This is a genomic window from Caenispirillum bisanense (assembly GCF_039523075.1).
Taxonomy (GTDB): domain Bacteria; phylum Pseudomonadota; class Alphaproteobacteria; order Rhodospirillales; family Rhodospirillaceae; genus Caenispirillum; species Caenispirillum bisanense.
This window is the reverse complement of sequence record NZ_BAAAEP010000043.1, coordinates 1-44,937: the sequence shown is the minus strand read 5'-3', so window position 1 is coordinate 44,937 and position 44,937 is coordinate 1. Positions and strand designations below refer to the sequence as shown.

Genomic DNA, 44,937 nt, shown 5'->3' with positions numbered 1-44,937 from the left:
GCCGGGGGCGGCGGTGCTGGGGGCCGATGCGGCGCTGTTGTCGCCGGTGTTCCCGACCCGCAGCCACCCCGGCGCCGCCACCCTCGGCCCATGGCGGTTCTCGCTGTGGGCCGGGGCGGCGCGGCTGCCGGTGGTGGCGCTGGGCGGGGTGACGGCCGCCACCGCCCGCCGCCTCGGCCACGCCGCCGGAACGGCCGGCATCCCTTAGGACAAGGCGGCAGCCGGGCCGGTGCCGCCGACGTTGGAGAGACAGGAGCACCATCCACCATGCCAGCTCGCAGCCTTACCCTCACCCTGTCGCGCCTGCGCCGCACCGGCGGCCCGCAGGGGCCGACCCTGGGGGAAATGAACAGTCACCTGGCCGACCGCTCGCTGCCGCTGACCATCCTGGTGTTCGGCCTGTTCGGCGCGGTGCCGTCGCCGGGCCTGCCGACCGGGCTGCTGTTCGGCTCGCTGGTGGTGATCCTGACCATGCAGATGATGTTCGGCGCCACCGCCCCGGCGCTGCCGCGCTTCCTGCGCCGCCGCCACGTGCCGCGGCGGGCGCTGGATGCGGTGCTGCGGCGGGCGGTGCCCACCCTGCGGCGGATGGAGCGGCTGCTCCGCCCCCGCCTGCCGGCCCTCAGCCGCGGTCCCTTCGCGGTGCTGAGCGGCCTGCTGCTGGTGACCATGGGGGTGCTGCTGGCGCTGCCCATCCCCTTCGGCAACTCCGCCCCCGGCCTGTCCATCGTCGCCCTCAGCCTGGGGCTGGTGATGCGCGACGGCATCGGCATCCTGGCCGGCTGGGCGGTCAGCCTCGCCACCACCGGCGCCTTTATCGCCATCCTGTGGGGCGCCGGCGGGCTGGCGGCGGCGGTGGCCTGAGGCTGCCGCCCCCCGGGCCGCGTCAGACGAAGTGCGGCCCGTGCGTCCACACCACCAGCGAATGGCGCACCCCGGCGGTGACCGGCGCCACCCGGTGCAGGGTGTAGCTGGGGAAGGAGATGCCGGTGCCCCGCTCGCGCGGCGCTTCCACCGGCGTGCCGTTGAAGTTCAGCTCCAGCGCCCCGCCCTCGTAGTCGGCGGGGTCGGTCAGTTGCACGGTCAGGGTCAGCTTGCGGCTGCGCGGGATGCCACGGCCGCCGACATCGGAATGCCAGTCGTAGAAGCCCAGGTTGCCGGCGGTGTATTCGGTCAGTTGGATCTGTTCGTCGAACCCGCTGAGGGTGAAGCCGAAGGCATCGCGGTTGATGTCGGCGACGGCGCGGGTCAGGCGGGCGGAGATCCACGCCACCTCCGGGTCGTCGTCGGCCAGCCAGATGATGCTGGAGCGCCGCACCGCATCGGTGGCGACGCCGTTCACCAGCCCGCCGTCGGCGGCGGCGCGGCGCTGCCGCAGGGCGACGATGGCGTCGCATTCCTCGGCGGTGAAGACGGTCCTGTGGGTCCAGGACCGGGGCTCGAACCCGCCGGGCAGGATCGAGGGGGCGGGGTCGGCCCCTGAGGCCGTGCCCCACGCAAAGACACGCTCCATCGCGGCTCCGTGGACAGGATACGGAAAGGAACGGCTGGTGTAGCAGGTTCGCCGCAAAAGGCGAGTGACTTCACGCCGCCGCGGCGGCCGCCCGCCTCAGTCCATCAGCGCATGGACCCGCCGGCGCAGCTCCGGCAGCACCTCGGCCTCGAACCACGGGTGGCGCCGCAGCCAGGCGGTGTTGCGCCAGCTGGGGTGCGGCAGGGGCAGGAAGCCGGCCGGCATGGAGCGCCAGTCGGCCACCGTTTCGGTCATGGAACGGCCCTGGCGGAGTGCGCCCAGCCACCACGTCTGGGCGTGGCTGCCGATCAGCAGGGTCAGTTCCACCTGCGGCATGGCGGCGCGGAAGCGGGCCTGCCACAGCGGCGCGCATTCCCGCCGCGGCGGGTTGTCGCCGCCGTGGCGGTCGCGGCCGGGGTAGCAGAAGCCCATGGGCACGATGGCGATGCGGCCGGGGTCGTAGAAGGTGTCGCGGTCCAGCTGCAGCCAGTCGCGCAGGCGGTCGCCGGAGCGGTCGTTCCACGGGATGCCGGTTTCATGCACCCGCGTCCCCGGCGCCTGCCCGACGATCAGCAGCCGGGCGGTGGTGGAGGCGCGGAAGGTCGGGCGCGGCCCCAGCGGCAGCACGTCGGCGCAGCGGGTGCAGGCGCGCGCCTCGGCCATCAGGGCCTCAAGGCTTGCGGCGGAGGCAGTGGAAGCGGTCATGGGCCGCCACATAGGGCGGCAACGGCAGCGGCGGAAGAGGCGTCAGCCGATGCCGTCCTTCAGCAGCCGCTCCACATAGGCCGGCACCACGGCGGTGGCGGGGCCGTAGACCTGTTCCTCGAACAGGCTGGCGCCCTGGCTCGGCTCCAGGTTCAGCTCCACCGTGCGGCCGTCGCCCTGGTCGAGCACCGCATGGACGAAGCCGGCCGCCGGATAGACGTTGCCCGAGGTGCCGATGGACATGAACAGGGCGCAGTCCGCCAGCGCCTGATAGATGCGCTCCATCTCCAGCGGCATCTCGCCGAACCACACCACATGCGGCCGCATGGCGCCGACGTGGCCGCAGTGCGGGCAGGGGGTGACGGTGGCCAGGTCCTCGCGCCAGGCATGGACGGCATGGCAGGCGTCGCAGCGCACCTTCAGCAGTTCGCCGTGCATGTGGATGAGGTTCTGGCTGCCGGCCCGTTCGTGCAGGTCGTCGATGTTCTGGGTGACGATCAGCACCTCGCCCGGCCAGTCCCGTTCCAGGCGGGCCAGGGCGTGGTGGGCGGCGTTGGGCTGGACGTCGCTTTCCACCAGCTGGCGGCGGCGGTCGTTGTAGAAGCGGTGGACCAGCACCGGGTCGCGGTGGAAGCCTTCCGGCGTTGCCACGTCCTCCAGATTCACCTGGCTCCAGATGCCGCCTTCGCAGCGGAAGGTGTCGAGGCCCGATTCCTTGGAGATCCCGGCCCCGGTCAGGACCACGATGGAGGGATGCACGGCGGACATGGCGGGTGGCTCCGGTCTTTCCGTTGCTGGGGCCGGCATGGTAATCCAGGCAGAGGGGTGCGGCAAAGGTACAGGGGGAGAGCGGCTCGTGATCAAGGTCCTGTTCGTCTGCACCGGCAACATCTGCCGGTCACCCACGGCGGAAGGCGTGTTCCGCGATCTGGTGGCGCGGGCCGGTCTGGCCGACCGCATCGGCACCGACTCGGCGGGCACCACCGGCTATCACGTCGGCGAGCCGCCCGATCCGCGCTCGGTCCAGGCGGCGCGGGCGCGCGGGGTGGACATTTCCGACCTGCGGGCGCGGCGGGTGACGGCCGACGACTTCCACACCTTCGACATCATCCTTGCCATGGACCACGGCCACCTGCGGTCGCTGACCCGCATGGCACCGCCCGACGGCCGGGCCGAGGTGGCGCTGTTCCTGTCCTACGCCGACGGCCTCTATCACAGCGAGGTGCCCGACCCCTACTACGGCGACGGGCGCGGCTTCGACGACGTGCTCGACATGGTGGAAGCAGCCTCGGAAGGGCTGCTGCATCACATTCGGACGACCCGGCTGTAACCAGCCCTGGGCCGCTCCCACATCAGGAAAGGAGGTGGCGGCCATGTCCAGACATCCGGTGGAGGATCGTATCGCTGCCGTAACGGGGCAGCCGGTGAAGGCGCTGCGGGCGCTGGCCGGCGGCTGCGTCGGCGACGTGCTGCGCGCCGACCTGTCCGACGGCTCGGCGGTGGTGGTGAAGCTGGCCGACGACGATGGCGGCGGGCTCGACATCGAAGGCTGGATGCTGCGCTATCTGGCGGAACAGTCCAGCCTGCCGGTGCCGCGGGTGCTGCTGGCCGAGCCCGGCTTCCTGCTGATGACCTGGGTGGCGTGCAGCGGCAGCGGCGCGGTCACCTCGGTCTGCCAGCAGCAGGCGGCGGAGCTGATCGCCGCCCTGCACGGCATCACCGCCCCCACCTTCGGGCTGGAGCGCGACACCCTGATCGGCGGCCTGCCGCAGCCCAACCCGCCGAGCGACCGCTGGCTGCCGTTCTTCCGCGACCACCGCCTGCTCGCCATGGCCGCCGAGGCCCATCGCGCCGGCCGCCTGCCCGCCGCCTGCCGCAGCCGGGTGGAAACCCTGGCCGGGCGGCTCGACCGCTGGCTGCTGGAGCCGGAGCGGCCCAGCCTGATCCACGGCGACCTGTGGACCGGCAACGTGCTGTGCGGCGAGCACGGCATCGCCGCCTTCGTCGACCCCGCCATCTACTACGCCGACCCGGAGATCGAGCTGGCCTTCACCACCCTGTTCGGCACCTTCGGCGATGCCTTCTTCCGCCGCTATGCCGAGCTGCGGCCGCTGGCGCCGGGGTTCATGGAGGAACGGCGCGACCTCTACAACCTCTATCCGCTGCTGGTGCATGTGCGGCTGTTCGGCGGTTCCTACGTCGGGTCGGTGGAGCGCATCCTCGACCGTTACCTGGGCTGACGGCGGCGGAGCCGGGCATGGGCGGGGCGGAGAGCGACGACGACACCGAAACCGAGGCCGAGCGCCTCGCCCGCATCCAGTGGCTCTATACCCTGGCGGTGAAGCGCCACGGGCCGCAGGCCAAGGGCGTCGGCTGGCGCGACCGGCGCGGCCAGCTGCTGCGCTTCGCCCAGCTGGTGCGGGTGATGGAGGGGGAGCCGGCCGGCGCGGCGGTGACGGTGAACGACCTCGGCTGCGGCTACGGCGCCCTGTTCCCCTTCCTGCTGCGGCTGCCGCACCTGCGCATCGCCGCCTACACCGGCTATGACATGACCGCCGCCATGGTCGCCGCCGCCCGCGCCGCCGTGCCCGACCACCGGGCGGAGTTCATCGAGTCGGACCACGCCACCCGCGAGGCCGACTACGGGTTCGCCTCCGGCACCTTCAACGTGCTGGCCGGCGGCGATGCCCTGGAGTGGACGGCCGCCGTCATCGCCCACCTGCGCGCCTTCGCCGCCATGAACCGCCGCGGCATGGCCTTCAACATGCTGTCGCCCGACCACCCGCGCCCCGACCGCCTGATGTTCTACACCCGGCCGGAGCCCTTCCGGGCGGCGCTGGAGGCCGACGGCCGCGACACCACCCTGCTCACCGGCTACCTGCCCGGCGACTGGACCCTGCTGGTGCGCTGGTAGGCGGCCGGCCGCAGGGCTCCCATGCGCCGGATCGGCTCGCCCGGTGCCGGCGGCGGGGGCTAGACTGAAGGCAGGTCCACGCACGCAGGAGGCCCCCATGTTCACCTCCCTCAGCGGACGTTCCGTGATCGTGACCGGCGGCGGACGCGGCATCGGCCGCGGCATCGCCCGCCGCTTCGGCGCCGTCGGCTGCAAGGTGCTGGTGGTGGCGCTGGAAGAAGCGGAAGCCGCCGCCGTCGCCGAGTCTATCACCGCCGCCGGCGGCACCGCCCTGCCCTTCGCCGCCGACGTCAGCGACCCCGCCGCCTGCGACGCCATGGCGACGGCCTGCTGCAATACCTTCGGCGGCATCGACATCCTGTGCGCCAATGCCGGCATCTTCCCGGCCGCCCGGCTCGGCACCATGACGGCGGCCGACTTCGACCGCGTCATCGCCACTAACCTGAAGGGCACCTTCCTGTCGGTCTCCGCCTGCCTGCCGATCATGAAGGCGCAGCGGCGCGGCCGCATCGTCGTCACCTCGTCCATCACCGGGCCGATCACCGGCTACCCCGGCTGGGCCCACTACGGCGCCAGCAAGGCCGGGCAGATGGGCTTCGTGCGCACCGCCGCCATCGAGCTGGCGCCCTTCGGCATCACCATCAACGCGGTGCAGCCCGGCAACATCATGACCGAGGGGCTGGAGGGGCTGGGCGCCGACTATCTGGCGAAGATGACCGCCTCCATCCCCCAGCGCCGGCTGGGCACGCCCGACGACATCGCCAACGCCGCCCTGTTCTTCGCCAGCGACGAAGCCGCCTACATCACCGGCCAGGGGCTGGTGGTGGACGGCGGCCAGGTGCTGCCCGAATCGATGATGGCGCTGGAGGAGATGGAGAACGGCTGAGGCTGACGCGGAGGCGGGCGCCGACCCGATGGCCGGCACCCGCTCCGTCACGCCTTACTCCGCCGCCTGGGTGAGCGGCGGGTAGTCGGTGTAGCCCTGGGCACCGCCGCCGTAGAAGGTGGCGCGGTCCGGCTCCGTCAGCGGCAGGCCAGCGGCCAGACGGGCGTCGAGGTCGGGGTTGCTGATGTAGGGGCGGCCGAAGGCGACCATGTCGGCAAGGCCCGACTCCAGGATGGCGCGGGCACGGGCCCCGTCATACCCGCCGGCCACCATGATGGTGCCGCGATAGGCCTCGCGCAGCGCCGTGCGGAAACCGGCCGGCACCGGGTCGTGACCCGGCGGCAGTTCCATCGGGCTCGATTCGCTGGTGTGGATGTAGGCAACACCCAGGCCGTCCAGCAGCCGCGCCACCGCCAGGAACAGGCCGTGCGGGTCGTCGTCGTGGATGCCATTCAGCTCCAGGAACGGGGAGATGCGCACGCCCACCTTGTCGGCGCCGAACACGCCGGCCACCGCCTCGGTCACCTCGGCCAGGAAGCGCAGGCGGTTGTCGACGCTGCCGCCGTAGGCGTCGTCGCGCCGGTTGCTCTCCGACCGCAGGAACTGCTCGATCAGGTAGCCGTTGGCCGCGTGCAGCTCGACGCCGTCGAAGCCGGCGTCGCGGGCGTTGCGGGCGGCCTGGGCGAACTCCTCCACCACGCCGCGCACCTCGTCGGTGGTCAGGGCGCGGGGGGTGGGCGTATCCACCATGCCGATGCCGCCGCCATCGACGACGAAGGCCTTGGCGCCCGCCGCCGCCACCGCCGACGGCGCCACCGGCTGCTGGCCGTGCAGCAGCGGATGGCTCACCCGCCCGACGTGCCACAGCTGGGCGAAGATGCGGCCGCCGCTGGCGTGCACCGCCTCGGTCACCCGCCGCCAGCCGGCGGTCTGCTCCGCCGAGTGGATGCCGGGGGTGAAGGCATAGCCCTGGCCGACCGGCGACACCTGCGTGCCCTCGCTGATCAGCAGCCCGGCGCCGCTGCGCTGGGCGTAGTAGGTGGCGGTCAGCTCGGTCGCCACGTTGCCCGGCTGGGCGGCGCGGGAGCGGGTCATCGGCGCCATGGCGATGCGGTTCTTGAGGTCCAGGGCACCCAGGCGATGGGGCCGGAACAGGATGTCGTCGGTGCGGCTCATGGCAGTCTGCCTTTGCGGAAAGGGTCTAGGTGGGCAGAAGGATGGTGTGTATCGTGCGGATAGAGAATGCCGGGTAAACCGAAAACACTGTTCGGAGCCGCTGAACAATGAGCCTCGCCCTGGAGGATATCCGCCTGCTCCGCCGCATTGCCGAGGTCGGCCGCATGGCGGCGGTGGCGCGCGAGACCAAGCTGTCGCCGGCCACCATCAGCGCCCGCCTGAAGGCGGCGGAGGAGCATCTGGGCGTGCGCCTGTTCCTGCGCACCACCCGATCCCTGTCACTGACCGAGGAAGGCCGCCGCTTCATGGCCGCCAGCGAACGGCTGGTGGGGGAGTGGGAGAGCCTGGCCGATGCGGTGCGCGGCGGCGGCGCGCCGCTGGCCGGGCTGATCCGCGTCACCGCCCCCTTCGACCTCGGCATGCAGCACGTGGCGCCGCTGCTGGAGGACTTCCAGCGCGATCATCCGCAGGTGGTGGTGGACCTGGACCTGACCGACGCCATGGTCGATCTGGTGGCGGCGGGGGTGGACCTGGCCATCCGCGGCGGCTCCCTCGCCGACAGCGGGTTGCGGGCCCGGCGGCTGGCCGCCACCCGTCCGGTGGTGGTGGCGGCGCCGGCCTATCTGGAGCGGGCCGGCCGGCCGGAAAGCCCGCCCGACCTCGCCCGCCACCGCTGCATCGTCCGCCGCTCCGGCGACCGGCTGGTGGACGAATGGAGCTTCCAGCGCGACGGCGAGCCGCTGGTGGTGCGGGTGCGCCCGGCGCTGGTCTGCAACAACGGCGCCCAGACCCGCCAGTGGGCGGTGGCGGGTGCCGGGCTCACCACCAAGATCTGCGTCGACGTGGTCGACGACGTGCGCGCCGGCCGGCTGGTGAAGGTGCTGGAAGACTGGTCGCCGCCGCCCCTGCCGCTGATGCTGGTCTCCCCGCCGCAGCGCCTGGAACCCATGCGCGTCGCCGCCCTGCGCGACCGCCTGGTAACCCGCTTCGCGGCGCTGGCGGATGGGGAGGGTAACTCACGGGTTGGCGGCGGACGGCTTCATGTGGCCGGGGCGCCCGCCAGTTTCTGAGCATTCGCGGCGATCAGGCCGACGATGCGATCAATGGTCTTGCTCTCCGCCTTGATCAGCTCCTCGGCGACACTTCGCAGCCGCTTCAGGTTCTTCGGACTGGCATTGTCCATGGCATCGCTGGCTTTACCCTTGAGTTCGGGATCCAGCCGGATGTATCGGTCCTCCTTGCCCGAGTCGTTCAGCAGTTCCTTCAGGTGATTGCCGGTCACGTCGGCCTGCCCCTGCATCATGATGGAGATGATCGGCTTGTCGAGCAGCGGCGACACCCACGACAGCGGCCCCCAGCTCCGCACCTTGTCGTACTCGTAGGACGTGTTGGCGACCCCGGTGCCCAGCGAGACGATGACGATCTCTTCCTCCGGGTACCCCAGCTTCAGGGCCTCCACGTAAGCCGACATGGCCGGGTCGTTGTTGAACACGCCGCCATCGATCAGGATCCGCACCTCGTTTTTCGTCAGGTCGGTCACCGGTTCCGGCTCGAAGAAGGTCGGCGCGGCCGAAGTGCCGCGGGCAGCATCGCGGAAATAGTAGTCGGAGTAGGGGCGGGGCTTCGGGTGTTGCCGCGGGCCGGCGCCTTTCATGAACACCGTGCGGCGCGCCTCGATGTCGTAGGCGGTGATCAGGACGGCGCCGTGGGCCTGCGACAACTTGCCGTCCCCCAGGTACCGCTTCAGCTTGGTCTCCAGCGGCTTCTCGCTGTAGGACTCGTCCACCATGCCGATGATGCGGCGGAAGATGTGAGGCGGGAAGATCTCCGGGCCTTCGGTCTCGTACAGGCGGACGAGGTCGGCGGCCGTCATGGCCGGCACCGAGTCCTTGCCCGGCTTCGGGCACGTCAGGCCGGCGGCGATGATGCCGCCGGTGGAGGTGCCGGCGATCAGATCAAACGCGCGCGCCAACGGCACGGGGGGCAGCCCGGCGCCCGCTTTCTGGACGAGCGCCGAATACTCAAAGTCGGTGGTGAGTCCCTTCACCTTGGCATTCAGCCGCTTCTCGATCTCTTCAAGCACCAGCGCCGGAATCAGGCCGCGAATGCCGCCGCCGTCGATGGACAGGATGATCGCCATGGCACCCCCCAATCGTGATGGATGTGATTGAAGGATGATGCGCTCATATATAGTAGTTCGCAAGATGCTGCTAATATGGCAGCGCCGACTTTCACGAAACTCTCACGCGGTGATCCGCCCCGGCAGAATGCGGCGGTAGGTGAGGGCTTCGGCGATGTGGAGGCGGCGGACGGAGTCGCTGCCGGCGAGGTCGGCCAGCGTGCGGGCGACGCGCAGGATGCGGTGATAGCCGCGCGCCGACAGGTGCAGCCGCTGCGCCGCCTCGGTCAGCAGGGTGCGGCCGGCGTCGTCGGGGGCCGCCACATGCTCCAGCAGCTGGCCGTCGGCGTCGGCGTTGCAGCGCACCGGGCGATCGGGGCTGAGGCGGGCGTAGCGGCGGCGCTGTTCCTCCCGCGCCGCCGTCACCCGCGCCGCCACCACCGCCGTCGGCTCCCCGGCGGGCGCGGCGGCAAGGGCGAAGGGCGGCACCGCCGGCACCTCCACATGGATGTCGATACGGTCCAGCAACGGTCCCGACAGCCGCGCCTGATAGTCGCCGGCGCAGCGCGGCGCCTTGTTGCAGGCCAGCGCCGGATCATCCAGGTACCCGCAGCGGCACGGGTTCATGGCCGCTACCAGCTGGAAGCGGGCCGGATAGGCGACATGGCCGTTGGCGCGCGCGATCACCGCCCGCCCCGTCTCCAGCGGCTGGCGCAGGGCTTCCAGGGCGCCGCGGGCGAATTCCGGCAGCTCGTCGAGGAACAGCACACCGTTGTGGGCGAGGCTGATCTCCCCCGGCCGGGCGCGATGGCCGCCGCCCACCAGGGCCGGAACGGAGGCGGAATGATGCGGGTCGCGGAAGGGTCGGCGGTGCAGCAGGCGGCCGCCGTCCAGCTGCCCGGCGATGGAGTGGATCATCGACACCTCCAGCGCCTCTTCCGCCGTCAGGGGCGGCAGCAGGCCGGGCATGCGGGCGGCCAGCATGGACTTGCCGGAGCCCGGCGGGCCGATCATCAGCAGGTTGTGGCCGCCGGCCGCCGCCACCTCCAGCGCCCGCCGCGCCGTCTCCTGCCCCTTGATGTCGGCCAGATCGGGTAGCGGCGGGCCGTCCATGGCCATGCGCGCCTCCGGCCGCGGCAGCAGCTGCGAGCCCTTGAAGTGATTGATGAGGTCGAGCAGCCCGCGCGGCGCCAGCACCCCCTGGCCGCCGGCCCAGGCCGCCTCGCCGCCCTGCGCCGCCGGGCAGATCAGGCCGCGATCGGCGGCATTGGCGGCGATGGCCGCCGGCAGCACCCCGGCCACCGGCGCGAGGCCGCCGTCGAGCCCCAGTTCGCCGAGCACGGTGTACTGCGCCATGTCCTCCGCCGGCAGCACGCCCATGGCGACCAGCAGGGCGCAGGCGATGGGCAGGTCGAAATGGCTGCCTTCCTTCTGCAGGTCGGCGGGCGCGAGGTTGATGGTAATGCGCTTGGGCGGCAGGGCGAGGCCGACGGCGGTGAGGGCGGCGCGCACCCGTTCGCGGCTTTCGGCCACCGCCTTGTCCGGCAGCCCCACCAGGGCAAAGGACGGCAGCCCGCCCGCCACCGACACCTGCACCTCGATATCGAGCGTCTCGATGCCCTGGAAGGCCACCGTGTTGATGCGCGCGACCATGTTCCCCCTCGCGTCAGACGCGGGGGAGTTTACACGCTGCACGCGAAGGGGCCAGCGGCAATGATCAGCCCCGGATGGCGGGCGGCGGCGCTAGGGGTGTTGCCGCGCCTCCGGCGGCACGTCCTTGTCGTACTGCGGCAGGCCGTCGTCCAGGCGCACCCACGCCGGGCGCTCGCTCACCCACTCGTGGCAGCCGGGGGCGACGGCGGTGGGGTCGTCGAGCGCCGTCAGCGGCACGCCGACGTTGGACGGGTCCGTCGGGTCGGTCATGTGCAGGGTGGCGCCGCAGTGGGGGCAGAAGAAACGGTGGCCGCGCCACGACGACGGGAAGCACTGCGGCCGGCCCTCGGTCAGGCGAAACGACTCGGCGGGCCAGCAGCCCCAGGGAATGCCGGCCGAGCCGCTGGAGCGCTGGCATTCGCGGCAGTGGCACCAGTCGGAGTAAAGCGGTCGGCCGGTCACTTCAAAGCGCACGGCGCCGCACAGGCAGCCGCCGGCCAGGGTGTCGGGGGCAGGGGGTGTCTCGCTGGTCGTCGCAGGCACGCGGGCCTCCTTCGCTGGGGGATGGGGCGGGCGAACGGCGGAACAGGCCCAGCATGGCGATATCGAGCGCGCTGCTCCAGGCCCATTTCGTCTGGTCGAGCATGTTCCGTCTCCGGCCGGGGGTGTCCGATGCCATCTTGACGCCGGACCACCGTTGCGGAGAAATCACCTTATCTCGCCCGTCATGTGAGCCAGGATCACGCCGCCATGCCCCACCCGCCGCTGCCGTCGCTGGTCGCCCTGCGTGCCCTGGAGGCGGCGGTGCGCCATGGCGGCGTCGTGCGGGCGGCGGCGGAGCTGGGCGTCACCCACGGCGCCGTCAGCCGCCACCTGCGCGACCTCGAACAGGCGCTGGGGGTGGAACTGGTGGTGCGCGGGGCGCGGCGGCTGGAGCCGACCTACGAGGGGCGCCGGCTGGGGGCGGCGCTGACACCGCTGTTCGACGGCATGGCGGCGGCGGTGGAGTCGGTGCGGCGGCGGCCGGAGCGCGAGTCGCTGCGGGTGAGCGTCGACCCTGCCTTCGCCGGCCTGTGGCTGCTGCCGCGCCTCGGCGCCTTCCGCCGGCCGCGGCCGGGGGTGGAGGTGGTGGTGGACGCCGCCACCCATCTGGCCGACGTCGCCGCCGGGCCGGTGGACGTGGCGGTGCGCCATCTGGTCCACCGCCGGCCGGAAGCCGACGGCTGCCGGTTCGAGAAGCTGGCCGATGCCCTGTGCTTCCCGGCCGCCACCCCGGCCCTGGCGGCGACCCTGGGGCCGGCGGCGACGGCGGCGGACATCGCCCGCCTGCCGCTCATCCACGACGACGGCCGCGAACCCTGGCACCTGTGGCTGAAGGCGGCCGGGGTGGCGCCGCCGCCCGATCGCGGCGCCCTGCTGCTCAACGACCTGACGCTGGCGGTGCTGGCGGCGGAACGGGGCGAAGGGGCGGTGCTGCTCGACACCGTGCTGGGGGCGGAGGCGCTGGCGGCCGGCCGGCTGGTGGCGCTGTCGCCGCTGACCGTGCGCATCGGCACCTACTGGCTGGTCACCCCCGCCGCCCGCCCGCTCGGCCGGCCGGCGCGGGAGTTCGCCGACTGGCTGCGGGCCGGCCTGGGCGGTGGCGAGGCCGGCGCCTGAGCCGGCCGCCCTACCAGATGGTGCGGGCCAGATGCTCGCCGCCGCCGGTGATCTCGGCGAAGACGGCGCGGGCCTGGGCCTCGTCGCGCCAGCCGTCGGGTTCCACCAGCCGGGCCATGCCGGCCGGCGAATCGGGCTCGCCGCCACGGTCGGCGGCGCTGAGGGAGTAGACCTTGCCGTCGCGCGCCTCCACCACCGCATGGCGGCCGCTGGCGCGGTCGCGGATGAGGCGGAAGCTGGCGTGCTCGGCGACGATGTCGACCTGGGTGTCGGGATCGGGATCGGGGCTCATGGCGGGTCTCCTGCGGCCTGTCCGCCTGCAAAACGATCCACCGCCGCCGCCGGCTGCCGCATCCTGCCGGCGGCAACCGCGCACCGGTGTCGACCGTCCCCTGTCAGACACCGCGCCGCCGACGCAGACGGAGACCCCGCCGCCATGACCGTGACCCCCACCCAGGCCGTGCCGCCGCTCGACCTGCCGCTGTCCGTCGGCGGCCGTTTCACCATCGCCGCCCAGCGACCGCAGAGCTTCACGGTGGTGGTGTTCTACCGCGGCCTGCACTGCCCCATCTGCAAGACCTACCTGCAGCAGCTGGCGGCCCGCTGGCAGGACTTCACCGCCCTCGGCTGCAAGCTGGTGGCGGTCAGCTGCGATGATGCCGACCGCGCCGAACGCAGCCGCGCCGACTGGCAGCTGGGCGACCTGCCGGTGGCCTATGGCCTGACGGAGGAGGACGCCCGCGCCTGGGGCCTCTACCTGTCGCGCGCCATCAAGGACGACGAGCCGCCGCTGTTCTGCGAGCCCGCCCTGTTCCTGGTGCGCCCGGACGGCACCCTCTACATGGCCAGCGTCGCCTCCATGCCCTTCGCCCGGCCGCCGGTCGACGAGGTGCTGTCGGCCATCCGTTTCGTCACCGAAAAGGACTACCCGCCGCGCGGCGATGCCTGAGGCCGGCGCGGGGCCTGGCTCACACCGCGTCCATATCCACCTCGCCGGTGCGGATGCGCACCGTGCGCAGCACGTCGGTGACGAAGATCTTGCCGTCGCCGATCTTGCCGGTGTGGGCGGCCTCGCGAATGGCGTCGATGACCTTGTCGACGATGTCGTCCTCCACCGCCACCTCGATCTTCACCTTGGGCAGGAAGCTGACTTCGTACTCGGAGCCGCGGTAGATTTCCGTCTGCCCCTTCTGGCGGCCGAAGCCGCGCACCTCCGTCGCCGTCAGGCCGAGCAGGCCGAGGTCGAGCAGCGCCTCGCGCACGTCGTCGAGCCGGAACGGCTTGATGATGGCCGTGACCATCTTCATGGCGGAACCCCTTGTCTGTGTCGGAGCCGGCGCCGCACCCGCGTCGCCCATGGGGCAGCGCTGTTCAAGCCGCGTGCCAGCCGCCGCCCGGCAGCGACGGGCGCCGGGCGGGCCGGCCCCGCCGCCTTGCCCGCTTATTTTTTAGGCACGGCTGCATTTCCGCATATTTTTTATTCACTCGCCTGCCGACGCACCGCAAGGCTGGACAAAGCCGGTGGTCGGGGCTCAAATCCCCGCCGTACACGCGGGCAACCACAGGCACGCACAGGCAGGAGCGGACCATGGAGCTTCGGACGGACGTCCTCATCATCGGCGGCGGACTGGTGGGCGGCAGCATGGCCTGCGCGCTGGCCTCCCACGGCGTGCCCTGCATCGTGGTCGACCGCGACGAGCAGAGGGCCCTGGTGGACGAAGGCTACGACGGCCGCTGTTCCGCCATCGCCCTTGCCTGCCAGAAGGTGCTGGCGGCCACCGGCGTGTGGCAGTACATGGCCGACGACGTGCAGCCGATTGAACAGATTCGCGTCGCCGACGGCGAAAGCCTGCTGTTCCTGCACTACCATTACCAGCTTCTCGAAGAGGGCGAGCCGCTGGGTTACATGAGCGAGAACCGGGTCATGCGCCGCGCCCTGTTCCGCCGGCTGGACGAGCTGCCGGCCGCCACCTACCTCGCCCCCCACTCGGTCACCAGCCTGGACCGCGGCCCCGACGGGGTGACGGCGGAGCTGGAGGACGGCCGCATCATCCGCGCCAAGCTGGTGGTCGCCGCCGACGGCCGCCGCTCCCCCACCCGCGAGGCGGCGGGCATTCCGGTCCACGGCTGGGATTACAAGCAGAACGGCATCGTCTTCACGGTGTGGCACGAGCGTCACCACCAGGGCATCGCCCACGAGCACTTCCTACCCGCCGGCCCCTTCGCCATCCTGCCCCTGCGCGGCGGCCACCATTCGTCGCTGGTGTGGACGGAACGGCGGTCGCTGGTGGACGAGCTGATGTCGCTGGACGACGCCACCTTCCAGGCCGAGCTGATGAAGCGGTTCGGCGATTTCCTCGGCGAGGTGAAGGTGGTCAGCCGCAAGTTCAGCTATCCGCTGACCCTGCAATTCGCCCGCCGCTACACCGACCGCCGGCTGGCGCTGATCGGCGATGCCGCCCACGGCATGCACCCGGTGGCCGGCCAGGGCATGAACTTCGGCCTGCGCGACGTGGCGGTGCTGGCGGAAAAGATCGTCGAGGCGCACCGGCTCGGCCTCGATGTCGGCACCACCACGGTGCTGGACGACTACCAGCGCCTGCGGCGGTTCGACAACCTGCTGATGCTGGGGCTCACCGACGCCATCGTGCGGCTGTTCTCCAACGACATCGCGCCGATCCGCATTGCCCGCGACATCGGCCTGGCGGTGGTCAACCGCATCGACCCGGCCAAGAAGTTCTTCATGCGCCACGCCATGGGCCAGGTCGGCACCCTGCCGCGGCTGATGCGGGGCGAGGCGCTGTAAGGCGCCCCGCCCTCACCGGCCAGAACGCCGCCTCAGCGCAGCTGCGACAGCATGGGGGCGGCGTTCTCGAAGGTCTTCACGCGGTCGAAGCCCTGGCGCATCTGCGTCATGATGAACTCCGCCCGCCGCACCGGCGCCGAATCGACCTCGCCGGGGAACTGGCGCACCCAGGCGTTCATCTTCACCGTCAGGGCGCACAGCACGCCGCCGATTTCGGTGTGGTAGCTCTGGATCAGCTCCTTCACCCGCTGGAAGCGGATGGCGGAGATGTTGGACCACATCTCGGCGGTGGAACGGTCGAAGTTCTCGAACCGGCCGGTGACGGCGGCGGCCAGTTCGTTCAGCCGCGTTTCCATCATGGTGCAGGTCTGCATCAGCGACTGGTCGTTCTTCAGCTGCCAGTTGCGGCGCAGCGATTCCAGGCTGTCCAGGAAGTTGTCGAGCAGCGGCTGGATGCGGTCCAGGCACTGGCGGTAGTACGACAGCGACAGGAAGATGTCGCCGTAGTCTTCCAGGAACTGCGGAATCTCCATCATGTCGATGGACAGCTTCTGCGCCATCACCCGCAGCTTTTCCTTCGCCTTCTTGACGTCGGGGTCGCGGAACAGCCGCACGATGTCGTCGAAATCGTGGATGGAGACGTCGCTGTCACCATAGACCTGCAGGATCAGCGGCCGGGTGAACTGGGTCATGTACTCGGCCAGTTCCAGGTTCTTTTCCGGCGTCAGCTTCAGGGCCACGTTGTCGCGCACCGAAATGCCCAGCCGCCGCAGCAGGATGCGCAGCGAAAAGACGTCGTAGGTGGGCAGCAGCGCCAGCTGGCGCAGGGTGGCGAGATCGGGGTGCGGCTTGCGCCCCTCGGGATCGTCGTCCTCCTCGTCGTCGGGACGCACCCAGCCGAACAGCTTGGGCAGGTCCTCCACCTCCAGCTGGCCGGAGCCGGTCTCCTTCTCGGCGAAGACCTCCACGACGCTGCGCAGCTGGTGGTTCTTGATCATGCGCGCCCGCTGCAGCGCCTTGGTTTCGATCGGAATGATCGACAGCGGCAGGACATAGATCGAGTCCATGTCCGAATCGATAATCGGCGTCACGGGTTTGCTACCCATGGCGACAGTCCCCTCCCAGTGTCCCGCCGCCCCGCACGCGGCGCGACCATGGTAGCACATTTGCGTCACGAACAAGACGCCTCAGCAGCCTCTGGCAGCAACGGGGCGGAGCGGCTACATATGGCGCCATGCCTCGCTACAAGCTCATCATCGAATACGACGGCGGACCGTTCTGCGGCTGGCAGCGCCAGGCCAACGGGCTGTCCGTGCAGGAGGCGGTGGAAACCGCCGTCACCCGCTACTGCCAGGTGGAGGCGGTGGTGCATGCCGCCGGCCGCACCGACTCGGGCGTCCATGCCCTTGGCCAGGTGGCGCATGTGGACCTGCCGCGCAGCGATCCGCCCGACAAGGTGCGCGACGCCCTCAACGCCCACCTGCGGCCGCATCCGGTGACGGTGGTGCGGGCGGAGGCGGTGGACGAGGACTTCCACGCCCGCTTCTCGGCCCGTGAACGGTCCTACCTCTACCGCATCCTCAACCGCCGGTCGCCGCCGGCGCTGGATGCCGGGCGGGTGTGGTGGGTCGGCGCGGCGCTGGATGCCGAGGCCATGCACGATGCCGCCCAGGCGCTGGTCGGCCACCACGACTTCACCACCTTCCGCGCCAAGGAATGCCAGTCGCAGTCGCCGGTGAAGACCCTGGACGAAATCCGCGTCACCCGCGTCGGCGAGGAGATCCACCTGTTCTGCCGGGCGCGGTCGTTCCTCCACCACCAGGTCCGCAACATGACCGGCACCCTGCGGCTGGTGGGCGAGGGCCGCTGGAGCCGCGCCGACGTCGCCTGCGCCCTGGCCGCCCGCGACCGCGCCGCCGGCGGCCCGACGGCCCCGCCGCAGGGGCTCTACTTCCTGCGCGTCGACTACCCCACCGCCGCCACCACCGAGGAGCACGACCCATGCACTGGCTGACCCTCGCCACCGCCATCGCCTTCGAGGTGGCGGGCACCACCAGCATGAAGCTGTCGGAGGGGTTCACCAGGCTGTGGCCGTCGGTGGCGATCTTCGTCTGCTACGCGGTCGCCTTCACCATGCTGACCCTCACCCTGCGCACCATGGGCGTCGGCATGGCCTATGCCATCTGGTCCGGGGTCGGAACGGTTGCCACCGCCATCATCGGCTACACCCTGTTCAACGAGCCGATGAGTGCCATGAAGATCGCCTGCATCGGCCTCGTCACCCTGGGCGTCGTCGGCCTCATGCTGGCCGACTGACGGCCGCCGCCGGCACCAGCGGGGCGGTCGCGGCGGGGGGTCTGGCCGCCGGCGCCTGCCAGCGCGGCCCGCCGCCGGTGACGCGGGACAGGAACCGCAGGATGTCCGGCCCCGCCACCTCGATGCGCTCGACGCTGTCGTGGTCGCAGCGGGTGTAGACGATCAGCTCGCAGTCCTCGTCGCTGCGGCGGTTGCCGTGGATGATGTAGGCATCGCCCACCGGCACCATGCGGTCGTCCTCGCCGTGCAGCACCAGCACCGGGCAGAGGGCGCGGCGGATGGTGTTCTTCGGCGCCACGTCGCGGAAGCGCCAGCCGATGCGCCATTCCACATAGCGGTTGACCAGCCAGCCGAGCGGCCGGTACGGCACCCGCACCCGCTCCATGAACCGGCGCATGATCTTTTCCGGGTCGGCGAAGGCGGAGACGGAAACCGCCCCCACCAGATCGGACCGGCGCGACGCCGTCAGCAGCGCCGCCCCGGCGCCGACCGAATGGCCGAACACGGCGATGCGGTCGCGGTCCACCTCCGCCCGCCGGCGCAGCCAGTCGACGCCGGTGGACAGGTCTTCGGCGAAGCGCGGCATGCTGGCGAAGGTATCCTGGGCGCTGTCGCCGTGGCAGCGGCTGTCGATCAGCAGCAGGGCATAGCCGGCGGTGTGCAGCGGCGCCACCACCGGCAGCAGTTGCGAGCGGTTGGAGCCCCAGCCGTGCATCACCGCCACCGCCGGCGCCGGCCGCCCCACCGCCACCGGCGGCGGGATGTACCACGCCGTCAGGGCCTTGCCGTTGACCGCCGCCAGCGCCACGTCCTCGCAGGGCAGGCCGATGTCGGCCGGGTGCACCGTGTTGGGCTCCCGCTTGGGGCGGAAGCCGACGTCGATGACCAGGAAGACGGCCAGCAGCAGCACGGCCGGCACCACCACCGCAAGGGTCCAGGTCAACCAGGGGTCCATGGGGAGGGCTCCGTTGGGCGCCGTCAGGCGGGGCAGCCGCCGGCCTGCAGCACCTGCTCGCGCAGGGCCTGCAGATGGCGGTCGGGGATGCCGAGCTGGTCCAGATGCTCGACTGTCGACAGCAGGTATTGCGCGCAGCTGCCGAGCCGGCCGGTGGCGCGGGCGATCACCGCCGCCGCCTCCGCCAGGCTCAGCCGGCCGGCGTAGCGCGCCGCCTGCCGGTTGATGGTGAAGGCGATGGCGCGCACCTCGCCGGCCTCGGTGCGCACCCGCGTCCAGCGCGGCAGGTAGCCGTCGGAGACCATCTCCCGCCGCCAGACGATGTCCAGTTCCTCCCACGCCTCCGCCGCCCGCACCCGGAAGACGACGCCGCGGCAGGCGCCGCCGCGGTCGAGGCCGAGCACCAGCCCCGGCTCCTCCGGCGTGCCGCGGCCGAGGGGCGTCCACAGGCAGAACCGGCGGTGCCAGCCGTGCAGGGTGCCAAGGCGGCGTTCGGCGTAATGGAAGGCCGGGTTCCAGATCAGCGAGCCGTAGCCGAACACCCACACGTCACCCGCCGGCACCCGCTGCCCGCCCAGCATGGCGAGGAGGGAGGCATGGCGTTCATCTTCGGTGGTCAGGCGGATGGGGCAGCCGCTGTCCTCGATCATCCGTTGCAGGACACCGGCGCGGATGCTGTCGCGGGTCAGGCTCAAGGCGGGTCACCTCGGAAACGGGCTCGACACCCTACTACATAATCATCGCCGCGGGGGGACGGAACCACGCGGCGGCCGGGCGCGAAGTGGCCCTGGCCGGTGCCGGTCCCCCCGTGGTTTAGTGTGGCGCAACCAACAAGTCCGTCCAAGGCTGCCGGCGAAAGGCTTTTCCTCCCATGACCGTCCTGCCCGAGAGCGCCTCCGCGCCGCTCCGCACGGTGATCGTGCGTGTGTTCCTGCCCTTCGCGCTCGGCTATTTCCTGTCCTACCTGTACCGCAGCGTCAACGCCGTCATCTCGCCCTACCTGCGCACCGACGTGGGGCTGGAGGCGGCCGACCTGGGCCTGCTCACCAGCGCCTATTTCCTTGCCTTCGCCCTGGCCCAGCTGCCCATCGGCGTGGCGCTGGACCGCATGGGGCCGCGGCTGGTGGAAGCCTTCCTGCTGCTGTTCGCCACCGCCGGGGCGGTGCTGTTCGCCATCGGCGAGGACACCACCACCCTGGTCATCGGCCGTGCCCTCATCGGCCTCGGCGTCGCCGCCTGCCTCATGTCGGCGCTCAAATCGATGACGCAATGGTTTCCGGTGGAGAAGCTGCCGCTGGTCAACGGCATCGTCGTCGCCTCCGGCGGCCTCGGCGCCCTGGCGGCGACGGCGCCGACCGAACTGATCGTCGATGCCGTCGGCTGGCGGCCGGTGTTCTGGGGTCTGGCGGCGGCGACGCTGCTGTGCGCAGTCATCCTGCTGCTGGTGGTGCCGGAAAAGAAGCGGGTCGGCAGCGCCGAAAGCCTGGGCTCCAGCCTGCGCACACTGGGCGCCATCTTCCGCAGCCGCGCCTTCTGGCGCATCGCCCCGGCGGTTGCCATGAACCAGGGCGGCTTCATGGCCATCCAGGGCCTGTGGGCCGGCCCCTGGCTGCGCGACGTCGCCGGGATGAGCAAGCCGCAGGCGGCCACCGTGCTGCTGCTGACCGCCGCCGCCATGGTGGCCGGTCAGCTCGGCCTCGGCTTCATCGCCGAGCGCCTGGGCCGGGTGGGCGTGAAGGGGCTGACGGTGTTCGCCTGGGGCATGGGCGCCTTCATCCTGGCCGAGGTGCTGCTGGCCGCCGGCTGGGTGGAGGCGGCGGTGCCGCTGTGGATCGCCTTCGGCTTCTTCGGCACCGTCGGCATCCTGTGCTACGCCATCCTGTCGCAGCAGTTCTCGGCGGCGCTGGCCGGGCGCAGCAACACCAGCCTCAACCTGACCATGTTCGCCGCCGCCTTCGCCTTCCAGTGGGGCATGGGCGCCATCATCGGCCTGTGGCCGCAGACGGCGGACGGCGCCTACCCCGCCGAGGCCTACAGCGCCGCCTTCCTGACGGTGGTGGTGCTGCAGACGGTGGCGTGGCTGTGGCTGCTGATCGACGGCCGGCGGGCGCGCGACTGACGGGCGGCGGCCTCACACCACCTCGAAATCCAGCCCGATGTCGAGGGCGGGGACCGAGTGGGTGAGGAAGCCGAGCGACACCAGATCGACGCCGGTGGCGGCCACCGCCTCCAGGTTGGCGAAGGTGATGCCGCCGCTGGCCTCGGTGGTCAGGCGGCGGTCCACCCGCCGCACCGCCTCGCGCAGGGTGTCCGGCCCCATGTTGTCGAGCAGCACCGCATCGGCCAGGCCGAGGGCCAGCACTTCGTCCAGCTGGTCGAGGGTGTCCACCTCCACCTCGATCTTCACCATGTGGCCGAGGGTGTCGCGGGCCCGGGTCAGCGCCGGCCCGACGCCGCCCGCCACCACGATGTGATTGTCCTTGATGAGCACCCCGTCATCGAGGCCGAAGCGGTGGTTGGTGCCGCCGCCCACCCGCACCGCGTGCTTCTCCAGCCCGCGCAGGCCGGGGGTGGTCTTGCGGGTGCAGGCGATGCGGCAGCCGTGCGGTGCCGCCAGCGCCACCGCCTTCGCCGTGGTGGTGGCGATGGCCGACAGGCGGGCGAGCAGGTTGAGCGCCACCCGTTCCCCCGTCAGCACCGCCCGCGCCGGCCCTTCCACCGTGGCGACGCAGGTGCCGGCGGCGACATCGGTGCCGTCGTCGTGATGCACCGTCACCGTCACCGCGTCATCCAGCAGGGCGAAGGTCCGCCGCACCACCGCCATCCCCGCCACCCGGCCGGGGTGGCGGAAGTGGAAGCGGCCGCGGGCGCGGTCGCCGGCGCCGACGACGGCATCGGTGGTCAGGTCGCCGGCCTGCCCCAGGTCTTCGGTCAGGGCGGTGAGCAGCAGCGGGTCGAGCTGGAACGGGTACAGGGCGCGGGTCATGACGGCTCCATCAGGCGGCGGCTTCGGCCGCCGCGGGGCTGAGCAGGGCGGACAGGGTGACGACGTGGCGGCGGCCCCAGCCGTCCCCCGTCGCCGGGGCATCGGTGCGGCAGTGGGCGCCGCGGCTCTCCCCCCGGCGCAGGGCGGCGGCGGCCAGCAGGCGGGCGACGAGCAGCAGGTTGGCCGCCTCCGCCTCGGCACGGATGGCGGCGGCATCAGCGTGGCGACGCGGCACGGCAGCGAAACGATCCGCCGCCGCCGCCAGTCCGGCCAGGGCCTCGCCGAGCCCGGCGGCGCTGCGCACCAGCCCCAGGTGGGCGCTCATCAGCCGCCGCACGGTCGCGGCGGCGGCGGCGCTATCGGCCGGATCGGCGGCCCTTGGCGGAGCCTCCGCCCCCGTCGGCACCGGCTGCGACGGCGCCGCCAGCACGGAGGCGGCCACCCGGCGGGCGAACACCAGCGCCTCCAGCAGCGAGTTGCTGGCCAGCCGGTTGGCGCCGTGGACGCCGGTGCAGGCGACCTCGCCGCAAGCCCACAGGCCGGGCAGCGAGGTGCGGCCGTCGAGGTCGGTGAGCACCCCGCCCATGTGGTAGTGGGCGGCCGGCGTCACCGGCACCGGCGCCGCCAGCGGGTCGAAGCCGTGCTCGGCCAGCAGCGCCATCACCTGCGGGAAGGCCGCCGCCCCGCGCGCCGCCAGGGCCGGACGCAGGTCGAGGAACACCGCCTCGCCGGCCGCCACCCGCCGGCCGATGGCCCGCGCCACCACGTCGCGCGGCGCCAGGTCGGCCAGCGGATGCTCGGCGGCCATGAACGGGCGGCCGGCGGCATCGCACAGCACCGCGCCGGCCCCGCGCAGGGCCTCGGTCAGCAGCGGCAGGCGGCCTTCGGCGCCCGGCACCGCCAGGGCGGTGGGATGAAACTGCACCATCTCCAGGTCGGCCAGCTCCGCCCCGGCGCGGGCGGCGAGGGCGAGGCCGTCGGCGGTGGCCTCGGCCGGGTTATAGGTGGCGGCGAACAGGCCGCCGATCCCGCCGGTCGCCAGCACCACCGGCCCGCTCAGGACGACCGTTCCGCTGCCGGCATGATGCCCCGCGAGCCCCACCACCCGCGACCCCTGGCGCAGCAGCCGCAGGGCGGTGGTGTCGGTCTGCAGGCGGATGTGGGGGGCGGCGGCCACCAGCGCCGCCAGCGTCTCCACCAGCCGGGCGCCGGTGGCGTCGCCGCCGGCGTGGACGATGCGGTCGGCGGAATGGGCCGCCACCAGCCCCAGCACCACGGCGCCGCCCGGCGTGCGGTCGGCCGGCAGGCCGGCGGCGATGAGGCGGCGGGTCTCGCCGATGCCGGCTTCCGCCAGCAGGGCGGCGGCGGCGGCATCGACGGTGCCGGCGCCGGCCGTGACGGTGTCGGCGGCATGGGCTTCGGCGCTGTCGGCCTCGCCCAGGGCGCAGGCGATGCCGCCCTGGGCCCACAGGCTGGAGCCGCCGGGCAGGCCGGCGGTCTTGGTGACCAGCACCACCGGATGCGGCGCCAGGGCCAGGGCGCAGGCCATGCCGGCGGCGCCCGAACCGACGACGATGACCGCCGGGGCGGCGCAGGCGGCGGCGGGCGCGGCGGCGGCGGCGCTCATGGCCCTACCTCCCCACCGCCAGCATGCGCTCCACCGAGGCACGGGCGCGGGCGGCGACGTCGGGCGCGATCTCCACCTGCGGGCCCATGGTCTCCAGGGCGGTGCGGATGTTGTCCAGGGTGATGCGCTTCATGTGCGGGCACAGGTTGCAGGGGCGGACGAACTCGGTCCGCGGCGACTCGGCGGCGATGTTGTCCGACATGCTGCACTCGGTGACCATGAACACCCGCTTCGGCGTCTCCCGCCGCACGAAGTCCTGCATCTGCGCGGTGGAGCCGGCGAAATCGGCGGCGGCCAGCACTTCCGGCGGGCATTCCGGGTGCGCAATGACCGTCAGCTCGTCATAGGCGGCGCGGTATTCGGCGATGTCGGCGGCGGTGAACTGCTCGTGCACCTCGCAGTGGCCGCGCCACGGGATGATGCGCACCGAGGTCTGCTGCGCCACGTAGTCGGCCAGGTATTCGTCGGGCAGGAAGATCACCTCCGGCACGCCCAGGCTTTCCACCACCTTCACGGCGTTGCCCGAGGTGCAGCAGATGTCCACTTCCGCCTTCACGTCGGCGGAGGTGTTGACGTAGGCGACCACCGGCACGCCGGGGTGCTTCGCCCGCAGCGCCCGCACGTCGGCGCCGGTGATCGACTCGGCCAGCGAGCAGCCGGCCCGCAGGTCGGGCATCAGCACCGTCTTGGCCGGGTTCAGCAGCTTCGCCGTTTCGGCCATGAAGTGGACGCCGGCCATGACGATGACCTCGCCCTCCGCCTCCACCGCCTGCGCCGCCAGGGCGAGGCTGTCGCCGACGATGTCGGCCACGGCGTGGTAGATCGCCGGGCTCATGTAGTTGTGGGCCAGGATGACGGCGTTGCGCTCCCGCTTCAGGCGCAGGATGGCGTCGATGGTCGGCTGCATCAGCGCCCATTCGGGGGCGGAGATGACGTGCCGCACCTTGTCGTAAACCGCATCGCGGGCAGTGATGGCGTTCATGGCCGGGCGGCCTCCTTATGATCCGCTTGAGCACCAACGGCATGCTTGGCTTGAGCACATAAAGAATGCTCAGACGGAGCATAAAACCGTCAAGCAAATTTTGCAGGATCATGACGGCGGCGGCGCGCCGGCCCGGAACGGCGAAGCGCCGGAGCGGGTACAGCCGCTCCGGCGCTTCGTTGGCAGGCAGGAATGACCGGACCTTGGGGGGCGGCGACAGGCCACCCCGCCCGATCAGAAGTTGAAGCCGACGCCGATGGCGTGGAAGAAGGCGCCGTCGTCGTAGGCATCGTTCACGTCGCTCGCATTGCGGAACGTGAACTGATACTCGGTCTGAGCGTAGATGAAGGTGTTGTTGTCGGCGTAGTACTTCACGCCCAGCTCGGGGCCGGCGGAGAAGGTGTTGTTGACGCCTTCACCGTAGATGCCGCCGATGCTGGCGCCGATGTACGGCCGCCAGCGGCCGAGGTCGAACACGAAGTCGGCAAACACCCGCGTCGCCCCGGTCAGGGCGCTGTCGTCGCCGGTGTCGGCGAAGTTCAGCGTCTGGCGCACGCCGACGAGGATGTTCTCGTTCATGTACTTGCCGACGCTGCCGGTCACGCCGAGGGCGTTGGAGTCGAAGTCGTTGTCGCTGCTGCCGCTGCCGGAAATGGTGGCTTCCCAGCTGCCGGGCTGCGGGCCGGTGAAGGGGATGTCCTGCGCCTGAGCGGTGGCCGGAACGGCGATCAGGGCGGACAGCAGAAGCAGTTTTTTCATCGGTGTTCTCCTGAGTGACGCTACGTTCCTCAGGACGGCTGTCGACTGTCGACCGTTGCCGCGCTGCGGCGAAGGGAGAGTCCATTCCGCCGCAGGTGTTGCAGGAATGCGACACCCCGTGTCCTGGCCGGCGCCCCCGAAACGACAATGCCCGGCCGTTGCCGGCCGGGCATCGCGTACTGCGGCGGGGGAGGGTGCCTCAGTTGGTGGTCATCAGCACCGGACGCGGAGTGGTGGCGGTGCTCGGCGGCAGGATCGGGTACTCGACCCGCGGCTGCTGGCCGGTCAGGGCGTGCAGGAAGGCGGTGATGTCGTCCACCTCGGCGCCCGACAGCTCGCGGCCCAGCTGGGCGGTGCCCATGACGGCCACGGCCTGCTTCAGATCCCACACCGTGCCCGAGTGGAAGTAGGGGGCGGTGAGGGCGACGTTGCGCAGCGGCACGGCGCGGAAGACGTATTCGTCGTCGGCGGTGGCGGTGACCGCATAGCGGCCCTTGTCACCCGGCGGCAGGATGTCGGCGCCGGGGCGCTGCACCACACCGAACGGGTAGTATTCCTGGCCGCCCAGGTTGACGCCGCCGTGGCAGGCCGCGCAGCCGGCATCGACGAAGGTCTTCAGACCGCGCTTCTGCTGCTCGGTCATGGCGTTGGGGTTGCCTTCGAGGTACTGGTCGAAGGGCGACGCCGGGGTGATGAGCGTGGCTTCGAAGGCTTCGATGGCCATGGCGACGTTGTCGAAGGTCACCGGGTCCTTCTCGCCGGGGAAGGCGCGCTCGAAGTGGGCGACGTACTCGGGGATCGACTTCAGGGTCTCGACCACCACAGCCGGCTGGTTGTTCATCTCGACGCCGGCCTGGATCGGGCCCTTGGCCTGCGATCGCAGGTCTTCGGCGCGGCCGTCCCAGAACTGGGCGGCGTTCAGCACGGCGTTCAGCACGGTCGGGGAGTTGCGCGGACCCTTCTGCCAGCCGTGGCCGATGGAGGTCTCCAGGTTGTCGTCGCCGCCCATGCCCAGGTTGTGGCAGGTGTTGCACGACAGCAGCTGGCTCGCCGACAGGCGCGGATCGAAGAACAGCATCTTGCCGAGTTCGACCTTCTCGCCGGTCACCGCGTTGCCGGCAACCTTCGGCACCACCTGCGGGATCGGTTCGAACAGCTCGTTGGCGGTCGCCATCAGAGCCTTGTCATCAATCTGGGCGGCCATAGCGGTCGTGGCGCCGAGCACCAGCGGCAGAGCCGTCATCACCATCGCCAGACGCATCATGCGAGCCATGGTGTCCCCTCCTTAGGTCCTGTTTGCGGTCATCGGAGGTGGGGCGGTTTTGGCACCTAAGCGGCAATGGCCTCATCTCCGTGAGGGAATATGACCACAATTCCGGTGGGGCTGTCCAGCAAGACAAGAATTTTTCTAATGTAGATGAGATCGATTCTTAACATCCATAAAAGCAATGTTGTTTTTGCATGGCGGCCCTGCGGAAGGCTCAGTCCCCGCCCCGCACGAGCGGCATTCCGATACCAACCGCATGGCGTTCCCGCAGCACCTCGCGGCGGAAGCGGTAGAGTTCGGCCGGGCGGCCGCGGCCCGAATCGTCGGTCCGCCCGGTCGGCTCGACCATTTCGCCCTGCAGCAGGGTGCGGCGGAAGTTCTGCTTGTGCAGGCTGGCGCCGGCCAGCGCCTCCACCACCCGCTGCAGCTGCAGCAGGGTGAACTCCTCCGGCACCAGGTCGAACACCACCGGCCGCCATGCCAGCTTGCCGCGCAGCCGGCCGAGGGCGGAGGCGAGGATGCGGCGATTGTCCACCGACAGCGGCGTGCCCAGCTGCGCCGCCACCACCAGCCGCACCGGGTCCACCGGCGGCGGCTCGTGACCGGCGGCGCGGGCGGAGGCGGCGCGGTCGCGGATGGCCTCCGGCACCAGCCCCGCCTCGTACAGCAGTTCATAGCGGTCGAGGGTGCGGCTGCGGTCCTGGCCGGCGGTGGTGTGCAGGCCGTAGCAGATGTCCAGCCGCTCCGCCCGCGCCTGCCGGCTGGCGGCATCGGGGGCGGCATCGGCCCAGGCACGCAGGTGCGGCACGATGACATGGTCGATCACCGCCGGCCGTCCCTCGCGCCAGTCCTCCCACGGCAGGAAGGAATACCAGTCGCGCCATTCCGCCTCGCCGCTGCCGGCCACCGCCGCCTCGTGGGTGAGCGCCAGATAGGCCACCGACACCAGACGCGGCCCGCCGTACAGCTCGCGCGGGTCGCGGTACTGGTTGCCGAAGGTATAAAGCTGCTCGACATAGCGCAGCGACAGGCCGGTCTGCTCCTCCACCCACTGCCGCAGGCCCAGTTCCAGGGTGCGGTGGCGCTCCGGCTCGAAGGGGCCGTAGGGCAGGGTTTCCGGGCTGTCGTGGGGGATGGCGGCGCCGCCGCGCTGGGCCTCGGTGGCCAGGCCGTGGGCCATGCGGCGGGCCACCAGCACGCGCGGCGCCTCGTCGGTGACCGCGGCGATGACGGCGGTCAGGCCGATGACGGCATCGGTGGCGGCGGGCGGCTGGACGGCGGCGGCGGTCACGGCGGGTCTCCGGCAGGCGGCTCGGGGAGGGGGATGCCGCGCAGTCTGCCGCAAAGCCGGCGCCGCCGCCAGCGGTCGGCGCCAAAGGCAGCGGGGGCGGACCCTGCGGCCCGCCCCCGGCACTCTCACACCGCCGTCACACCAGGTTCGGCAGCACCCGGTCGGGCGGCTTGTGGCCGTCGGAGAAGGTCTTGATGTTGATGAGCACCTTCTCGCCCATGTCGACGCGGCCCTCGATGGTGGCCGAGCCCATGTGCGGCAGCAGCACGCAGTTGTCGAGCGTCAGGAACTTGGGATTGATGCTCGGCTCCTGCTCGAACACGTCGAGGCCGGCGCCGGCCAGTTCGCCGCGCTGGAGCATGCGCAGGAGGGCGTTCTCGTCCACCACCTCGCCGCGGGCGGTGTTGACCAGATAGGCCGTCTCGCGCAGCAGCTTCAGCCGGCGCGCCGACAGCAGGTGATAGGTGCCGGGCGTGTGCGGGCAGTGGATGGAGATGACGTCCATGCGGGCGAGCATCTGGTCCAGGCTCTCCCAGTAGGTCGCTTCCAGTTCCTGCTCGATCTCCGGGTGGACGCGGCGGCGGTTGTGGTAGTGGATGGTCATGCCGAAGCCACGGGCGCGGCGCGCCACCGCCTGGCCGATGCGGCCCATGCCGATGATGCCGAGGCGCTTGCCGTGGATGCGGTGGCCGAGCATGTGGGTCGGGCTCCAGCCGGCCCACTTGCCGGAGCGGATCAGTCGCTCGCCTTCCGCCAGCCGGCGCGGCACCGCCAGGATCAGCGCCATGGTCATGTCGGCGGTGTCTTCGGTCAGCACGTCGGGGGTGTTGGTGACGGTGATGCCGCGGCTGTGGGCGGTGCCGAGGTCGATGTGGTCGACGCCGGTGCCGAAGTTGGCGATCAGGCGCAGGCGGTCGCCGGCCTGCCCGAGCACGCCGCTGTCCAGCCGGTCGGTGATGGTCGGCACCAGAACGTCCGCTTCCCGCACCGCGGCAATCAGTTCCTCACGGGTGAAGGCATGATCGTCATGGTTGAGGCGGCAGTCGAACAGCTCCATCATCCTGGTCTCGATCACGTCCGGCAGCTTGCGCGTGACGATGACCAGGGGCTTCTTGGCGACCATGATTTCCCTCCGAAAAGCCAAGCCGGCTCGGTACGGGTTTTGGCTTAGCAAGAGCGGGAACCGTTGTCCAGACATTGCGTTGCAGCACGCAATTTCGACACAACGTTTCGCGGCGCGCCGCCACGCTTGACCCGCAGGGCGAAGCAGTCCGTATAATGCGCCGCCACATGGGGGAAGCCGAGCAGCACACCATGACCACATCCGTCCGCGGCCTTTTGCTGGCCGCCGTCGCCGCGATCACCGTCGCGCTGCCCGTCGCCGCCGCCCGCGCCCAGGGCGCCGAGGGCACCGGCCTGCCGCTGCCGCGGTTCGTCTCGCTGCGGTCGGAGCAGGTGAACATGCGCACCGGCCCCGGCGTCCGTTATCCCATAGATTGGGTGTACATGCGGCGCGATCTTCCGGTGGAGGTGGTGCAGGAATTCGAAACCTGGCGCAAGATCCGCGACCCCGAGGGGGCGGAAGGCTGGGTCCACCAGAGCATGCTGTCGGGGCGGCGCACCGTCGTCACCCGCGCCGGCCCGGTGCCCCTGCGCCAGAGCGCCGCCGACGCCAGCGGCACCGTCGCCCTGCTGGAGGCCGGCGTGCAGGGCAACCTGGTCCAGTGCCCGCGCAACAACGACTATTGCCGAGTCGAGGTGAAGGGCCGGCAGGGCTGGCTGAAACGCGACGAGATCTGGGGCGTCTATCGTACCGAGTTCATCGACTGACGCGGCTTGCTGCGCCGCCGCCCGCCGTGCACACTGGCACGGCGCCCCGGCGGCACCGTCGGGCCCGTCGACCGCCGCCATCCCGGAGCCTGCCATGACTGCCGTGATCGCCTGCCGCCGTTGCCCGCCGGCCCTGCCCGCCGCCCGCCCGCCGCAGGACGGCCGCGGCCACGGCCCGGCAGGGGGTGCGGCGGCGTGACGGTCGACCTGCTGCCCGGCCAGACGACCGCCGCCCTGGCGGCCTTCGGCGGCGGCCTGCTGCTGCTGGTGCTGCTGCTGGTGCAGATGCGCGCCCGCCGCCTTGCCGAGGCCGAGGCGCAGCAGTGGCGCGTCCGCACCGCCGCCGTGACCGAGGCGCTGGGCGCCGCCCCCGACGGCCATTACCTGTGGTTTCACGGCGTCGACGACGGTGGCCTCGGCCAGTGCTCGCGCCGGCTGGCGGTGCTGCTCGGCCTGTTCAACGGCACCGAATCCGATTGGGACGACGTGCTCGACGGCTTCGGCGACCACGCCGGGCCGGTGCTGGGCGGTGCCGTCGCGGCGCTGCGGGCGGAAGGCGAGGGCTTCGACCTGGAACTGGAACACGCCGTCACCGGCCGCCGCATCCTCGCCCAGGGGGTGCGGGCGGTGCGCGACGACGGCACGCCGCTGGCCGACGTGGTGTGGATGCGCGACGTCACCGAAGGCACCAACGCGGTCGAGGGCCTGACCCGCGAAACCACTCACCTGGGCGCCGAGCGCGACCTGCTGCGCGCCGCCCTCGACGGCCTCGACTGCCCGGTGTGGCTGCGCGACGAGAACCTGTCGCTGATCTATGCCAACCGCGCCTACCAGCTGGCGGTGGATGCCGACGACCCGGCCCAGGCGGTGGCCGAGGGGCGCGAGCTGGCCTCCACCACCACCGCCCGCCGCCTGCGCGCCCTGGCCGCCGCCGCCCGCGCCGCCGGCGCCATGCGGCAGGACGCGGTGCCCATCGTGGTGCGCGGCAACCGCCGCCTGATGGAGGTGACGGAAACCCCCATCAACCTGCCGGCCCGCAGCCGTCACGACCTCGCCCGGCTGGTCACCGCCGGCCTCGCCTACGACGTCACCAGCCGCGAAGACCTCGCCAAGCGGCTGGCGCGCGAGGATGCCGCCCATGCCGAGGTGCTGGAGCGGCTGTCCACCGCCATCGCCATCTTCGACGGCGACACCCGCCTGCGCTTCTTCAACGTCGCCTTCGCCGAACTGTGGCGGCTCGACCCCGAATGGCTGGCCCAGGGGCCGCGCTACGGCGAGTTCCTGGAGGAGCTGCGGGCCCATCGCCAGCTGCCGGAAGTGGCCGATTACCCGGCCTACAAGGACGGCGAACTGGCCCGCTTCGCCCGCCAGCTGGACCCGACGGAAGACCTGCTGCACCTGCCCGACGGCTCCACCCTGCGGCGGGTGATCGCGCCGCACCCCATGGGCGGCCTGCTGTGCACCTTCGAGGACGTCACCGACCGGCTGGCGCTGGAACGCAGCTACAACACCCTCATCGCCGTCCACCGCGAAACCCTCGACCACCTGCGCGAGGCGGTGGCGGTGTTCGGCGACGACGGCCGCCTGCGCCTGTCCAACCCGGCCTTCGCCCGCATCTGGAGCCTCGCCCCGACCGACCTGACGCCGGCGCCGCACGTGGTGGCGCTGATCGACCGCCTGAGCACCCTGTTCGATGCCGAGGCCGAGGCCGACCGCCTGCGCGGCGTGCTGTCGCTGCCGGTGGGGGCGGCCGGCGAGCGCACCGCGCGCCGCGCCCGCCTCACCCGCGCCGATACGGTGGTGCTGGAGGCGGTGACGGTGCCGCTGCCCGACGGCGGCGTGCTCGCCACCTTCGCCGACGTCACCGCCAGCGCCCAGATGGAACGCGCCCTGCGCGACCGGGCCGAGGCCCTGACCGCCGCCGACCGCCTGAAGAGCCAGTTCCTCGCCAATGTGTCCTACGAGGTGCGGACGCCGCTGACCACCGTGTCGGGCTTCGCCGAGATCCTCGCCGACGGCTATTACGGCGAGCTGAACCCGCGCCAGATGGAATACGCCCGCGCCATGGCGGAAACCGCCCAGTCGCTCGTCACCCTCATCGACGACATCACCGACCTCGCCTCCATCGAGGCCGGCGAGCTGGCGCTGGAACTGGATGCCTTCGACGTCGGCGCCGCCCTGGCGAGCGTGCTGGCCCTGACGCGGGAGAGCATGCGCCGCAAGTCGGTGACCCTCAATTTCGACTGCCCGCCCGATACCGGCTGGATGGTGGCCGACGAGAAGCGGGTGAAGCAGGTGCTCTATCATCTGCTCGCCAACGCCGTGCGCTTCACCCCCCAGGGCGGCAGCGTCACCCTGGCGGCCCAGCGGGAGCGCGGCGACATCGTGTTCACCGTCGCCGATACCGGCACCGGCATTCCGGCCGGCGACCAGGACGCCATGTTCGCCACCTTCGCCCGCGGCCCCGGCTCGCCGGGACCGGGCCTCGGCCTGGCGCTGGTGAAGAGCTTCGTCGAGCTGCACGGCGGCACGGTGGAGCTGGTGTCGGTGCCCGGCGAAGGCACCACCGTCACCTGCCGCCTGCCCGCCGGGGCGAGCGCCGGGGCCGGGACCGGAACCGGGGCGGCAGGGGCCGGCGGGGCGGCGTGATCGCCCCTCTTGCACCGCCGGCGGCGGCGCGGCATGGTCCGGCCATGGTGATCCTCGACCTTCCCTGGCGTGACCCGCTGACCGCCTTCGCCCCGCTGGCCGGCGAGGAGGGGGCCGTGCTGCTCGATGCCGCCACCGCCGGCGACGACGACCGCGGCCGCCATGCCGCCGTCTGCGCCCGCCCGGCGGCGGTGGTGAGTCACCGCCTCGGCGACGGCGACCCCTTCGCCGCCCTGGCCGCCCTGCTGCCGCCGCAGCGCCCGGCGGTGCCCGGCCTGCCGCCGTTCCAGACCGGCGTCGTCGCCCTGCTCGGCTATGAGCTGGGCGGCGCGGTGGGACGCCTGCCGGCGCCGCTCCCCGACGACCTCGGCCTGCCCGACCTGTGGGCGGCGCGCTACGACACCCTCGCCCTGTTCGACCGCCGGCAGCGCCGCGCCTGGGTGGTCTCCGCCGAGGCCGAGGCCGCCGCCGCCGCCGCCGCCGACGGCCTCGCCGCCACCCCGCCGCCACCGCCGGACCCGACGCCGGTGCCCTGGCAGGCGGAGCGGCAGCGGCACGCGCACGAGGCGGCGGTGGCCCGCGTCATCGCCTTCATCGGCGCCGGCGTCATCTTCCAGGCCAACATCACCCAGCGCTTCCTCGGCACCCTGCCGCCGGGGCTGAGCCGCTTCGACCTCTACCGCCGCCTGCGCGCCGCCAGCCCGGCGCCCTTTGCCGCCTTCCTCAACCTGGGGGATGGCGCCGCCGTCGCCTCCGCCTCGCCGGAGCGGTTCCTGCGCCTGACCGCCGACGGGCGGGTGGAGACGCGGCCCATCAAGGGCACCCGGCCGCGCCGCGCCGACCCCGCCGCCGATGCCGCCGAGGCGCGGGCGCTGCAGGACAGCGCCAAGGACCGGGCGGAAAACCTGATGATCGTCGACCTGCTGCGCAACGACATCGGCCGCGTCTGCGAGATCGGCAGCGTGCGGGTGCCGGTGCTGTGCGGGCTGGAGAGCTTCGCCAGCGTGCATCATCTGGTGTCGGTGGTGGAAGGGCGCCTCGCCCCCGGCCGCACGGCGGTGGACCTGCTGCGCGCCTGCTTCCCCGGCGGATCGGTGACCGGCGCCCCCAAGGTGCGCGCCATGGAGATCATCGCCGAGCTGGAGCCGGCCCGCCGTGGCCCCTATTGCGGCAGCATCGCCTGGCTGGGGGCGGATGGCGGCATGGACTCCAGCATCATCATCCGCACCCTGTGCATCGGCACCTCCGGCCGGGTGGCGGCGCAGGCCGGCGGCGGCATCGTCGCCGACAGCGACCCGGCCGCCGAGCATGAGGAAAGCCTCACCAAGGCCGCCGCCCTGCTGCGGGCGCTCGACGGCGACGGCGCCGGCGGCCGCCACCCTCAGGAGACCCCGCTGCCATGACCACCGCCGCCCTGCCGTTCACCGTCACCCAGCCGCTGCTGGCCGCCGTGCTGGCCCACAACGGCACGCTGGCCCGCGCCTTTGCCGCCGTGCTGCCGGCCGGCTGCGTCATCCGCCACTGGCACGACCTGACGGCGGTGCTGGGCGAGGACGACCGACTCGACACCCTGCTCGCCGGCTTCAAGGGCAACAAGTCGGAACGGCTGGTGCTGGCCTGCGTGCTGATGTGCGCCGATTACGCCGGTCAGGCCGATGCGCTGATGCCGCGCGTCTTCACCAGCTGGGGCGGCATCGACGCCCGCAACCGCGCCCTGGTGCTCGACATGCTGGAAGCCCCCCACGACGATGACGACGACGCTGCAACCCCCGCCTGAAGGACGGCCGCAGGATCATTCCGATTAGGCAACAGCCGCGGGCCGGCGGCGCATGCGGGCTACGACTTTCGGTGTAGGTTGGGTATGCGTTCCGCCCAGGGTCAGAGGTGCGGAGTCGCCTCACCTGAGCCGAAGTGCTGTAATTCGCCTCCTGACGTCCAAAACCCGTGCGGATGCGCCACCAGAGCGCGTATCAAAAAGTCCGGCGGCGAAGTACCCGATCGGAGGAACGTTGCCATGTCGAAATCAAACCTCGCGGCGGCTGCACTGGCCGGCGCGCTCCTGACGGCGGCGGCATCGTCGGCGGCCGTCGCCCAGCAGCAGCAGCAGCAGGCCCCGGACGTCAAGCCGCTCATCACGCCGCAGTTCGTGCAGGAAATCCGGGCCTTCCTCGACGTGCCGGTGATCCGCATGTCCATCCAGGCCCAGAACGAGCGCCGCGCCGGCCTCAACCAGGCGGGCATCGATGCGCTCGACGCCGAATGGCGGGCCCAGCGCAAGGCCGACGACCAGCCGCTCATCGCCGCCACCCTGTCGAGCCCGGCGTCGTCCTACCTCACCCAGGTGCAGGCCAATGCCGGCGGGCTCTATGCCGCCCTGTTCGTCATGGACGCCCACGGCCTGAACGTCGGCCAGTCAGCCGTCACCTCCGACTACTGGCAGGGCGACGAGGACAAGTTCACCCGCACCTTCCCGGTCGGTCCCGACGCCGTGTTCGTCGACGCCCCCGAATTCGACGACGAGATGCAGGTGTGGATCGTGCAGGTCAACCTGACCCTGGCCGACAACGGCAAGGCCATCGGGACCGCCACCGTCGAAGTCAACGCCTACGAGCTGGCGCGCCGCGCCGGTGTCTCGTACTGATCCGCCGAGGTGCTGCCATGTCGCTCAACAACGTCCGCATCCCGGTCAAGATCGCCATCGCCTTCGCCAGCGTCTGCCTGGTGATCCTGGCCTCGGGGCTTGCCAACATCATCACCTTCAGCAAGCTCGACGCCGCCAACTCCCGCTTCGAGACCCTGGAGGCCTTCGCGCTGGAGGTGGATGCCTACAGCGAGATCCTGCCGCAGCAGCGCCAGCTGGTGCTGACCTTCATGCTGACCGGCGAACGCGCCCTGCTGACCGAGGTCGACACCCTGGAGCGCGAGCGCCAGTCCATGCGCGGCCGCATCGGCGGCGGCAATGCCATCGCCACCGGACCGCTGCAGGCCCTGTTCGCCGCCGACGACGCCCTGCGGACACAGGTGCTGGAGCCCCAGATCCGCCTGATGCGCAAGGCCGATACGGTCAACGAGGCGCGCGCCATCGAGATCACCACCCTGCCCGAGCGCCTGCTGCGCGCCCGCCAGCAGGCCGTGAAGGACCTGCAATCGGCCATTGACGGCGCCCTCGGCACCGCCCGCGGCGAGCAGATGGCCGCCGACGCGACGCTGGAAACGGTCACCTATGCCAGCGTGGTCATCGCCGTGGTGCTGGCCATCGCCCTCGGCCTCATCCTGTCGCGCGCCATCGCCACGCCGATCACCGGCATGAACGCCTTCATGCGCCGCCTCAGCGCCGGCGACCTCAGCGATTCCGCCATTCCCGGCAGCGGCCGCCGCGACGAGATCGGCAACATGGCCGAGGCGGTGGCGGTGTTCCGCGACGGCCTGATCCGCGCCCGCGACCTGGCGGAGGAACAGTCGCGCCACAGCGCCGAGCGCGAGCGCGAGCAGCAGGAACTGCAGCGTCTGGTGCAGTCCTTCGAAGGCACGGTGGTGGGCGTGCTCGACGGCCTCAGCCGCGCCGACCATCTGCTGCGCGAAACGGCCGACCGCATGACGGAAGGCGCCGGCCACACCATCGCCACCGCCGATGCCGCCCGCACCGCCGCCACCGGCGCCTCGCAGGACGTCAACACCGTCGCCGCCAGTTCGGAGGAACTGTCCACCTCCATCCAGGAAATCGCCCGCCGCGTCGCCGAGGCCACCACCGTCGCCTCGCGCGGGGTCGCCGAGGCCGATGCCGGCTCGCGCGAGATCGCCCAGCTGGACGAAAGCGTCGCCCGCATCGGCGAGGTGGTCGGCCTGATCAACGACATCGCCAGCCAGACCAACCTGCTGGCGCTCAACGCCACCATCGAGGCGGCCCGCGCCGGCGATGCCGGCAAGGGCTTCGCCGTCGTCGCCAACGAGGTCAAGGGCCTCGCCACCCAGACCGCCCGCGCGACGGAAGACGTCGGCCGCCAGATCGCCGCCATCCAGGACGCCACCCGCAAGGCGGTCAGCGCCATCGACCGCGTCTCCGGCATCATCCGCGAGATCGACGAGATTTCCTCCAACATCGCCGCGGCGGTGGAGGAACAGGGCGCCGCCACGGCGGAAATCGCCCGCGGCGCCGAACACACCGCCACCGCCACCCAGTCGGTGGTGGAGGTGATGGACGACCTGCGCAACGCCGCCGAGGACTCCGGCCGCGTCGCCAAGGACATCGCCGCCTCGTCGCAGCAGATCAGCAACCAGTCGACCAAGCTGAAGCAGGAGGTGCGGGAATTCCTCACCTCCGTCAGTTCCGCCCACGCCCACGACGGCGGCGCGGCGCCGCAGCTGGTGGAATTCGGCGATGCCCACGTGTTCGGCGTGCCGGCCATCGACGAGGAACACCGCCACCTGATGGAGGTCACCAACGACCTCTACCGCGCCATCAAGTCGGGCACCGACCAGTCGGTGCTGGACCGCTGCTTCACCCACCTGAAGAGCTATTCCGAGGACCACTTCGCCAAGGAAGACGCCTACATGACCCGCACCGGCTATCCGGCGGCGGAGGAGCACCGGCGCCACCACGCCCAGTTCATCGAGCGGCTGGAGCGGCTCTATGCCTCCTACCGCGGCGGCGACCGCACCGCCGGCATGGACCTGCTGGCGCTGCTCGGCAACTGGTGGCGCAACCACATGGAGGACGACGACGCCCGCCTGGCGAAGTTCGTCCGCTCCCGCGGCGGCGCCAAGGCCGCCTGACCACCGTGCCGGGGACGGGGGAGGCGGCGGCGCAGCGCGTCAGCGCGTCTCCCCCAGGCACAGCAGCACCGCCCGGCGGGCCTCCGGTTCCGGCGGCACGCCGATGCGGTCGATGAGGTCTTCCGGGTCCGCCGCCTGCCGCCCGTGGCGGATCACCTCGGCCGCGAAGCAGCGGCAGAACGCCTGCTTGACCACCGGCGTGGCGTCCAGGCGGGCGATGGCGGCATCCTGGCGGCCGTCGGGCGGCTGCATGCAGGCCGCCTCCACCGCCACCTCCGCCTGCAGCCGCAGGGCCGCCACCTGCTCGGCGGCGGCAGCGGCGGCGGGCGGCGGGGCGGCGGCCAGCACCGCCCACAGCGACAGCAGCACGAGCGCGATCAGGCGCATCATTAGCGACGACGACATCGGACGCAGGCTCTCCCTCGGCACGATCACGGGACCGGCCCAGCCTGCCGCCGCCCTGGCTGGCGGGCAAAGGCGCATCGGGCGGAAGCCGATGGAGGGACATCGGGCCGCGCCGCAGACACGACGATACCGCCGCCGGACAAGCCGGACGGGCGGGCGATGACGGTGCTTTTAAAGGGGGAAAGTGGCTCCGGCGGTAGGATTCGAACCTACAACCCTGCGATTAACAGTCGCATGCTCTACCGTTGAGCTACGCCGGATCAGCCTTGGAGGCCCGCGATTTACCGAACTGCGGCAGGCTTGTAAAGAACTTTTTCGCAAGCCCGCGAAAAGGATGCCGCCTCAGAAGTCCAGGTCGGCATAGTGGGCCGGGGCGGGGATGCCGGGGATCACCTCGTTGACGATGGGCCGGAAGCTCGGGCGCGACTTCACGCGGGCGTACCAGTCCTTGGCCAGCGGGTGTTCGTCCCACGGCACGTCGCCGGCGTAGTCGACCAGCGACAGATGACAGGCGGCGGTGAGGTCGGCCAGCGACAGGGTGTCGCCGGCCAGCCACGTCCGCCGCTCGGTCAGCCAGGCGATGTACTGCAGGTGGATGTGGATGTTGGCGCGGCCGGCGCGGATGGCGCGGCTGTCCGGCGCGCTGCCGCCGCGCACCCGCTTGGTCAGCTTCTCGCCGGCGCTGGTGAGGGTGACCTCGGCATTGAACTTGTGGTCGAACCAGTCCACCAGCCGCCGCACCTCCGCCCGCTGCAGCGGGTCGGTGCCGATCAGGCTGTGGCCGCCGTAGGCTTCGTCGGCGTACTCGCAGATGGCGGTGGCGCCGCAGATGACCGGGCCTTCCGCCTCCACCAGAACGGGCACCTCGCCGGCCGGGTTGAGGGCCAGGAAGTCATCCGGCCGCTCCCAGTCGCGGACGATGATCTCGTCGAAGTCGAGGCCCTTTTCCTTCAAAACCACGCGAGCCTTGCGGGCGAAGGGGCTTAGACAATGGTAATAGAGGACACGCATGGCCAATCTATTTACCCTACGCCACGGCGGGCGCAAGGGGCATCGCGCATGGTCGCCGCCGCACCGCCGCTTCGCGCTCGCATCGTCCACCGCCTTGGGCTATCCTCCGCCGCCATGAGCCAGCAGAACGACACCACCCATTTCGGGTTCCGCACCGTCCGCACCGAGGAAAAGCAGACCCTCGTGCGTCAGGTTTTCGACTCGGTCGCCGGGCGCTACGACCTGATGAACGACCTGATGAGCGGCGGCATCCATCGGCTGTGGAAGAACGCGCTCATCGACTGGATGAACCCGCAGCCGGGCCAGCACCTGCTGGACGTGGCCGGCGGCACCGGCGACATCGCCTTCCGCTTCCTCGACCGCGCCGGCCACATCGGCCGCGTCCGCCGGGCGGAGAAGCGCAACGCCGGCGACGACGCGCCCGAGCCGCCGCCGGGCCGGGCCGAGGCGTCGGTCATCGTCTGCGACATCAATGCCGAGATGCTGAAGGTCGGCCGCGGCCGCGCCACCGACCAGGGGCGCCTCGGCGGGCTCGACTGGGCCTGCGGCAATGCCGAGAGCCTGCCGTTCCCCGACCGCAGCTTCGACCTCTATACCATCGCCTTCGGCCTGCGCAACGTCACCCACATCGACACGGCGCTGGCCGAGGCCCGCCGCGTGCTGAAGCCGGGCGGCCGCTTCTTCTGCCTGGAGTTTTCCCGCGTCGTGGTGCCGGGCATGGATGCCGCCTACGACGTCTACAGCTTCAAGGTGCTGCCGGTGCTGGGGCAGGTGGTGGCCCGCAACCGCGAGGCCTATCAGTACCTGGCCGAGAGCATCCGCCGCTTTCCGCCGCAGGACCGGCTGGTGGAGATGATGAAGGACGCCGGCTTCGGCCAGGTCCGCTATCGCAACCTGTCGGGCGGCATCGCCTGCATCCATTCCGGCTGGCGCATTTGACGAAGGCGGGCGCGACCACACCATGATCCGTACCGTCAGGAACCTCGGCCGGCTGTTCGAAATCGCCCGCGTGCTGGCCCGTCACGACGCCCTGTTCCCGCTGGAGAAGATCGGCGTGGCGCGGGAGGTGGCGGCCTTCGCCAAGCTGTTCAGCCGCCGCAACGTGCCCGGCCGGCCCGGCCAGCGGCTGGCGCGGGCGCTGTCGCAGCTCGGCCCCAGCTTCATCAAGCTCGGGCAGGCGCTGTCCACCCGCCCCGACCTGATGGGCGAGGAAGTGGCCACCGACCTGTCGGAACTGCAGGACAAGCTGCCGCCGTTCCCGTTCAGCGAGGTGGAGAAGATCTTCGCGGCGGAGTTCGACCAGCCCATCGCCACGCTGTTCACCAGCTTCGACACCACGCCCGTCGCCGCCGCCTCCATCGCCCAGGTCCACTTCGCCACCACCACCGACGGCCGCGAGGTGGCGGTGAAGGTGCTGCGCCCCGGCGTCGAGGAGCAGATCGCCCGCGACCTCGACATGATGTACTGGATCGCCGGCATCGTTGAGGCGACCCAGCCGGGCCTGCGCCGCCTGAAGCCGGTGGAGAGCGTGCGGGCGTTCGAGGATTCGGTGACGCTGGAGATGGACCTGCGCTTCGAGGCCGCCGCGGCGGCCGAGATGGCGGACAACTTCGCCGGCGACCCCACCTTCCAGGTGCCGCAGATCGACTGGCAGCGCACCGGCAAGCGCATCATGACGTCGCAGCGCGTCGCCGGCATTCCGACCGACGAGCGCGACACCGTCATCGCCGCCGGCATCGACCCGACGGCGGTGGTGGCGAAGGCGGCCAACGCCTTCTTCAACATGGTGTTCCGCGACGGCTTCTTCCACGCCGACATGCACCCCGGCAACCTGTTCGTCAATGCCGACGGCAATCTGGTGGCGGTGGACTTCGGCATCATGGGCCGGGTGGACGTGCAGACCCGCCGCTACCTGGGGGAGATGCTGCTCGGCTTCCTGACCGGCAACTACCGCCGGGTCGCCGAAATTCATTTCGAGGCCGGATACGTGCCGGCGGACAAGTCGGTGGATGCCTTCACCCAGGCGGCGCGCTCCATCGCCGAGCCGATCTTCGGCAAGCCCATGCGCGACATCTCCATCGCCCGCCTGCTCGGCCAGCTGTTCGCGGTGACCGAGACCTTCCAGATGGAGGCGCAGCCGCAGCTGCTGCTGCTGCAGAAGTCCATGCTGGTGGCGGAAGGCGTCGGCCGCCGCATGGCGCCGGAACTGAACATGTGGGAACTGGCCCAGCCGCTCATCGAGGACTGGATGCGCGACAACCTGGGGCCGGAAGCGCGCATCCGCGACACCGTCGGCGGCATGGTCAACACGCTGGAAAAGCTGCCGAAGATGATCGACGAGGGGGAGAAGGTGGCGGCCATGATCACCTCCGGCGGTCTGCGGCTGCACCCCGACACCCTGGCGGCGCTGACCGGCCAGCGGGTGGCGCGGCGCACCCGCATGAACGTGCTGATGATCCTGCCCTGGCTGCTGGTGGTGGTGCTGCTGTTCCTGCTGGCGCGGTAAGACCAGGCTCAGGCGGCGCGCGGTCGCGCTTGCCAAGCGGCAAGGGGTCTCCCATCGCCGCTTGGAAAGTTATTCTGGCGGAAGGGGTATCCGGCGGTCGATCGGGCTAAGGCGAAAGCTCGCTGGCGGGTGGGGAAGGGCGGCCCTAGGCTGCGGGGTGCCTCCTCCGCCACCGCGCCAGCCGGGAACCGCCGCATGACCCAAGCCGCCGCCGCCCGCCCGTTCCAGGACAGCAACGTCGTCGTCTTCCCCGGCCCGCGCCGCTCCGGCGCCGCCTACGGCCTGCGTCCACTGGGGCTGGAGGCGATGGAACGGCGCATCGTCAGCGCCTTCACCGCCTGGCCGGCGACGGCGGTGGAACGGCGGGTCATCGCCGCCATGGCCGCCAGCCCCGGCGCCAAGACGGAAGAGCTGTCCCGCCTGCTCGGCCACACCGGCGACACCTATGCGCTGCTGGTGAAGGGCATGGTGGCCGGTCGCGCGCCCTGGCTGGACGACGGCCGCGACGGCATGGGCGGGCTGGTGGCGCTGTACAACCCCTTCGTCGGCACCTGGCGCCTGCGCCCCGCCGCCCGCGCCGCCTTCACGACCCTGCGGTATCTGTAACCGCTCCCCCTCCCCTGCGGCTCGGCATCCATAGCAGGCCGCGGTTTCCCTCGCCCGTTCCGGGGCCGGGACGATCCCCCTCGGGACCGGGGCGGGTGGTGCCGCGCGCCGCCGGCAAAAACCCCCTCCTTCCGCCTTGCCATCGGGCGCCGCGATCGCTAGGTTAACCACACCTTCATCGCGTTAAATTGATGGAAATTCTCCATGCTCGACGGGCGGCGCGTCCTGCTTATCATCACCGGCGGCATTGCGGCCTATAAGTCGCTGGAGCTGATCCGCCGCCTGCGCGACCGCGGGGTGCGGGTGCGCTGCATCCTCACCAAGGGCGGGGCGCAGTTCGTCACGCCGCTGGCGGTGGCGGCGCTGTCGGAGGAAAAGGTCTATCAGGACCTGTTCTCCCTCACCGACGAATCGGAAATGGGCCACATCCGCCTGTCGCGCGAGGCCGATCTGGTGGTGGTGGCGCCGGCCACCGCCGACGTGCTGGCCCGGATGGCCGCCGGCATGGCCGACGATCTGGCCACCACCGCCCTGCTCGCCACCGACAAGCCGGTGCTGGTCGCCCCGGCCATGAACACCATGATGTGGACCCACCCCGCCACCCGGGACAATCTGGCGACGCTGACGCGGCGCGGCGTGCGCACCGTCGGCCCCAATGCCGGCGATCTGGCCTGCGGCGAGGTCGGCGCCGGCCGCATGGCCGAGGTGCCGGAGATCATCGCCGCCGTCGAGGCCTTCTTCGCCGAATCGGCGGCGCCGAAGCCGCTGGCCGGCCGCCGCGCCGTGGTCACCAGCGGCCCGACGGTGGAGGCCATCGACCCGGTGCGGTTCATCGCCAACCGGTCCTCCGGCAAGCAGGGCCACGCCGTCGCGGCGGCGCTGGCGGCGCTGGGGGCGGAGGTGACGCTGGTCAGCGGCCCGGTCACCATCCCCGATCCCGCCGGCGTGCGCGTGGCGCGGGTGGAAAGCGCCCGCGACATGCTGGCCGCCTGCGAGGCGGCGCTGCCGGCCGACATCCTGGTGTGCGCCGCCGCCGTCGCCGACTGGCGGGTGGAAGCGGCCGGCCAGAAGCTGAAGAAGCAGCCGGGCGGCGCCCCGCCGGCCCTGGTGCTGAGCGAGAACCCCGACATCCTCGCCACCCTGTCGCGGCCCGGCCCGCGCCGGCCGGCCCTGGTGGTCGGTTTCGCTGCCGAAACGGAAACCGTGGTGGCCCATGCGGTGGACAAGCGCCGCCGCAAGGGCTGCGACTGGATTCTCGCCAACGACGTCTCGCCCGCCACCGGCACCTTCGGCGGCGACGACAACACCCTGCACCTCATCACCGACCACGGCGTCGAGGACTGGCCGCGCCTGTCCAAGCAGGCCGCCGCCGAGCGCCTCGCCGCCCGCATCGCCGCCGCCCTCGGCGCCGAGCCCGTCAAGGAGCCCGCATGACCGCCGCCTCCCCCGCCACGGCCGCCACCACCACCGCCACGGTGGCCGTCACCCGCCTGCCGCACGCCGCCGACCTGCCGCTGCCGGCCTACGAGACCGCCCATGCCGCCGGCATGGACCTGCGCGCCGCCCTGCCGGCGGACGAACCGCTCACCCTGCCGCCCATGGGCCGCGCCCTGGTGCCGACCGGCCTCGCCATGGCCCTGCCGGAGGGGTTCGAGGCGCAGGTGCGGCCGCGCTCCGGCCTTGCCGCCAAATACGGCGTCACCGTGCTCAACAGCCCCGGCACGGTGGACGCCGATTATCGCGGCGAGGTGAAGGTCATCCTGGTCAACCTGGGCGATGCGCCGTTCACCATCGCCCGCGGCGACCGCATCGCCCAGATGATCGTCGCCCCGGTCACCCGCGCCGAGTGGACGGAGGTCGCCACCCTGCCGGACACCGCGCGCGGCGCCGGCGGCTTCGGCTCCACCGGCATCGCCGCCCGGCCCGCCGCCACCGCCTGAGCCGTTTCCCCCTCTCTCCCGCCCCTACCCGGAACCCGTTGCCATGCTGCGTCCGTCGAAGAAACTGCTGTTCGCCATCGAGGCGGTGCTCGACATCGCCTACCACGCCGGCGGCGAGCCGGTGCAGAGCCGCGAAATCACCCGCCGCCAGGGCATTCCCCGGCGCTATCTGGAACAGACCCTGCAGCACCTGGTGCGCTCCGGCATCCTGGTCGGCGTGCGGGGGCCGAAGGGCGGCTACCGCCTCGCCCGCGAGCGCCGGCGGGTGACGGTGGGGGAAATCGTGCGGGTGGTCCACGCCATGGAGGCGCCGGAAGACCCCTACAAGGACCTGCCCGGCAGCCCGCTCGGCCTCACCGTGGTGCGGCCCATGTGGGCGGAGCTGCAGGAAGACCTCATGCAGCGGCTCGATTCGGTGACCATTGATGAGCTGTGTACCAAGGCCTACCAGGGCGGGTTGCGCAGCGAGGCCCACGAGGCGATGGATTTCACCATCTGAATCAACCTGTTACCTCCAGCCGGCCCGGCCCTGCCGCGGCCGGCATTGCATTTCCTGATCACGGCCCTATAAATACAGTCACGAATGATGTTTGCCTGAAGAACTACACTCAGAAACGGGGAATTTCACCATGAGCCAGCCCGAGTTCCGCGGCAAGGTGTACGACACCATCCTCGACACCATCGGCGCCACGCCGCTGGTGCGCCTGAACCGCATTGCCGAGGAAGCCGGCGCCAAGGCGACCGTGCTCGGCAAGTGCGAGTTCTTCAACCCGCTCGCCAGCGTCAAGGACCGCATCGGCCTGGCCATGATCGAGGCCGCCGAGGCCGACGGCCGCATCACCAAGGACACCGTGCTGGTGGAGCCGACGTCGGGCAACACCGGCATCGCGCTGGCCTTCGTGGCCGCCGCCAAGGGCTACAAGCTGATCCTCACCATGCCGGAAAGCATGTCGCTGGAGCGTCGCAAGATGCTCAAGCACCTGGGCGCCGAGCTGGTGCTCACCCCGGCCGCCAACGGCATGAAGGGTGCCGTCGCCCGCGCCGAGGAACTGGTGAAGGAACTGCCCAACGCCATCATCCTGCAGCAGTTCGAGAACCCGGCGAACCCGGCCATCCACCGCCGCTCCACCGCCGAGGAAATCTGGCGTGACACCAACGGCGCCGCCGACGTGCTGATCTCCGGCGTCGGCACCGGCGGCACGCTGACCGGCGTCGGCGCCGTGCTGAAGGAGCGCAAGCCCGGCTTCAAGGTCATCGCCGTCGAGCCCGAGGACAGCCCGGTGCTGTCCGGCGGCGCCCCCGGCCCGCACAAGATCCAGGGCATCGGCGCCGGCTTCGTCCCGGGCGTGCTGGAACGCGGCCTGATCGACGAAGTGCTGAAGATCGGCAACGAGACCGCCTTCGCCACCGCCCGCAAGGCGGCCCGCCTGGACGGCCTGCCGCTCGGCATCTCCGGCGGCGCGGCGGTGGCGGCGGCGCTGGAAGTGGCGGCGCGCGACGACATGGCCGGCAAGACCATCGTCGTCATCCTGCCGTCCTTCGCCGAGCGCTACCTGTCGACGGCCCTGTTCGAGGATGCTTGATGTCAGGCAGGTTTGAGTGG

48 protein-coding genes and 1 tRNA gene are annotated in these 44,937 nt (G+C 71.5%); 27 read left to right on the top strand and 22 right to left on the bottom strand.

The genetic code is table 11. The annotated features are described in order from the left end of the window. Both ABD056_RS17055 and ABD056_RS17050 read left to right on the top strand, forming a co-directional pair. Positions 1 to 208: thiamine phosphate synthase (locus tag ABD056_RS17055; protein ID WP_343868577.1), on the top strand; the 208-nt coding region annotated here is incomplete at its 5' end. Positions 209 to 267: 59 nt separating this feature from the next. Then, on the top strand, positions 268 to 864 hold the full coding sequence (locus ABD056_RS17050; RefSeq protein ID WP_343868575.1) for an exopolysaccharide biosynthesis protein: 597 nt from the start codon (positions 268 to 270) through the stop codon (positions 862 to 864). A 22-nt stretch (positions 865 to 886) separates the two neighbouring features. On the opposite strand, the gene ABD056_RS17045 is transcribed toward ABD056_RS17050, so the two are convergent. The 3 genes from ABD056_RS17045 to cobB all read right to left on the bottom strand — a co-directional run bounded on the left by ABD056_RS17045 (position 887) and on the right by cobB (position 2,986). After that, entirely contained in the window at positions 887 to 1,513 is a 627-nt protein-coding gene (locus tag ABD056_RS17045; protein ID WP_343868573.1) for a 2OG-Fe(II) oxygenase, read from the bottom strand. Positions 1,514 to 1,609: 96 nt separating this feature from the next. Continuing rightward, positions 1,610 to 2,218, bottom strand: coding sequence for a uracil-DNA glycosylase family protein (locus ABD056_RS17040; protein ID WP_343868571.1), 609 nt, complete (start codon positions 2,216 to 2,218; stop codon positions 1,610 to 1,612). A gap of 42 nt (positions 2,219 to 2,260) precedes the next feature. Further along, complete coding sequence (cobB, locus tag ABD056_RS17035) at positions 2,261 to 2,986, bottom strand: Sir2 family NAD+-dependent deacetylase (RefSeq protein WP_343868569.1); 726 nt, start codon at positions 2,984 to 2,986, stop codon at positions 2,261 to 2,263. Positions 2,987 to 3,074: 88 nt separating this feature from the next. On the opposite strand from cobB, the gene ABD056_RS17030 reads away from it, so the two are divergent. From ABD056_RS17030 to fabG, 4 genes are all read left to right on the top strand, one after another. Then, entirely contained in the window at positions 3,075 to 3,548 is a 474-nt protein-coding gene (locus tag ABD056_RS17030; protein ID WP_343868568.1) for a low molecular weight protein-tyrosine-phosphatase, read from the top strand. Positions 3,549 to 3,591: 43 nt separating this feature from the next. Continuing rightward, positions 3,592 to 4,458, top strand: a complete 867-nt coding sequence (locus tag ABD056_RS17025) for a fructosamine kinase family protein (RefSeq protein WP_343868567.1) — start codon at positions 3,592 to 3,594, stop codon at positions 4,456 to 4,458. A gap of 17 nt (positions 4,459 to 4,475) precedes the next feature. Next, on the top strand, positions 4,476 to 5,132 hold the full coding sequence (locus ABD056_RS17020) for a methyltransferase domain-containing protein (RefSeq protein ID WP_343868565.1): 657 nt from the start codon (positions 4,476 to 4,478) through the stop codon (positions 5,130 to 5,132). A gap of 97 nt (positions 5,133 to 5,229) precedes the next feature. Then, entirely contained in the window at positions 5,230 to 6,018 is a 789-nt protein-coding gene (fabG, locus tag ABD056_RS17015; RefSeq protein ID WP_343868563.1) for a 3-oxoacyl-ACP reductase FabG, read from the top strand. 54 nt (positions 6,019 to 6,072) lie between these two features. On the opposite strand, the gene ABD056_RS17010 is transcribed toward fabG, so the two are convergent. Beyond that, entirely contained in the window at positions 6,073 to 7,194 is a 1,122-nt protein-coding gene (locus ABD056_RS17010; RefSeq protein ID WP_343868561.1) for an alkene reductase, read from the bottom strand. A 107-nt stretch (positions 7,195 to 7,301) separates the two neighbouring features. Here ABD056_RS17010 and ABD056_RS17005 point away from each other — a divergent pair, with 107 nt between their 5' ends. Continuing rightward, positions 7,302 to 8,264 carry a LysR family transcriptional regulator gene (locus tag ABD056_RS17005; protein ID WP_343868559.1) on the top strand — a complete coding sequence of 321 codons (963 nt, stop codon included), beginning with the start codon at positions 7,302 to 7,304 and terminating at the stop codon, positions 8,262 to 8,264. On the opposite strand, the gene ABD056_RS17000 is transcribed toward ABD056_RS17005, so the two are convergent. The 3 genes from ABD056_RS17000 to ABD056_RS16990 all read right to left on the bottom strand — a co-directional run bounded on the left by ABD056_RS17000 (position 8,234) and on the right by ABD056_RS16990 (position 11,509). Continuing rightward, positions 8,234 to 9,334: a patatin-like phospholipase family protein gene (locus ABD056_RS17000; RefSeq protein ID WP_343868557.1), complete on the bottom strand. Its 1,101-nt coding sequence runs from the start codon at positions 9,332 to 9,334 to the stop codon at positions 8,234 to 8,236. The genes ABD056_RS17005 and ABD056_RS17000 overlap by 31 nt on opposite strands. 102 nt (positions 9,335 to 9,436) lie before the next feature. Then, positions 9,437 to 10,966, bottom strand: coding sequence for a YifB family Mg chelatase-like AAA ATPase (locus ABD056_RS16995; protein WP_343868555.1), 1,530 nt, complete (start codon positions 10,964 to 10,966; stop codon positions 9,437 to 9,439). Between the two features lie 90 nt (positions 10,967 to 11,056). Continuing rightward, positions 11,057 to 11,509 (bottom strand): GFA family protein, encoded by a 453-nt coding sequence (locus ABD056_RS16990; protein ID WP_343868553.1) that lies wholly within the window; start codon positions 11,507 to 11,509, stop codon positions 11,057 to 11,059. Positions 11,510 to 11,716: 207 nt separating this feature from the next. Between ABD056_RS16990 and ABD056_RS16985 the strand changes: the two genes are divergently transcribed. Continuing rightward, positions 11,717 to 12,625, top strand: a complete 909-nt coding sequence (locus ABD056_RS16985; protein ID WP_343868551.1) for a LysR substrate-binding domain-containing protein — start codon at positions 11,717 to 11,719, stop codon at positions 12,623 to 12,625. Between the two features lie 10 nt (positions 12,626 to 12,635). Here the strand turns inward: ABD056_RS16985 and ABD056_RS16980 are convergent, their stop codons facing one another. Then, positions 12,636 to 12,917 carry a hypothetical protein gene (locus ABD056_RS16980; protein WP_343868548.1) on the bottom strand — a complete coding sequence of 94 codons (282 nt, stop codon included), beginning with the start codon at positions 12,915 to 12,917 and terminating at the stop codon, positions 12,636 to 12,638. A 144-nt stretch (positions 12,918 to 13,061) separates the two neighbouring features. Between ABD056_RS16980 and ABD056_RS16975 the strand changes: the two genes are divergently transcribed. Then, complete coding sequence (locus tag ABD056_RS16975) at positions 13,062 to 13,574, top strand: peroxiredoxin-like family protein (protein WP_343868546.1); 513 nt, start codon at positions 13,062 to 13,064, stop codon at positions 13,572 to 13,574. A 19-nt stretch (positions 13,575 to 13,593) separates the two neighbouring features. Here ABD056_RS16975 and ABD056_RS16970 read toward each other — a convergent pair whose 3' ends face one another. Continuing rightward, entirely contained in the window at positions 13,594 to 13,932 is a 339-nt protein-coding gene (locus ABD056_RS16970) for a P-II family nitrogen regulator (protein ID WP_343868544.1), read from the bottom strand. Between the two features lie 281 nt (positions 13,933 to 14,213). Between ABD056_RS16970 and ABD056_RS16965 the strand changes: the two genes are divergently transcribed. Beyond that, positions 14,214 to 15,431 carry a UbiH/UbiF/VisC/COQ6 family ubiquinone biosynthesis hydroxylase gene (locus ABD056_RS16965; protein WP_343868542.1) on the top strand — a complete coding sequence of 406 codons (1,218 nt, stop codon included), beginning with the start codon at positions 14,214 to 14,216 and terminating at the stop codon, positions 15,429 to 15,431. 32 nt (positions 15,432 to 15,463) lie between these two features. On the opposite strand, the gene ABD056_RS16960 is transcribed toward ABD056_RS16965, so the two are convergent. Next, positions 15,464 to 16,537, bottom strand: a complete 1,074-nt coding sequence (locus ABD056_RS16960) for a hypothetical protein (RefSeq protein ID WP_343868540.1) — start codon at positions 16,535 to 16,537, stop codon at positions 15,464 to 15,466. A gap of 128 nt (positions 16,538 to 16,665) precedes the next feature. Here ABD056_RS16960 and truA point away from each other — a divergent pair, with 128 nt between their 5' ends. Next, positions 16,666 to 17,445 (top strand): tRNA pseudouridine(38-40) synthase TruA, encoded by a 780-nt coding sequence (gene truA / locus ABD056_RS16955; protein WP_343868538.1) that lies wholly within the window; start codon positions 16,666 to 16,668, stop codon positions 17,443 to 17,445. Beyond that, positions 17,433 to 17,747, top strand: a complete 315-nt coding sequence (locus ABD056_RS16950) for a DMT family transporter (protein ID WP_343868536.1) — start codon at positions 17,433 to 17,435, stop codon at positions 17,745 to 17,747. Before truA ends, ABD056_RS16950 begins: the two co-directional genes overlap by 13 nt. Here ABD056_RS16950 and ABD056_RS16945 read toward each other — a convergent pair. Then, positions 17,731 to 18,702 carry an alpha/beta hydrolase gene (locus ABD056_RS16945; protein ID WP_343868535.1) on the bottom strand — a complete coding sequence of 324 codons (972 nt, stop codon included), beginning with the start codon at positions 18,700 to 18,702 and terminating at the stop codon, positions 17,731 to 17,733. The two genes, ABD056_RS16950 and ABD056_RS16945, sit on opposite strands and share 17 nt — an antisense overlap. Positions 18,703 to 18,725: 23 nt before the next feature. Beyond that, the gene (locus ABD056_RS16940; RefSeq protein WP_343868533.1) at positions 18,726 to 19,397 is read right to left on the bottom strand and encodes a gamma-glutamylcyclotransferase; all 672 of its coding nucleotides are present in this window, start codon (positions 19,395 to 19,397) and stop codon (positions 18,726 to 18,728) included. A gap of 176 nt (positions 19,398 to 19,573) precedes the next feature. Here ABD056_RS16940 and ABD056_RS16935 point away from each other — a divergent pair, with 176 nt between their 5' ends. Further along, positions 19,574 to 20,821 carry an MFS transporter gene (locus ABD056_RS16935; protein WP_343868531.1) on the top strand — a complete coding sequence of 416 codons (1,248 nt, stop codon included), beginning with the start codon at positions 19,574 to 19,576 and terminating at the stop codon, positions 20,819 to 20,821. Positions 20,822 to 20,833: 12 nt separating this feature from the next. Here the strand turns inward: ABD056_RS16935 and nadC are convergent, their stop codons facing one another. From nadC to nadA, 3 genes are read right to left on the bottom strand one after another with little or no spacing between them, the layout of a single operon-like run. Continuing rightward, positions 20,834 to 21,688, bottom strand: coding sequence for a carboxylating nicotinate-nucleotide diphosphorylase (nadC, locus tag ABD056_RS16930; RefSeq protein WP_343868529.1), 855 nt, complete (start codon positions 21,686 to 21,688; stop codon positions 20,834 to 20,836). A gap of 10 nt (positions 21,689 to 21,698) precedes the next feature. Beyond that, on the bottom strand, positions 21,699 to 23,315 hold the full coding sequence (locus ABD056_RS16925) for an L-aspartate oxidase (RefSeq protein ID WP_343868527.1): 1,617 nt from the start codon (positions 23,313 to 23,315) through the stop codon (positions 21,699 to 21,701). 4 nt (positions 23,316 to 23,319) lie between these two features. Then, positions 23,320 to 24,297, bottom strand: coding sequence for a quinolinate synthase NadA (gene nadA / locus ABD056_RS16920; RefSeq protein ID WP_343868525.1), 978 nt, complete (start codon positions 24,295 to 24,297; stop codon positions 23,320 to 23,322). Here nadA and ABD056_RS16915 point away from each other — a divergent pair. Beyond that, positions 24,287 to 24,493 (top strand): hypothetical protein, encoded by a 207-nt coding sequence (locus ABD056_RS16915; RefSeq protein ID WP_343868523.1) that lies wholly within the window; start codon positions 24,287 to 24,289, stop codon positions 24,491 to 24,493. The genes nadA and ABD056_RS16915 overlap by 11 nt on opposite strands. Positions 24,494 to 24,531: 38 nt before the next feature. Here ABD056_RS16915 and ABD056_RS16910 read toward each other — a convergent pair whose 3' ends face one another. The 4 genes from ABD056_RS16910 to ABD056_RS16895 all read right to left on the bottom strand — a co-directional run bounded on the left by ABD056_RS16910 (position 24,532) and on the right by ABD056_RS16895 (position 28,737). After that, positions 24,532 to 25,056, bottom strand: a complete 525-nt coding sequence (locus ABD056_RS16910; protein WP_343868521.1) for a hypothetical protein — start codon at positions 25,054 to 25,056, stop codon at positions 24,532 to 24,534. 199 nt (positions 25,057 to 25,255) lie between these two features. Beyond that, positions 25,256 to 26,320, bottom strand: coding sequence for a cytochrome-c peroxidase (locus ABD056_RS16905; RefSeq protein WP_425545049.1), 1,065 nt, complete (start codon positions 26,318 to 26,320; stop codon positions 25,256 to 25,258). A gap of 217 nt (positions 26,321 to 26,537) precedes the next feature. After that, positions 26,538 to 27,614 carry an NUDIX hydrolase gene (locus ABD056_RS16900; protein ID WP_343868519.1) on the bottom strand — a complete coding sequence of 359 codons (1,077 nt, stop codon included), beginning with the start codon at positions 27,612 to 27,614 and terminating at the stop codon, positions 26,538 to 26,540. 136 nt (positions 27,615 to 27,750) lie between these two features. Continuing rightward, positions 27,751 to 28,737, bottom strand: a complete 987-nt coding sequence (locus tag ABD056_RS16895; RefSeq protein WP_343868517.1) for a 2-hydroxyacid dehydrogenase — start codon at positions 28,735 to 28,737, stop codon at positions 27,751 to 27,753. A gap of 191 nt (positions 28,738 to 28,928) precedes the next feature. On the opposite strand from ABD056_RS16895, the gene ABD056_RS16890 reads away from it, so the two are divergent. The 6 genes from ABD056_RS16890 to ABD056_RS16865 all read left to right on the top strand — a co-directional run bounded on the left by ABD056_RS16890 (position 28,929) and on the right by ABD056_RS16865 (position 36,866). Then, positions 28,929 to 29,444 (top strand): SH3 domain-containing protein, encoded by a 516-nt coding sequence (locus ABD056_RS16890; protein WP_343868515.1) that lies wholly within the window; start codon positions 28,929 to 28,931, stop codon positions 29,442 to 29,444. A gap of 195 nt (positions 29,445 to 29,639) precedes the next feature. Continuing rightward, complete coding sequence (locus tag ABD056_RS16885) at positions 29,640 to 32,093, top strand: sensor histidine kinase (protein ID WP_343868513.1); 2,454 nt, start codon at positions 29,640 to 29,642, stop codon at positions 32,091 to 32,093. Positions 32,094 to 32,137: 44 nt separating this feature from the next. Beyond that, a complete protein-coding gene (pabB, locus tag ABD056_RS16880) occupies positions 32,138 to 33,496 on the top strand; it encodes an aminodeoxychorismate synthase component I (protein WP_343868581.1) in 1,359 nt (452 codons plus the stop codon). Continuing rightward, positions 33,493 to 33,870: a hypothetical protein gene (locus ABD056_RS16875; protein WP_343868511.1), complete on the top strand. Its 378-nt coding sequence runs from the start codon at positions 33,493 to 33,495 to the stop codon at positions 33,868 to 33,870. Before pabB ends, ABD056_RS16875 begins: the two co-directional genes overlap by 4 nt. Positions 33,871 to 34,107: 237 nt before the next feature. Continuing rightward, entirely contained in the window at positions 34,108 to 34,734 is a 627-nt protein-coding gene (locus ABD056_RS16870) for a hypothetical protein (RefSeq protein ID WP_343868509.1), read from the top strand. 17 nt (positions 34,735 to 34,751) lie between these two features. After that, entirely contained in the window at positions 34,752 to 36,866 is a 2,115-nt protein-coding gene (locus ABD056_RS16865) for a bacteriohemerythrin (RefSeq protein WP_343868508.1), read from the top strand. Between the two features lie 39 nt (positions 36,867 to 36,905). Here the strand turns inward: ABD056_RS16865 and ABD056_RS16860 are convergent, their stop codons facing one another. The 3 genes from ABD056_RS16860 to ABD056_RS16850 all read right to left on the bottom strand — a co-directional run bounded on the left by ABD056_RS16860 (position 36,906) and on the right by ABD056_RS16850 (position 38,282). Further along, complete coding sequence (locus ABD056_RS16860; RefSeq protein ID WP_343868507.1) at positions 36,906 to 37,271, bottom strand: hypothetical protein; 366 nt, start codon at positions 37,269 to 37,271, stop codon at positions 36,906 to 36,908. Between the two features lie 185 nt (positions 37,272 to 37,456). Then, positions 37,457 to 37,531: transfer RNA gene (locus ABD056_RS16855), tRNA-Asn, on the bottom strand. Positions 37,532 to 37,613: 82 nt separating this feature from the next. Next, positions 37,614 to 38,282: a glutathione S-transferase family protein gene (locus ABD056_RS16850; protein WP_343868505.1), complete on the bottom strand. Its 669-nt coding sequence runs from the start codon at positions 38,280 to 38,282 to the stop codon at positions 37,614 to 37,616. Between the two features lie 114 nt (positions 38,283 to 38,396). Between ABD056_RS16850 and ubiE the strand changes: the two genes are divergently transcribed. The 7 genes from ubiE to cysK all read left to right on the top strand — a co-directional run bounded on the left by ubiE (position 38,397) and on the right by cysK (position 44,917). Next, positions 38,397 to 39,221, top strand: coding sequence for a bifunctional demethylmenaquinone methyltransferase/2-methoxy-6-polyprenyl-1,4-benzoquinol methylase UbiE (gene ubiE, locus ABD056_RS16845; RefSeq protein WP_343868578.1), 825 nt, complete (start codon positions 38,397 to 38,399; stop codon positions 39,219 to 39,221). 22 nt (positions 39,222 to 39,243) lie between these two features. Next, positions 39,244 to 40,788 (top strand): 2-polyprenylphenol 6-hydroxylase, encoded by a 1,545-nt coding sequence (gene ubiB, locus ABD056_RS16840; protein ID WP_343868503.1) that lies wholly within the window; start codon positions 39,244 to 39,246, stop codon positions 40,786 to 40,788. 195 nt (positions 40,789 to 40,983) lie between these two features. Next, positions 40,984 to 41,394, top strand: a complete 411-nt coding sequence (locus tag ABD056_RS16835; protein ID WP_343868501.1) for a hypothetical protein — start codon at positions 40,984 to 40,986, stop codon at positions 41,392 to 41,394. Between the two features lie 204 nt (positions 41,395 to 41,598). Further along, entirely contained in the window at positions 41,599 to 42,828 is a 1,230-nt protein-coding gene (coaBC, locus tag ABD056_RS16830; protein ID WP_343868499.1) for a bifunctional phosphopantothenoylcysteine decarboxylase/phosphopantothenate--cysteine ligase CoaBC, read from the top strand. Further along, positions 42,825 to 43,334 (top strand): dUTP diphosphatase, encoded by a 510-nt coding sequence (gene dut, locus ABD056_RS16825; RefSeq protein ID WP_343868496.1) that lies wholly within the window; start codon positions 42,825 to 42,827, stop codon positions 43,332 to 43,334. The genes coaBC and dut overlap by 4 nt, the downstream gene beginning before the upstream one ends. Before the next feature lie 43 nt (positions 43,335 to 43,377). Then, positions 43,378 to 43,833, top strand: a complete 456-nt coding sequence (locus ABD056_RS16820) for an RrF2 family transcriptional regulator (RefSeq protein WP_343868494.1) — start codon at positions 43,378 to 43,380, stop codon at positions 43,831 to 43,833. Between the two features lie 130 nt (positions 43,834 to 43,963). Further along, entirely contained in the window at positions 43,964 to 44,917 is a 954-nt protein-coding gene (cysK, locus tag ABD056_RS16815) for a cysteine synthase A (RefSeq protein WP_343868493.1), read from the top strand. The last annotated feature ends 20 nt before the right edge of the window (positions 44,918 to 44,937 follow it).

Excerpts from the sequence above, each read along its gene's own strand:
- ABD056_RS16925 (WP_343868527.1), bottom strand. The coding sequence starts at position 23,315 with ATGAGCGCCGCCGCCGCCGCGCCCGCCGCCGCCTGCGCCGCCCCGGCG.
- ABD056_RS16960 (WP_343868540.1), bottom strand. The coding sequence starts at position 16,537 with ATGGGTAGCAAACCCGTGACGCCGATTATCGATTCGGACATGGACTCG.
- ABD056_RS16970 (WP_343868544.1), bottom strand. The coding sequence starts at position 13,932 with ATGAAGATGGTCACGGCCATCATCAAGCCGTTCCGGCTCGACGACGTG.
- fabG (WP_343868563.1), top strand. The coding sequence starts at position 5,230 with ATGTTCACCTCCCTCAGCGGACGTTCCGTGATCGTGACCGGCGGCGGA.
- ABD056_RS16865 (WP_343868508.1), top strand. The coding sequence starts at position 34,752 with ATGTCGCTCAACAACGTCCGCATCCCGGTCAAGATCGCCATCGCCTTC.
- ABD056_RS16895 (WP_343868517.1), bottom strand. The coding sequence starts at position 28,737 with ATGGTCGCCAAGAAGCCCCTGGTCATCGTCACGCGCAAGCTGCCGGAC.
- ABD056_RS16910 (WP_343868521.1), bottom strand. The coding sequence starts at position 25,056 with ATGAAAAAACTGCTTCTGCTGTCCGCCCTGATCGCCGTTCCGGCCACC.
- ABD056_RS16835 (WP_343868501.1), top strand. The coding sequence starts at position 40,984 with ATGACCCAAGCCGCCGCCGCCCGCCCGTTCCAGGACAGCAACGTCGTC.
- ABD056_RS16890 (WP_343868515.1), top strand. The coding sequence starts at position 28,929 with ATGACCACATCCGTCCGCGGCCTTTTGCTGGCCGCCGTCGCCGCGATC.
- ABD056_RS16935 (WP_343868531.1), top strand. The coding sequence starts at position 19,574 with ATGACCGTCCTGCCCGAGAGCGCCTCCGCGCCGCTCCGCACGGTGATC.
- ABD056_RS16965 (WP_343868542.1), top strand. The coding sequence starts at position 14,214 with ATGGAGCTTCGGACGGACGTCCTCATCATCGGCGGCGGACTGGTGGGC.
- ubiB (WP_343868503.1), top strand. The coding sequence starts at position 39,244 with ATGATCCGTACCGTCAGGAACCTCGGCCGGCTGTTCGAAATCGCCCGC.
- ABD056_RS16995 (WP_343868555.1), bottom strand. The coding sequence starts at position 10,966 with ATGGTCGCGCGCATCAACACGGTGGCCTTCCAGGGCATCGAGACGCTC.
- nadA (WP_343868525.1), bottom strand. The coding sequence starts at position 24,297 with ATGAACGCCATCACTGCCCGCGATGCGGTTTACGACAAGGTGCGGCAC.
- ABD056_RS17045 (WP_343868573.1), bottom strand. The coding sequence starts at position 1,513 with ATGGAGCGTGTCTTTGCGTGGGGCACGGCCTCAGGGGCCGACCCCGCC.
- ABD056_RS16875 (WP_343868511.1), top strand. The coding sequence starts at position 33,493 with ATGACCACCGCCGCCCTGCCGTTCACCGTCACCCAGCCGCTGCTGGCC.
- ABD056_RS17020 (WP_343868565.1), top strand. The coding sequence starts at position 4,476 with ATGGGCGGGGCGGAGAGCGACGACGACACCGAAACCGAGGCCGAGCGC.
- ABD056_RS16820 (WP_343868494.1), top strand. The coding sequence starts at position 43,378 with ATGCTGCGTCCGTCGAAGAAACTGCTGTTCGCCATCGAGGCGGTGCTC.
- ABD056_RS16985 (WP_343868551.1), top strand. The coding sequence starts at position 11,717 with ATGCCCCACCCGCCGCTGCCGTCGCTGGTCGCCCTGCGTGCCCTGGAG.
- ABD056_RS17000 (WP_343868557.1), bottom strand. The coding sequence starts at position 9,334 with ATGGCGATCATCCTGTCCATCGACGGCGGCGGCATTCGCGGCCTGATT.
- coaBC (WP_343868499.1), top strand. The coding sequence starts at position 41,599 with ATGCTCGACGGGCGGCGCGTCCTGCTTATCATCACCGGCGGCATTGCG.
- ABD056_RS16945 (WP_343868535.1), bottom strand. The coding sequence starts at position 18,702 with ATGGACCCCTGGTTGACCTGGACCCTTGCGGTGGTGGTGCCGGCCGTG.
- ABD056_RS17005 (WP_343868559.1), top strand. The coding sequence starts at position 7,302 with ATGAGCCTCGCCCTGGAGGATATCCGCCTGCTCCGCCGCATTGCCGAG.
- ABD056_RS16915 (WP_343868523.1), top strand. The coding sequence starts at position 24,287 with ATGGCGTTCATGGCCGGGCGGCCTCCTTATGATCCGCTTGAGCACCAA.
- ABD056_RS16980 (WP_343868548.1), bottom strand. The coding sequence starts at position 12,917 with ATGAGCCCCGATCCCGATCCCGACACCCAGGTCGACATCGTCGCCGAG.
- cobB (WP_343868569.1), bottom strand. The coding sequence starts at position 2,986 with ATGTCCGCCGTGCATCCCTCCATCGTGGTCCTGACCGGGGCCGGGATC.
- ABD056_RS17010 (WP_343868561.1), bottom strand. The coding sequence starts at position 7,194 with ATGAGCCGCACCGACGACATCCTGTTCCGGCCCCATCGCCTGGGTGCC.
- ubiE (WP_343868578.1), top strand. The coding sequence starts at position 38,397 with ATGAGCCAGCAGAACGACACCACCCATTTCGGGTTCCGCACCGTCCGC.
- pabB (WP_343868581.1), top strand. The coding sequence starts at position 32,138 with ATGGTGATCCTCGACCTTCCCTGGCGTGACCCGCTGACCGCCTTCGCC.
- ABD056_RS16975 (WP_343868546.1), top strand. The coding sequence starts at position 13,062 with ATGACCGTGACCCCCACCCAGGCCGTGCCGCCGCTCGACCTGCCGCTG.
- ABD056_RS17025 (WP_343868567.1), top strand. The coding sequence starts at position 3,592 with ATGTCCAGACATCCGGTGGAGGATCGTATCGCTGCCGTAACGGGGCAG.
- dut (WP_343868496.1), top strand. The coding sequence starts at position 42,825 with ATGACCGCCGCCTCCCCCGCCACGGCCGCCACCACCACCGCCACGGTG.
- ABD056_RS16860 (WP_343868507.1), bottom strand. The coding sequence starts at position 37,271 with ATGTCGTCGTCGCTAATGATGCGCCTGATCGCGCTCGTGCTGCTGTCG.
- nadC (WP_343868529.1), bottom strand. The coding sequence starts at position 21,688 with ATGACCCGCGCCCTGTACCCGTTCCAGCTCGACCCGCTGCTGCTCACC.
- ABD056_RS16905 (WP_425545049.1), bottom strand. The coding sequence starts at position 26,320 with ATGATGCGTCTGGCGATGGTGATGACGGCTCTGCCGCTGGTGCTCGGC.
- ABD056_RS17050 (WP_343868575.1), top strand. The coding sequence starts at position 268 with ATGCCAGCTCGCAGCCTTACCCTCACCCTGTCGCGCCTGCGCCGCACC.
- ABD056_RS16850 (WP_343868505.1), bottom strand. The coding sequence starts at position 38,282 with ATGCGTGTCCTCTATTACCATTGTCTAAGCCCCTTCGCCCGCAAGGCT.
- ABD056_RS16950 (WP_343868536.1), top strand. The coding sequence starts at position 17,433 with ATGCACTGGCTGACCCTCGCCACCGCCATCGCCTTCGAGGTGGCGGGC.
- cysK (WP_343868493.1), top strand. The coding sequence starts at position 43,964 with ATGAGCCAGCCCGAGTTCCGCGGCAAGGTGTACGACACCATCCTCGAC.
- ABD056_RS17040 (WP_343868571.1), bottom strand. The coding sequence starts at position 2,218 with ATGACCGCTTCCACTGCCTCCGCCGCAAGCCTTGAGGCCCTGATGGCC.
- ABD056_RS16870 (WP_343868509.1), top strand. The coding sequence starts at position 34,108 with ATGTCGAAATCAAACCTCGCGGCGGCTGCACTGGCCGGCGCGCTCCTG.
- truA (WP_343868538.1), top strand. The coding sequence starts at position 16,666 with ATGCCTCGCTACAAGCTCATCATCGAATACGACGGCGGACCGTTCTGC.